Raw genomic sequence first — 56,416 nt, forward strand, 5'->3', positions numbered from 1 at the left:
GTCGATCAGCCGGAACACGAGTTGCTGGGTGACAGCAAACCGATTCGCGAGCTGCGCAAACTGCTGAGCAAACTCGCTCCTACCGAGTCGCCGGTGCTGATACGTGGCGAAAGCGGGACCGGTAAAGAACTGGTCGCACGCACCTTGCATCGGCAATCGCAACGGCACAGCAAACCGTTTGTGGCCATCAACTGCGGGGCGATTCCCGAGCATCTGATCCAGTCCGAGCTGTTCGGCCACGAAAAAGGCGCGTTCACCGGCGCCCATCAGCGCAAGGTCGGACGCATCGAGGCCGCCAACGGCGGCACCCTGTTTCTGGACGAAATCGGTGATCTGCCGCTGGAACTGCAAGCCAATCTGCTGCGCTTCCTCCAGGAAAAACACATCGAGCGAGTCGGCGGCAGCCAGCCGATCCCGGTGGATGTCCGGGTATTGGCGGCCACCCACGTCGACCTGGAAGCCGCGATCGAGAAAAAACGCTTCCGTGAGGACTTGTACTACCGGCTGAATGTGCTGCAAGTCGTGACTGCGCCATTACGTGAGCGCCATGGCGACCTGTCGATGCTGGCCAACCACTTTTCCCATTTCTACAGCCATGAAACCGGCCGTCGTCCGCGCAGTTTCAGCGAAGACGCGCTGATCGCCATGGGTAAACACGACTGGCCGGGCAATGTCCGGGAGCTGGCCAACCGTGTACGCCGGGGCTTGGTGCTGGCCGAAGGGCGGCAGATCGAGGCCCGTGACCTGGGGCTGATCAGCCAACAGTCGATTGCCACACCGATGGGCACCCTCGAAGACTACAAGACCCGGGCCGAACGCCAGGCGTTGTGCGATGTGTTGAACCGGCACAGCGACAACCTCAGCGTGGCCGCCAAAGTGCTGGGGGTTTCACGGCCGACGTTCTACCGTTTGCTGCATAAACACCAGATCCGCTAGGGCGCGGTGCTTCTTCCGGCAAGAAGCTGAAAAGGCCCGCTGCGATGCAAGTCGCAGCGGGCCTTTTCATAGTGTCGCGGGTTAGAAGTAGTACGGGAATTTCAGGCTGAAGGAAAAGTCCGGGGCATCGTCGGTCATGCCGATGGACAGGTTAGGTACGATGGTCAGGTTGTCGGTGGCCGCAATGGTCATGCCGACGTTGAAGTAACCGGCGTTGGCGTCACTGGACACCACCGATTCCCAGTCCGCGCCATCCTGTTTCAACTTGCTCTTGCGTTGTACAAGGTCAGAGACCGAGAACGACATACTCATTTTTTCGTTCAGTGCGAAGGCTATGCCTGCGCCGATCTGGAAGCTGTCGCCGATACGGACCTTGCCCGGGGTTTTCTGGTTGACCGTGGAACTGATGTCGTCAAACGATTCCTCCAGGTTGTGGGTGTAGGACAAGCTGCCGAACAACACGGCCGGGTCAAACGTCTTGACCAGCGAAACCCCCGGGGTGATCGACCAGACGCCGTTGCCGGTCGGCAGGGTGTCAGGCACGAACAGGTTGGTGTTGGCGTCGGTCTGACGCAGCTTGATACCGAACGGGTCCTTGCCGGTCGGGGCTTTCACCCGCAGGGTGACCACCGCGTCCGGGGTGTTGGCCGACTCGTCCAGGAACTTGTAGGCGATGCCGAAGTTGACGTCGCCAATGGTCGGATCCCGCGAAACATCCTGTTCCGTGGTGACGTTGGCTGCGCCCTGATTGCCGCCGCCCGACTGATAAGTCGAATCGCGATACACGACCGGCACGTTCACGTCGAACTGCCAGCGGTTATCGAAGTTGTAGCGGCCCGTCAGGTCGAGGGTCCAGGTATCGGCCTTGATCCGGTCGAGGTTGATGTTGCCCAGAAAGATCGAGTCCAGTGCCAGGAAGCCGTTGAGAATCAGCTGGCGAGTGTCATAACGCGAATAGGTTATGCCGGTTTCAAAGCTGAACTTGCCGCCGCCAAAGAAGCCGCTGGCCTCGTCGTACAGGTTGGACACACTCTGTGCAGGTTGCGAATCGTCGGCAAGCGACTGGCCGTAAGAAGCGCCACTGCCCCCGGCGGCGCCCCCCGACGCTGCTGCGGCCCCGGTACCGGTGGCCACTTTCGGATTGCCTTTCATGTCGGCTGGCGATTTGGCCAGGCGTTTCGGTGGTGGGGAAGCTGGTTGATCTTCGACCTGGCGGACCCGTTGCTCGAGTACCGCCAGGGCTTTTTGTTGTACTTCGTATCGTTGCTTCAGCTCCAGAAGTTCCTGTTTCAGGGTCTCCACATCCGCATCGGGTGCTGCTTGCAGCATCGCCGCGGGTAGAAGAGTACTCAAACATACAGCGGCACGCAGTGATACTGATCGATACATGAATAAGCCGTCCCTTTAAGCCCAATGATCGAGACTCAGCGTAGTTCAATATCCGATATTGCGTAGTGCTCTGAGTTGACTCAAATTGCAGTCAAGCGCGCCGGCGCTCATGCCGTTATTACTAAGGACAACATTGAGTTGCGTCAGGTTGTTGACGACGTTTGCGTTACCGAGCAAACGGGTGTTTTGCAGCAGCCCACCCTGGGCTACCTGTTGCAGGGCTGTGCCCTGATTGCCTGCGGCCTGGATGGCCATTTGCACGCCACCACCAGTGGCCGAAACGGCGACGCTGCCGGCGGCATTACTGCCGGAAATCGTTTGTCCGGCCATCAAGGCTTGCCCTTGAGCCGGTATCAGCGCCGGTGCCTGGTTGGCTTCCGAAACGTTGATCGCAACGTTGTTGTAGGCCGAGTTGCCGTCGCCGGCGGCGCGAACGCTTTGTGTCACGCCTTGGGAACTGTTGAGTCCTGCGCCACCAATGACTGAGCCGGTACCCGTTTGCAGGGTGCTGCCGTTACCGGTTTCCTTGATGGTCGAGACATAGAATTCGGGTTTTACGGTTGCTGCCTGTAGTTGCATCGCGGTTGAGGCCCCGATCAGATCTCCGCTGGCGTTGCGCCAGGTACTGCTCATGACGATGCCGAAGCTGATGATTCGCCCCGGCATGACATAACGACCGCGAAGCTGTGACAGCTCCGAGTCCTGGATTTCGATGGGTTTGAATCCTGCATTGGCATAGCCTGAAGCACTCGCTGCCAGGCAGGCAGCGGCCAGCCAGTATGAGGTTTTCATCTGCTGCTCCCGGGACATCCAGCCCCATTCTTTATAATCGGCGATTAAAAGAAGTCGCTCTGTATGAACCCGAAGTCCATCAATTCAGCATCTTTGACGGGGTTGAAGTTATCCAGCTTGTTCTTGGCGGTCAGCGGTGCCGGAGGACTGCGTAATGCATTGGTCTTGTCGTATCCGGGGCCGACGATGGCAAAGACAATGCCGTTCCAACCTTTGACAAAGTCATCATGTTTGTAGCGTTTATGGCCGAGAACCGGGTCTCCGATGTAAACCCAATCCTTGTCCGCTCGCTGCAGCACGACGAAATGCTTGTAGCCGCGAATTTCCATCAGTACCACCACCGGGATAGTGACCGCGTCGAGTTTTTCCGGCGGGATCTTGTAGCCCCTGGCGCGCATGCCGATGCTTTCTATGTAGCGCTTCATGTCCAGCATGGAAAAACCTTGAGTACGGACAAGGTCCTGGTCAGCGTTGACCAGCATGCCTTTGATGATGTGCTCTTCATCGACGTCGAGCCAATAAGCCTGGCGCAGTACCGTAGCCAGTGCGGCGGCGCCGCAGCTGAAATCGGTTTTTTGTTCGACGATGTCGGAAAACTTGCGCTCACGAATGCTTTGCACGTTTTTGTAGACCAGTACGCCACCGGGCAGGGCAGCCACGGGCATCTGGGCAGCCTGGGTCAGACCAGAGAGGCAAAGCAGGGCGAGGAGGGCAGTCTTACGCATGATCGATACGCCTTTGCGGACTGAGGAAAAGCCCCGTTTCCGGGGCTTTCGTTTCGATCGCGATTACATGCAGGCTTTGCAACCTGCAGCGATGGACAGCGAGTTGCTTTGTTGGTTGCCAACGCCAGCAGCGTTGTTGAAGCCACCGTTACCCGACCAGCCATTGCCAACGTTGGTCATGCTGGCATTGTTGGTGACAGGGTTTTTCCAGCCGTCTGGGGTCATCACTTGTTGAGTGGTTACGCCAGCCAGACCGAAGACACCCACGGCAACGAAGTCAGATTTCTGATCTTTGCCGCCGCCGTTGCCGCCATGGCCACGGTCGTCGTTGCCATAACCGCCGTGACCATGACCATGATCATCGTCTTTGGTGGTTGCGGTGCCTGCAGCTACGAATACGCCGCCTGCGGTAAATGTGCCAGTAAGCGTATCTTTTTTGTAGGTCTGGGTGCCGTTGTTGGCCACTTGCAGACCGGTGGTGCTTTGGTTGGCGGCGGCAGCGGCTTGCGCTACACGACCACCGGACACAGCGATTGCCAGGTTGTTTTTCTGTTGGTTGAAGTTGCCGGCAGCGTTGTTCACGCCAATGTTACCCGAGCCGCTGTTGCCGACGTTGTTCAGGCCGGCGTTGGCAGTGCTGGAGTAGTTGGCGACACCGTTGTTGGTGTTGACTTGAGTCGCGCTGGAGGCGGATACGGCGGAGCCGAAGATGAAGCTTTCATCAGCGGTTGCCAGAGCAGCGGCGTTGTCTTGTTGGTTGCCATCGCCAGCGGCGTTGTTCACCCCGATGTTGCCGTTGGCGCCATTGACGGCATTATTCACGCCAGCGTTGTTTTGGGTGCCCTGGTTCAACACGGTGTTACCGCTGTTGTTTTGCACATCAAGCACTGCGGCACCGGCGCCTGCGCCGATTTGCAGCAGTTCTTCCAGGGTTGGGCCTTTTGGATCATGGTCATGACCATGTCCATTGCCGTGCCCGTTACCATGACCGTGATTGTCATCATCACGACCGCCTGCCTGTGCTGCGATTGCCATCACTGCTGCGAGAGCGAAAACCAGTGGTTTGAGGGCCATTGTAGGTTTCATGGTGTTTCTCCGTCGTGCTTATTAGTTGGTTAAGTGTTGGTACTTTCTAATTGCACTGCTTCTTGTTTGGGTCAGTCAGCGACCCGGATGCTCAGGGTGTTAGCCATTCGGTTCCCCACCCCGGCACTCTGGTTCACCTGGATTACCCCTCGGCTGCCGGTGAAGGCCTGATCACTTGTCGTGACCTGGCGACTGCCGGGTGAGGTACCAGTTGCTCCTGAGCTCGGTAACAACGCCACGTTCTGTTGGGAAAGGGCGCTATCGTCAACGCTCTGCGGCGCAGCACTGATGCTGATGCGCATGGCGTTGGCCATCTGGTTGTTGGCCCCGGAACCCTGGTTCACGCCCAGTGCACCGTTGCCGTTACTGAATGAGGTACCGCCGATGGTGGAGCTCGCGTTGATCGAGCGGTCGGCGGGGGTATCGAGTTTCTGGTGAATGGTGGTGGTGGCGCTGGCCGACGTGCCGATGGCAATCGACTTGACGTTGGTCTGTTGCTGTTGGTCGCCGGCGGCCTGGTTGACGTTGAAGTTGCCGTTGTACTGCACGCCGGAGTTCTGAATGTTGGCGCTGTCCACGGCGCTCGGATCGGCCATGACGCTGGTGCAGCCAAGCAGAGCAAGCAGGAGCAGGGAACGATTCATCTTATTGGCCTCCGGCCATGCGGGTCAGCGGAGCCAGACCGGTGCTGAGGGAGCGGTTGATGGTGTTGGAAATCGTGCCACCGCTACCGCCGCCATGACCGGCTCCCATGCCGGGCAGACCGTTTGGATTGGTCAAGACGTTGGTGCCGGGCAGGCTTGACCCTACGGCCATGTTTCCGCGAATGGATGCACCACTGGCTACACTGGCAAATTCACCGTCACTGAGTTCGGTGCTGGTCATTGCCTGGTCGATACGGCCAGAAGGGTTGGCATTCACGGTGGTCGGGTAGGGGTCTTTGCCGGGAGCGCTGCGTCCGATGGGGATGGGCTGGACGTCGCGATTGAGCACGATCACGCCATTGCCTTCGGCCTGAACGTTGAAACTGAGGAAAGTGCTGGCAGCTGATCCGATCAGCAGAAGGCAAGTGAAGGCTTTATTGAAATTTCCCACGGCGGCAATTCCTTCTTCAGTGGGCTGGGCCTGGTCAGCGTTGTGAAGGAGAGAGCGAAAGCTGTGCCGCTTTTTAAATATTCAAGGATCTCAATGAGTTGGATGGATGGCGTGCAGCCTTGATACAAAAGCTGTTTCACGATTGAAACAACCCCCTGTCGGTGCAGGTGGCTACAGTCGTTGCAAAGCTCTGGAACAAGGGTTTGCGAGCATGTGTTTCACAGGCGTAACAAATCGGATGACAAAGCGATGAAGGCCGTTGAGACGGGCACTTTGCACCCGAGGGAGTGTTTCAGGATCGGACACTTTAGCCCCAAAGCAGGGGGAAACCGACCCGGGAAACGGGGTCAGCCTTGCAGCAGGTTACGCACGGCGTCGAAAGCTTGAATCTGCCGTGCGGCCCAGTCGCCCTGAATGATCCGGACCGGTTGGCGATGCTGCTCCAGCCAGGCCTTTGTGGCGTCGTAGAACGCCAGCCGTTCACTCAGCTGCGGCTGGCAGCGTTGGCCATCGTCGGTCCAGTCGATCTGCTCCGGGGAGAGCAACAGGTGCAGGTCGTAATGACGGGCCAAAAGCTCTGTTTCCAGCCAGGCCGGGCAGTCACCGAACAGCGTCTGGCTCCACAACATGTTGCTCAACAGGTGCGTGTCGAGGATCAGCAGCGGCGGTTGTTGCGCTCGTGCGTCGTCTTCCCATTGCAACTGGCCGCGAGCGATCTCGGGGATATCGGCGAGGCAGGTGTCCCGTGGATTCTGCTCGATGAACCAGCGCACGTACTCGTCCACCCGCAGGCCGCCGAACTGTTGCTGGAGCCCGGCCGCCAGCCAGCTCTTGCCGCTGGACTCCGGCCCGGTGAGGACGACGACTTTCATGTGCGCAACGCCGGATCGGCGCGCCATTCCCGCCAGCCCAGCACCGCGATCAGGGTGAACAAGGCATACAACGCTGCGGTGAGGTAAAGCGCCTTATAAAGGAACAGGCCGACGAAGATCACATCCAGCACGAACCACAATGCCCAGCATTGCAGGCGCTTGTGGGCCATCCAGAATTGCGCGACGAGGCTGAATCCGGTCAGCGCGGCGTCGAGCCAGGGTTGCGCGGCATCGGTCCAGTGCGCCATGGCGGCGCCCAGCAGCAGACTGCCGACGCTGCCGATGGCCAGCCCTTTGAGCATCGAAGGTGTGTCGAGCCGGCTGACCTGGCGGCCGTCATGCATCGTCCCCGCCCGGGTCCATTGCCACCAACCGTAGACTTGCAGGGCGGCGTAAACCACCTGCAGCAACATGTCCGAATACAGCTTCACCTCGAAGAAGACCCAACTGTAGAGCAGCACCATGACCAGCCCGATCGGCCAGCACCAGGGATTCTGTTTGACCGTCAGCCAGACGGCGATCACACCGAGGGCGGCGGCAAACAGTTCGAGCCCGGACATGCAAGATCCTTGGAGGGAGTAAAAGAGGGGGCGGATTGTACCCAAAAACCTGTGGGAGTGAGCCTCCCACAGGGTGAGAACGTCAGACGCGGAACTGGCGCAGCAATCCGTTCAACTGCTCGCTCAACTGGCCCAGCCGCACACTGGCGGCACTCGACTGCTCAGCGGCCATTGCGGTGCTGTGGGACAGGCCGGCGGCCTGGGTGACGTTCTGGTTGATGTCCTCGACCACGTGCGCCTGTTGCAGGGTCGCACTGGCGATCGAAGCATTCAGACCGTTGAGGTTGCGTAGCGCCTGGCCGATGGCATTCAGGCTCGCACCGGCCAGTCCGGCCTGCTCGATGGTCAGTTGTGAAGCCTTGCTGCTGTCACCGATCACTTTCACGGCGGCTTCGGAATGGTTTTGCAGACGCTCGATCATCGACTGGATTTCCGCCGTGGATTTCTGCGTGCGTTGCGCCAGCAGGCGGACCTCATCGGCCACCACCGCAAAACCGCGCCCCTGTTCGCCGGCGCGGGCGGCTTCGATGGCCGCGTTGAGCGCCAGCAGATTGGTCTGTTCGGCAATCGAGCGGATTACCTCCAGAACGCTGCCGATCTGCGTGCTTTCGGTCGCCAGCGTACGAATCACCTCGACCGCCTGATCGATGGTGCCGGACAGTTTGTCGATCTGTTGCAGGCTGCCGTCGATGTTGATCTGGCCCTGTTGCGCCTGCGCCTCGGCATCGCGCATTTCGTTGGCGGCATGCTCGGCGTTCTTCGCCACATCCTGCACGCCGTAAGTGACTTCGTTGATGGCGGTCGCCACCAGTTCCATCTGTTGCGACTGTTGCTGGCTGCGCTGCTGGGCCTGGCTCGCGTCATTGCCCAGTTCAGTGGAGGACTGGCCCAGCGCACTGGCCGACACCTGCAAATCGCCGATCACCCGGCGCAGCTTGGCGGTGAAGGCATTGAAGTGATGCGCCAACTGCGTGACTTCGTCCTGACCGTGGGTGTCGAGGCTGCGGGTCAGGTCGCTTTCGCCGCTGGCGATGTTGGCCATGGCGTTCACGGTTTCCTGCAACGGGCGGACGATGCTGCGGGCAATCAGGATCACCAGCACGCCCATGATCAGCGCGATCACCAGGCCGACGACGGAAGCCTTGATCACCTGGCCCTGAAACTCGGCCTGTACATCGTCGACGTACACGCCGGAACCCAGTACCCAGCCCCATGGCTCGAACAGTTTCACGTAGGAGGTCTTGGCCACCGGTTCACTGGCACCGGGTTTCGGCCAACGGTAGTCGACCATGCCGGCGCCCTTGGATTTGGCGATGGCAACCATTTCGTTGAACACCGCAAAACCGTCCGGATCGCGGATCGCCGAGAGGTTCTGGCCTTCAAGCTTGGGATTGGTCGGGTGCATGACCATCACGGGCGTGAGGTCGTTGATCCAGAAGTAATCGTTCTGGTCATAACGCAGGCCGCGAATCGCGGTCAGTGCCTGCTTCTGGGCGGCGTCGCGGGTCAGGGTTCCGGCCGCTTCCAGGCCCTGGTAATAGGTCAGCAAACCGCTGGCGGTCTGCACCACATGCTGGGTTTTCTGGGCCTTGGCGTGATACAGGTCATCGTGGATCTGCTTGAGCATCAACAGGCCCAGGGTCAGCAGCATGACCACCGCCACAATCAAGATGAGCCACAAGCGTCGGCTGATCGACACACTGCGCAAGCTGTTCATAACGCTGTCACTCCGATTTCTTTTTCTTGTAATAAATCACCGCCAGCATCCAACCACGTTTCCATGGCCGGGCATACGCGACCCAAGTCGTAGAACGCGGCAGCGCTATTACGGCTTGTCTGATAGGATTTCGGCCCCGCGCGTGAAAACCTGAACCCAAGTTGCCATTTCACGGAATTTTGACCGTTTCGTGTGGATCCTTTGCGCGCGGAATCGGTACAGCAACAAACAGCTACGCTGAACGCAGTGAACGTAAAAAAATACTATCGGGGCATGCCGCTGAGCATCGCTCTTTGGGGGATTGATGGATCTTTGGACCGCCTTGCAGGCACTGATTCTTGGAGTTGTAGAAGGGCTGACGGAGTTTTTGCCCATTTCCAGTACCGGACACCAGATCATTGTCGCCGACCTGCTGAACTTCGGTGGCGAACGCGCCATGGCGTTCAACATCATCATCCAGCTCGGCGCGATTCTCGCGGTGGTCTGGGAGTTTCGCCGCAAGATTCTCGACGTGGTCATCGGTTTGCCAACTCAGCCGAGTGCGCGACGCTTTACCGCCAACCTGCTGATCGCCTTCCTGCCTGCCGTGGTGCTGGGCGTGATCTTTGCCGATCTGATTCACAAGTACCTGTTCAACCCGGTCACCGTGGCGACGGCGCTGGTGGTGGGCGGCATCATCATGTTGTGGGCTGAGCGTCGGCAGCATGAAGTGCACGCCGAAACCGTGGACGAGATCACCTGGAAAGATGCACTGAAGGTCGGCTTTGCCCAATGCCTGGCGATGATCCCGGGCACCTCGCGCTCCGGCTCGACCATCATCGGCGGCCTGTTGTTCGGCCTGTCACGCAAGACCGCCACCGAGTTCTCGTTTTTCCTAGCGATGCCGACCATGGTCGGTGCGGCCGTGTACTCGGGCTACAAGTACCGCCAGCTGTTCGTGCCGGCGGACTTCCCGGTGTTTGCCATCGGTTTTGTCACGGCGTTCGTTTTCGCCATGATCGCTGTTCGCGGCTTGCTGAAGTTCATCGCCAGCCACAGCTACGCGGCATTCGCCTGGTACCGGATCGTTTTCGGCCTGTTGATTCTGGCGACCTGGCAGTTCGGCTGGGTGGACTGGGCGGCGGCCAAGGCATGAGTGATTCCCGCGCACGCCGTCCGGATCGCGGCCCGTCCGGCGGCAACATTCAGCATCTGAAGTTGAAGCTGGTGGTGTTGCTGATCGTCTGCGCATTGCCAATGTTCGGCTCGCTGTCGATGTGGCTGCGCGGAATTTCACTGGTACCGCTGACGGCCTATGGGCTGGTCAGCGTGCTGGCGTTTTTCCTGTACTGGGCCGACAAGCGCAAGGCCCGCGCTGAGGCCTGGCGCACCCCGGAGAACGTCCTGCACGCCGTGGAACTGGCGGGCGGCTGGCCGGGCGCACTGATCGCCCAGCAAGTATTCCGGCACAAGACGCGCAAAGTGTCGTTTCAGATCCTGTTCTGGGTGATCGTCGCGCTGCACCAGGTGTTCTGGATCGATCAGTTGTTCCTCGGCTCGAACCTGTTGGCGCTGGGTTAGGGCTACAGCAGCAAACCCACCTGGGTTTTCTTCGGCAGCTTGCTCACCACCAACTGGTGAGAACGTTGCAGCAACCCTCGCAGTTCCTCGGCGCCCAAAGGGTAGGGCGGGTGCATGATGATCCACTGCGCCCGTGCCAGATACGGCGCCGGGTGAATGCCCGGCCGGTCGCAATGACCGAGAAACAGATCCTTGTCGACCTTGAACGCCAGCGACTCACCGCGCAGCCCCTGCAGGGCGAACATCTTGTTGCCGGCAATCGAAAACACCCGCACGCCGCCCCATTTGTAGTCTTCTTGAGCGCCGGGCAATGCCAGGCAAAAATCCGCGACGTCCGCTTCGCTCAACTTTCCTTGTTTCATAACAATCGCTCTCCACAGGCATTAAACGACTCAACCAGATGATCGATCCAGGCACGCACCGCCGGCATCACTCCTCGCCGGTGCGGATACACCGCTTGCAACCAGCCGCCGGGCAATGACCATTCCGGCAGCAACTGCACCAGCGTGCCGTTGTTCAGCTCCGCTTCGCAATACATCATCGGCAGCAGGGTGAAGCCCTGGCCGGCCAGCACGCAGGCCTTGCGCACGATAAAGTCGTCGATCCCCAGCCGGGCTTCCAGCGCAAGATCGCAACTTTTGCCGTGCTGATCGAGCAGGCGCACATGCACCATGCGATCGGCTTCCAGTGCGCCAAGCACCGGCAGGTTTTTCAGATCCTGCGGGTGATTGATTTCCAGACCCTCTATAAAAGAAGGGCTCGCCACGACCACCATTTGCGCCTGGCGCAAACGGCGGGTGACCAGCATCGGCTCTTCGGTGCCGTGCTCGCGCACGCGCAGGGCCACGTCGATGCCTTCGGTGATCAGATCGACCCGGCGATTGATCAGGGTGACTTCCAGTTGCACCTGAGGGTACTTGCCCAGGAAGTTGCTGATCACCATCGGCAGCATTTCATGGGCAAGCCCCGTCGGGCTCGAAACCCGCAGGCGCCCACGGGGCTCGCTGGACATGCTGGCCACCGTCTCGTCGGCCATTTCCGCTTCCAGCAGCATCGCCTGGCAGTGGCGCAAATAGCGCTCGCCAACCGCTGTCAGCTTCAGTTGGCGGGTGGTGCGTTGCAGCAAACGCGCGCCGAGGCGTTCTTCCAGTTCGGCGATCCGCCGTGACAACCGTGACTTGGGAATGCCCAGCAAACGGCCGGCAGCGGCGAATCCGCCGGCCTCGACCACTTTGGCAAAATAGTAGAGATCGTTGAGGTCTTGCATGGGGGAAATCCGACTGTTCTATCAGTGGGACAAACTATCGCATTGTTGCCGTCTAATCAGCTATTGGTTTCGTAGGTAGGATTGTCTCCATTCCGTCGCCACCGGCGATTCTTTCCAGGAGATTCCAAATGAAACTGCTGCACATCGATTCGAGCATTCTGGGCGACAACTCCGCTTCCCGTCAGCTGAGCACCGAAGTCGTCAAAGCCTGGCAAGCCGCTGAGCCAGCTGCTGTCGTGACCTATCGCGACCTGGCTGCAGACGCCATCAGCCACTTCTCGTCGACCACTCTGGTCGCCGCCGGCACCACCGCTGAACTGCGCAACGCCGCACAACAGCACGAAGCCGAGCTGAGCGCCACCACCCTGGCCGAATTCATCGCCGCTGACGCCATTGTCGTTGCCGCGCCGATGTACAACTTCACCGTTCCAACCCAGCTCAAGGCCTGGATCGACCGCATCGCCGTCGCCGGCCAGACCTTCCGCTACACCGAAGCCGGCCCTGAAGGCCTGTGCGGTGGCAAGAAAGTCGTGATCGTCTCTACCTCGGGCGGCATTCACGCCGGTCAGGCTTCGGGCGTCGCTCACGAAGACTACCTGAAACTGGTATTCGGCTTCCTCGGCATCACCGACATCGAAATCGTCCGTGCCGAAGGCCTGGCCTACGGCGAAGAAGTCCGCAACAACGCCATGAGCGCGGCTCACACCCGCATCAGCGAGCAACTGTTCGCCGCTGCGTAAGGCTTTCGTAAAGAACAGCTCTCGTTCAGGCAATACCAAAAAAACTCTGTATTCTGGTTCTGCAAGGGCCAGATACGGAGTTTTTTGTTTCCGACTGTTACATAATCTGGCCCGGGTTATGCAGTCTGATGATCAACGTCTGAGTGCAACGCCGCGCCGGATCACCGAACCTCGGAGTTTCGGGCGTCGTAACACAACGGATCTTTCGATTGAGTAACAACAGGGTGGGGCATCCCATGATGCGTCTTTGTGCAACGTTACTGATTTGCCTGCTCGGCAGCCTGAATTCAGTGCACGCAGCCCCCGGCCAGCACCCGCGCTGGAGCGTCGGTTATCACGAGATGACGTTCCTCGACCCGCTCGACCTGCAACCGATGCGCGCCATCGCGTTCTACCCCTCCACCGACCGCGAACACATGAGCCTGCTCGAGGGTTACTCGGTCGAAGCCGGCGAAGACACCAAGGTCGCCCTCGGCCGCTTTCCGATGCTGATGCTGTCCCACGGCAACACCGGCACGCCACTGGCGCTGCACGACCTCGCCACATCGCTGGCCCGCAAGGGCTTTGTGGTGGTCGCGGTGATTCATCCCGGCGACAACTCCAAGGATCACAGCCGCCTCGGCACCTTGAGCAACCTCTATGGGCGCCCGATCCAGATTTCCGAAGCCATTACTGCCACCCTCGGCGACCGCATGCTTGCACCGTTCGTGAACGCCGATCAGGTCGGCGTGATCGGCTATTCGGCGGGCGGCGAGACCGCGTTGATTCTTTCCGGCGCCCAGCCTGACCTGGATCGCCTGCGCCGTTACTGCCAGGAACGTCCGGACGACCGCGACGCCTGCAACACCCAGGGCGAACTGATCGTTGATCGCGATGACTTGCAGCCGGTGGCCGATCCGCGCGTGCATGCGTTGCTGCTGATGGCGCCGCTGAGCCTCAAGTTTGGTCGTCACACCCTGGCCGATGTGCATGTGCCGGTGCTGCTGTACAGCGGCGACGGAGACAAACTGGTGGCCTTCGACAAGAACGCCGCCGCCCTGGCGCGCAAACTGCCGACTGCGCCGGACTTCAAGTTACTGGCCGGGGCAGGGCACTTCGTGTTCATGGCGCCGTGCAATGAAGAGCAGATCCGTGCGATGCCGGCCCTGTGCACTGATGCTGACGGCGTAGATCGTGAAGACATCCACCGCAATCTGATTTCCGAGGCCGGGCGGTTCTTCTCCCATGCGCTGGGCAAACCGGATCGGGCCGGGATGCAGACGGCGGATCAGTAAAGGCTCAGGCCATCGCCCGACGCTTGAGCCACAACGTCAACGCCAGTCCGGTCACGGACAGCAGCGCTGCGATCAGGAAAATCCACGAATACCCCAGATTCAGCGCCACCGCGCCCATCAATGGCCCGGCAATCGCCAGTGCCAGATCGAAAAACACCGCGTAGGCACTCAGCCCGGCCCCGCGGCTGGAATTGGGCACTTGCTTGATCGCTTCAACCCCCAGCGCCGGATACACCAGTGACAGACCAAACCCGGCCAGGCCAGCGCCAATCAGTGCATACCCGGTCGACGGTGCGAGCCACAGCAACAACAGGCCGACGGTCTCGATGCCCATGCAGGCGATGGCGGACGCAAAGCCGCCAAATCGAGCGATGGCGGAAATGAACAGCAGCCGGGAAAGGATGAAACACACGCCGAACACCGTCAGGCAGTACGCCGCACCGGTCCAGCCGCGATTGAGGTAATAAAGGGTGATGAAGGTGGTCAGGGTGCCGTAACCGATCGAGGCCAGGCTCAAACTGGCGCCAAATGGCGCTATCCGCCCGAACACCGCCCAGAATGGCAAACGCTCGCCACGCACCACCGGCACCGAAGGTTTGTTGCGGATCAACAGCAGGGCACCGGCCGCCAGTACCGATAATGCGAGCCCGAGGCTGGTAAAACCGTAATCGGCCACCATCAGCACGCCCAGCGGTGCGCCGATCGCAATGGCGCCGTACGAGGCAATGCCGTTCCAGCCGATGGAGCGGGCGGTGTATTCCGCGCCCACCTGGCCCATGCACCAACTGATGGTGCCGACACCGATCAAACCCTGCGCAATGCCGAGCAGCAAACGCCCGGCGATCAAAATGATCAGGCTCGTCAGCGGGAAATCCTGCAGCAGTGTGGAAATCAGCGTCAGCAAGCCGCTGAGCACAATCCCCGACAAGCCATAAACGATCGCCCGTTTGGTCCCGACGGTATCTGACATGCACCCGGCCATCGGCCGGCTGAGCAGGGTGGCCAGGTACTGCGAGCCAATCACCAGCCCCGCAACGATAGCGCTGAAACCCAATTGCTCATGTACATAGCCGGGTAACACCGCAATCGGCAGACCGATGCAGAGGAAGGCAATAAAGGTATAGAAAACGATGGAGACGATCTGCAGGGTGATCGCCATGGAGCTTTGCGGTGGCTGTTGCTGCGCAGACATGAGGGCTCGTTCGCGGGCGGCGGTGGGAGAGTCCGCATCATGGCGTGGCGCTGAAATAAAAGGAAGCAGGCTAACTATTTTTCCTCGGTGCAAAAAAAAGCCCCGTCACAAGGACAGGGCTTTCCGTTTACAGCTCGAATCGACTTAGAACACCACGCCTTGGCTGCGCAGGTAATCGTCGTAGGTGCCGCTGAAGTCGGTCACGCCGTTCGGGCTCAGCTCGATGATGCGCGTGGCCAGGGACGATACGAACTCACGGTCGTGGCTGACGAAAATCAGCGTGCCCGGGTAGTTTTCCAGCGCCAGGTTCAGCGCCTCGATCGATTCCATGTCCAGGTGGTTGGTCGGTTCGTCCATGATCAGCACGTTCGGCTTTTGCAGGATCAGCTTGCCGAACAGCATGCGACCTTGCTCACCACCGGAGATCACCTTCACCGACTTGAGGATCTCGTCGTTGGAGAACAGCATCCGGCCCAAAGTGCCGCGAATCATTTGCTCGCCCTGAGTCCACTGACCCATCCAGTCGAACAGGGTGACGTCGTCTTCGAAGTCGTGAGCGTGGTCCTGAGCGTAGTAGCCCAGTTCGGCGGCGTCGGTCCACTTGATGCTACCGGCATCCGGCGTCAGTTCGTTGACCAGGGTGCGCAGCAGGGTGGTCTTGCCGATACCGTTCGGGCCGATGATCGCAACGCGCTCGCCCGCTTCAACCTGGAAGCTGAAGTCCTTGAACAGCGGCTTGCCGTCGAAGCCTTTGGCCATGTGCTCGACGATGACCGCCTGGCGGTGCAGCTTCTTGTTCTGGTCGAAGCGGATGAACGGGCTCACCCGGCTCGAAGGCTTGACTTCGGCCAGCTGGATCTTGTCGATCGCCTTGGCGCGGGAAGTGGCCTGCTTGGCTTTCGAGGCGTTGGCCGAGAAGCGGCTGACGAACGATTGCAGTTCCGAGATCTGCGCTTTCTTCTTGGCGTTGTCCGACAGCAACTGCTCGCGGGACTGGGTCGCCACGGTCATGTATTCGTCGTAGTTGCCCGGGAACAGGCGCAGCTCACCGTAGTCCAGGTCAGCCATGTGAGTGCACACGCTGTTCAGGAAGTGACGGTCGTGAGAGATGATGATCATCAGGCTGTTACGCTGGGTCAGAACGTTTTCCAGCCAGCGAATGGTGTTGATGTCCAGGTGGTTGGTCGGTTCGTCGAGCAACAGCACTTCCGGATCGGAAAACAGTGCCTGCGCCAGCAACACGCGCAGTTTCCAGCCCGGCGACACTTCGCTCATCGGGCCAAAGTGTTGCTCGATGCCGATCCCCAGGCCCAGCAACAGCTCGCCAGCACGGGATTCGGCGGTGTAGCCGTCCATTTCAGCGAATTCGGTTTCCAGCTCGGCCACGGCCATGCCGTCTTCTTCGCTCATTTCCGGCAGCGAGTAGATGCGATCGCGCTCGGCCTTGACCTTCCACAGCTCTTCGTGACCCATGATCACGGTGTCGATCACGGTGAATTCTTCGTAGGCGAACTGGTCCTGGCGCAGCTTACCCAGACGCACATTCGGCTCGAGCATGACCTGACCGCCGGACGGATCGAGATCGCCGCCGAGGATTTTCATGAAGGTCGACTTGCCGCAACCGTTGGCGCCGATCAGGCCGTAACGGTTACCCGCACCGAATTTGACCGAAACGTTTTCGAACAGCGGCTTGGCGCCGAACTGCATCGTGATGTTAGCTGTGGAGATCAATTACCTTACCTATCAATGGTTTAGAGCTGGTCTGTTTTGCCTGATACCGAATTGATACCAATCTGGAGCTTTTCCAGCCCCCCAGTCTGAGCTTGAGTTGAGCCAACGCGCATACGTCGTCAGCAACATTTGGACGCTGTGGCCAAGCTGCTGAGCGATGAGTGCGGGGTTCATGTTGGACATTAAGCATATTGTCGCATAAGTATGACGACAGTTGTATGGCGGCCGATAAGGCATCGCGAGCGTCTTCAGGGTCGGGGCCCTTGATTTTGCAGATCCGACGTCTGCCTGATGCACTCGCTCGTCCTGGAAGGCGGGATCATGCAGGCTCGACCGCGCCGTAACCCAAGGTTACTCCGACGCCGTCATCACCGAACGTTGAGCGCCTCGAATGGAACGTTCTCGTTTGGGAGTGTCGCCCCCCGAAGGCACATAGACAAAATAACTGCCCACAGCAAGGGGCAGTTCGGGATGTTGTGTTTTGGCTTTGGTTGTCAAGCCAGCAGATACGCAACTGATGCGACGGTGGCAACGTACGCTATCAGTAAGTAGTAAAAGATGGAGTTCTGAGCTTTTCTGAGATCTTCTTTTGTGACCATCTGCTGGAGAATTGAGTTTACTTTGTCTGTGGCTTCTTTTGTTTTGATCGATGCAAGGTCTAACTTGTCCTGGATTTTCTCAAGAGTGGCTGCCTGCTTTTTGCCTGGCGTAACGTCACTAACCAATGCGGCCTTTGCTCTTTGACGAATGGACAGCGGAGCGCTTTCATCCAGAGCGATTGCTGATGTGAACGCCATAACGGATTCCCGTTGTAAAATATCTGCTGTTGTTGCTGCGTTGGCGGTTAGATTCATTTTTCTTGTCAGCAGCTCGACTTCTTGATTCATTTAATGCGCACTCCTTGAGCGACATTTTTAGCGTATTGATATTTTGTATCCCCGCTTTCTTGCGGTCGGGATGAAATCCGGCGCATATCATAACGTGATGACAGGCATTCGTCGCGGCAACTATTTTTTGCAATGGTGAAGAACAATTGGGCTCTTGCCAGGCTGGGGGGCACTCCCGGAGGGCCCTCCATGTCTCACTCGGCAGCAGTTGCTGTGAATTCTCCCGGACGCCCGCGCCAAAGCCTGCGTTTTTGTGTCCGCCCTCAACGCGGCGATGTAGCGTTATCAGATTGTCGGGGCCAAAAGATCTACCACGTTCCTCGCTCAAGTTGGCCAAAAGTCTGGGTAGTTGGTGGGGGCACGGCAACCAGGGTTGTAAAAACTAAAGGATCCTGCTCAGACAACCGGGACCATGCATCGGTTATCGACCCAAGCGGCGTTCTGGGCGTGCTCAAGGGTGACAGAGGTTACTGGAACCCTGGTCCTGCATTGCCACCTGGCATTCAGAAAAATCTGGCGCGCGGAAAGCCTCTTCCGCCGGGTATCGCTAAAAAATTGGATGGCGACTTGTGGGGCGGTTGCCTCACGACGATGGGTATGAATGGCAGCAGGCGGGAACAGGCCTGACTCTGGTGGCTGTCGCAAGCAGGATTATCTACGAAGTTCTAAATGGTGCTTTCGATTAGTCCGGTCTTGTTCTATTCGATTTGAATCTTGTTTGACCATTTCAAATGGGAAGTGAAAGCAATGCATTCTCACCCACTTTATATGTGAGGTGTTGCTGTCTCCGCTTATCGCTTGTGGTTGAACTGGATGTCACTGCGCGAGTCCTAGAGGGCAGTAAAATCAACCCTTGTGGATGCCATCATGCGTGTTAAAAAGAAAAACCTCGTTGTCGTCATGTCGTGCGTAATGATGTTTGCGGCGGCGCCGTTATTGCCTGCTGAACTGTCCATCGTGGCTTCTGCCTTTGCCAAGGATGGTGGTGGTCATGGCGGTGGCGGCGGTGGCGGAGCAGGCGGCGGTGGCAGTCACGGCGGCGGTGTTGGCGGTGCTGGACATGGAGGCGACAGTGCCGGGCATTCAGCCAGCGCCTCCAACAATGGCCGCGCCGAAGGCCAGGAGGCGGATCATGCCGGCAGGGCCGTTCGGGATCACGGCGTGAGTGGCCAACACACCGGACGTGATCACAGCACTGACCGTGGGCACGGAACAGCGACCTCGGGTGTCGCGCACTCTAAAGCCACACGGGGCTTGTCGAAGGCCACGGCGATCTCGGCCACAACGCCAGGCGATCACAACACCAAGGGCTTGAGCAAGGCCAGCCTTTCAACCTCTAAATAAACGCGGTTCGCTACTCACCAGGCCTTCGTACTTCGTTGAACGTTTGGCCTGGCGGTACACCCTGATCGCGCGTCTCCCTTTCCAGCACTCTCGTCCAGGCACCCGCGCCATCTACACGTTGTGGCGCGGGTTTTCGCTCGTCTGGTAGAAAAGCGATGAGTCCAGCGCCTGAATGCTCAGAGGCAAACTCTGCAGCGCCTCTTTGATTTCCTCGATTTCGTTCCAGGAGATCCAATCCTCAAGCTTCAGTCAGGTGCCGCGTCTGGCCCGCTGTCTCCACGTCCTCTCGTCAAACTCGATCTGCTGTAGCGCTGATGCGACAGGCACGGCTCACTGGCGTGAAGCCTCCGCGGTTGCCATTTGGCAGATTCAGCGGACAGTTTTTCACAGATGAGGTTCACCTTTGGTTACAAAGTATGGCTAAAATGCCATCCGATCACCCAATAGCCGCTAACGGCATGGGCTCAAGGAAGTGCCACCGGGATAGTATTTGTATTCATGCCACTGCATCAGACCCTGGGCCACCGGCCGGCAGGCGCGCAGTTTGTTCACTTTTGACGTGTGACGATTTCCGTGAAACTCATCATTGCTGCTATTTATGTCATTTCCATTGCATACGTTCACTTGCGCGGTCGTGTGCGCCACAAACTGGGCCGCCAGCTGAGCGATCACTCGACGTTTCTGGCGCCGATCAACTGCTTCCTTTATCTGTTTTCGAAGAATACGAACAAGCCCTACCTTGATCCGAAGGATTTTCCCGATCTGAGCCCGTTGCAGGCTCATTGGGAGGAAATCCGCGAGGAAGGGCAGAAACTGCTGCGTGCCGGCGAGATCAAGCGTTCGAACCAGTACGACGATGTCGGCTTCAACTCCTTCTTCAAGACCGGCTGGAAGCGCTTCTACCTGAAATGGTACGGCGACAGCCACCCGTCGGCGTTGCAGCTGTGCCCGCGCACCACTGAACTGGTGCAGAGCATCGGTTCGATCAAGGCCGCGATGTTCGCTGAACTGCCGCCCGGCTCGAAACTGGTGCGTCACCGCGACCCGTATGCCGGTTCCTACCGTTATCACCTGGGCCTGGAAACGCCAAACGATGCCGGTTGCTACATCAACGTCGACGGCGAGAACTATCACTGGCGCGACGGCGAAGCGGTGATGTTCGACGAGACTTACATTCATTACGCCGAAAACACCACCGACAAGAACCGCATCATTCTGTTCTGCGATGTCGAGCGTCCAATGAAGTACCGCTGGGCGGCCGCGTTCAACGGCTGGTTCAGCCGTACCGTGATGTCGGCAGCCGGTGCGCCGAACGATGCGGGTGACCGCACCGGCGGTATCAACCGCTTGTTTACCAAGATCTACAAGATTCGCCTGCGCGGCAAAGAGCTGAAAAAGCGCAATCGCAAGCTCTACTACCTGGAAAAGTGGGCAATCTTCGGCGGTCTGCTGGCGATCTTCATTCTGATCTGATGAATCGGGCGACTGTTGAAAGACAGTCGCCCGATTTCATTTACGAGGCCTTTTTGGTTTTTTTGGCCGCCGTTGTCTTGCTGGCAGCCTTGGCCTTCGATTTGGCGGCAGTCTTGCCACCCAGGCTGCGCTTGAGCAGTTCCGTCAGATCGATCACATCAGCAGATTTGCGCTCTTCTTCGCCGTCAACGGTCTCAACGTCCTCGATCTTGCCTTCATGGGCCTTTTTGTCCACCAGGGCCATGATCTTGTCTTCGAACGCGTCGGTGTAATCTTCGGGTTTCCAGTCGGCGCTCATGTCTTCAACAAGCCGTTTGGCCATGTCCAGCTCGGCTTTCGCCAGTTGCGGTTTGGTCACTTCGCTGCCCAGCGCCAGTTCGTCCAGGCTGCGTACTTCCTGCGGCCAGCGCAGTTTCACCAGTACCAGTGCAGACTCCAGCGGCATCAACGCCGCCAGATATTGGCGTGTGTGTAAGACCACGCGGGCGAGCGCGACCTTGTGCGTCTTGCTCAGGGTTTCGCGCAGCAACGCGTAGACTTTGCCACCGCGCTTGTCCGGGGCCAGGTAGTAGGGCGTGTCGATGTTTTGCAGCGGAATCTGCTCGCTGTCGACGAAGGCGAAGATGTCGATGGTCTGGGTCGAAACCGGGTGCGCCGAACGGATTTCCTCCTCGCTGAGCACCACATACCGACCTTTTTCGAACTTCACGCCTTTGACGATGTGCTCCTTGGTGACTTCCTTGCCGGTGACCTTGTTGACCCGTTTGTAGCCGACCGGGTCCATGCTACGGCTGTCCAGCCAGTCGAAATCCACGCCCTGGGATGAGGTTGCCGAGACCAGCGCCACGGGGATGTGCACCAGACCGAAACTGATTGCGCCTTTCCAGATTGCCCGAGCCATGGTGAGTTCTCCGAGTGATGTTCGGGTGACCCGTGGCCCGGCGCAAAAGTTTCCACTGTCTGCGGGGGAAGGCGGGGGACAGGTCAAACCGTGTTACACCTTGTTTATCGATGACGGGTTAACAAATCCGAACCCTGGGCGTAGCGTGGACTCGAAGGCTCTAAGCCACATGCATCAAAACACGCGCATCGAGAGAGGCCGTTCATGAACCGTTTTCTGCTTGGCATCGCATTGCTGGCCCTCAGTGGCGGGGCGGTTCATGCCGATACCCTGTTACTGGCGCAAAGCCCGACCGGCAACAGCAACAATCCTTACAACAGCCCGATTCACCGGGCCAATCCCAACAGCATGCAGGGTACGCAACCGGCCAATCCGGTGATTCGCGGGCCGAATACCGTTCCTGTACCTCGACCGCCCACCGTGGAAAACGGTGGCATCGGCAATGGCCAGCCTCCGCGTTCAGTGCCGAGTACACCGCCGAAATTCATTCCCAACCCACCCGCCCGTGACGGCGAGAGCAACCGTTGAATGGCAGAACCGTTTCTGTCAGCCCTTCAATCGAACAAAAGGAATCGTGCATGTTGCGTAAAACCCTTTTAGCCGGCCTGTGTGCCAGCGCAGTAATCTGCAGCCCGGCATTCGCTGCCGCCTCGAAGGAACTGCAAAGCGAGCAGGGCACCCTCGAAGTCACGACGGTCACTCAGGGACTTGAACATCCATGGGCCCTGGCGTTCTTGCCGGATCGTCAGGGCATGCTGGTGACAGAACGCCCTGGCAACCTGCGGGTAGTGGGCGTGGACGGCAAACGATCGGTGCCCATCGAGGGCGTTCCGAAGGTCTGGGCCAAGGGGCAGGGCGGATTGCTGGACGTGGTGCTGTCGCCAGACTTCAAACAGGATCGGATGGTGTACCTGTCGTATGCCGAGGGCGGTGGCGCCGGTGACAAGGCGGGGACTGCGGTCGGGCGCGGGCGTCTGTCGGATGACCTGAAAACCCTCAAGGACTTCACTGTTATTTTCCGTCAGGAACCGAAGCTGTCGGTCGGTAATCACTTTGGCTCGCGGCTGGTGTTCGACCGTGACGGCTATCTGTTCATCACCCTCGGCGAAAACAACGACCGGCCAACTGCACAGGATCTGGACAAATTGCAGGGTAAAGTCGTGCGGATCTATCCGGACGGCAAGGTGCCGGATGACAACCCGTTTGTCGGCCAGTCCGGTGTGCGTCCGGAGATCTGGTCCTATGGCCATCGCAACCCGCAGGGTGCGGCGCTCAATCCATGGACCGGCACGTTGTGGGAGAACGAACACGGCCCGCGCGGTGGCGACGAGGTGAACATCATCGAGCGCGGGAAAAACTACGGCTGGCCGTTAGCAACCCACGGCATCAACTACTCGATGCAGCCCATTCCGGAAGCCCAGGGTAAAACCGTTGAAGGCACTGTCACTCCGCATCACGTCTGGGAAAAATCACCCGGTGTCACCGGCATGGCGTTCTACGATGCCGATCGCTTCAAACCCTGGCAGCACAACGTATTCATCGGCGCACTGGCCACTCAGGAGCTGATCCGTTTGCAGTTTGACGGCGACAAGGTGGTGCATGAGGAGCGTTTGCTGGGCGATCTGAAACAACGTATCCGTGATGTACGCCAGGGGCCGGATGGTTACCTGTATGTGCTGACAGATGAGTCCGACGGCTCGCTGTACAAGGTCGGACTCAAATGAGCACTTCATGCGGGTGAGCGGGCGTAGAGCACCACCGCTGCTCGTAACTTGCCGCGCCCGAACCGACACATTTTTTCGAACTCCCCATGGCTGACCGGCACATGCTGGCAGTCCATGGGCTGGCGATGCTGGCTGTGGTCGACATCCGGGTCATGCAGGTAGACGAAATCTTCGTCGCAATCGGTGACGATGACCCAGTGCGGCGATTTGGAGCGCGTCAGACGATAGCTGCTGATCAGCACCAACGGTTGCCCGCCTGCGCTGAGCAGTCGGGGTAAATCCAGTGTCGTGCCGATGATTTGATCAACGTCGGTGTCGTTCAGTTGTGCCATGAACTCGTCATGCACCAGGCGCATGACGTCTTTTTTATGCGCGTCGCGCACGCCGTCGAGAAACAGCGGCCCGGTCATGCTCAGTTGCAAACGCACGCGAAACCCTCGGCGCCATGCAGCCAATGCCAGCCCTTGAGGGCTGCAACCGCCATGGCCGGCGGTCATGAACACGGTGGTCGCTTCACGCCAGAGCTGCAATTCCTCGCGGCGCTCCAGCAAGCGATCGGCTTGCAATGCGCCCATGGCCATCAGCAAACAGGCCGGACCACAGGTGAAATCGGTGGTTTGCCGGTAATAGGGCACCTTGAGGCTGCGCGAGTCGTGGTGTTGAAGGATGCGTTTTTCCAGGCGTAAGGCGTCCGCGTGGTCTTCGTAGTAGTCGTGAATCAGCGCAAAGCGCCGATAGCCACTGCGTTCGTACAGCGCAATGGCGGCGGGGTTGTCGGTGCGCACCTCCAGTCGCAGGTAAGCGCAGTCGTGCTCAAGGGCGCACGCCTCGATGCGTTGCAGCAATTGCTTGCCCAGGCCACCGCCCCGGGCTTCGGGGGAAATGGCGATGGAATACAACCGCGCAAGCGACGTGCCGCGATGGAACAGCACCAGCGCATAACCCAGCAGCTGACCTTCGCGTTCGGCCACCAGCAACTGGCCGTGGGCGCGGGTAATCATCCATTGAAAGCTGCGGCGAGTGAGCCGGTCCGTGGTGAAACAGTGCATTTCCAGTGCCAGCAGCGCCGGTAAATCATCAACTGTCGCCAAGCGAAAAACAGTGTTCATATGACCGCCGTAAAAGTTGCGTAACGAAACGGGACTTTCGAAAAAGTTCGTGCTTAATAGAAAAGGTCTTGTTCTCCAACGGATCAATTTCTATGTCAGCGGTACAGGGTCATTGGCGCGAAGTATCCAAGCAAAGTTTGCCGGCGGCAACTTTTTTAAAACCGCAAATCAGAACTTCCAGTCAAGTGTTGATCATCGTCGAACGCAAGGAGGACTGGGCCTCCTATTTTCCCAGCGAAGACATCCTGACGGCGCAGGAGTACCTCGAACAACCCCCCGACAGTGAGCCGGGAAAACGGGTGCAGGTAATCAACCTGTGCCGCAGCTACAAGTATCTGGGGCACGGCTACTACTGCTCGTTGCTGGCCGAGGCCCGGGGGCACAAGGTGATTCCGTCGGTGCGCACCATCAGCGAACTGACCCGTAAATCCCTCTATGGCCTGGCGCTGGATGACCTGGATAAAACCCTGGAAAAAGCCCTCAGCCATCACCTCTACAGTGATACCGAAGGTTTTACGCTGACACTTTATTTCGGCAGAACACACATCGAACCGTTGCAGGATCTGGCCCGTCAATTGTTTGAAGTATTCCCGTGTCCGATTCTGTTAGTTGAATTCCGCAGAACTAACGGTTGGCACATCGAAGGCATCAAGTCCGGCGCCCTGCACAAGTTGCGCGATGATCAGGAAGATCAGTTCGCCAATGCGCTGGACGGTTTCAGCCGCAAGATCTGGCGTGTACCGCGTTCGCCGCAAGTGGCGCGTTATGACCTGGCGATCCTGCACGATCCGCAGGAAGCCTTGCCGCCGTCCAACGCCCGTGCGCTGGAAAACTTCGTGAGAGTCGGCAAAGGCATGGGTATCGATGTCGAACTGATCGAACGCAAGGACTACGCACGGCTGGCCGAATACGACGGCTTGTTGATCCGCGAGACCACCAGCGTCGACAACCACACCTACCGCTTCGCCAAGAAAGCTGAAAGCGAAGGACTGGTGGTGATGGACGACCCGACGTCGATCCTGCGCTGCACCAACAAGGTTTATCTCACCGACCTGCTCAACAGCCACCAATTGGGTATGCCCGCCACGGAAATTCTCTACAAGGAGCGACCCGAAGACTTCGAACGGGTCGGCGAGCGTCTCGGCTTTCCGTTGGTGCTTAAGATCCCTGACGGCTGCTTCTCCCGGGGCGTGATCAAGGTCGAGAGCCAACAGGCATTGCTCGAAGCTACCGCCGAGCTGTTCGAACACTCGGTGCTGTTGCTGGCCCAGGAGTTTTTCTACACCGAGTACGACTGGCGCATCGGCGTACTCAACCGCAAACCGATCTTTGCCTGTCAGTACTTCATGTCCAAGGGCCATTGGCAGATCTACAACCACAAAGCCAAGGGCCAGGACGTCAACGGCGAGTGCCGCACGCTGGCGATCCACGAAGCGCCGCGTGCCGTGGTGGAACTGGCGGTGAAGACCGCCAACCTGATCGGCGACGGACTGTATGGCGTGGACCTGAAACAGGCCGGCGACAAGGTCGTAGTGATCGAGGTCAACGACAACCCAAACCTCGACGCCGGCATCGAAGACGCTTACTTGCAGGACGATCTGTATTCGCTGGTGCTGGAGGAGTTCGTGAGGCGTCTGGAACTCAAACGCCGCGGTCAGGCCTGGTGACCGGCCGATGATCAACAGCTTTGCACTGAGCCACGGCGCCTTGCAGCGGGTCGAGCGGCTGGACGCCGAGGTGATGCTGTTCAGCAACCCCGACGCTGCCGAGCGCGATTTGCTGCACAGTCACTTCAAACTCGATGAACACGCGCTGGCCTCGGCGCTGGACCCGGACGAGGTGTCGCGGATCGAGTTTCACCCCGACCATCTGTTCCTGATCTGGAAGCGTCCGGAGAACTATTCCGGCGGCGGCAGCCTGGCGTTCGAGGTGTCGTCCTGCGGTTTGCTGTTTTCGCCGGGCCAACTGTTGGTGATCGCCACGGATGAGACGCCGTTGCACGGTCTCGGCACACGCCGACCACTCAATACGCCAATGGATGTGTTGCTGGACCTGTTGTTCAACAACATCCATCACTACCTCGGGCACCTGAAGGTGATCAAACTGGTCGCCCGGGAGTTGCAGCAGAAATTCAACGCTTCGATGCAAAACCAGCATCTGGTGCAGATGTTCAACCTCAGCGAAAGCCTGATCTATTACATCAACGCGCTGCACAGCAACGGCGCGGTGCTCACGCGGCTGCGCAACCACGCGGAAAAGCAGCATTTCGGCAGCGAAGCCATTGGCCTGATCGACGACCTGATCATCGAAAACAACCAGTGCTACAAGCAGGCGGAAATCTACTCGACGGTGTTCTCCGGGCTGATCGACGCCCGGGGCAACCTGATGAATAACAGCATGAACAACCTGCTGCGCAAGCTGACGCTGATCAACGTGGTGTTTTTGCCGCTCAACCTGATTGCGAGCATTGGCGGCATGTCGGAATTCAGCATGATGACCGCCGGGACACCGTGGTGGGTGTCGTACCCGATATTCCTGGCGGTGATGCTGTTGGGGGCCGGCGGGATGCTGTTTGGGCTCAGGCGTCTGGCGAAATGACGGCGGCCGGGCGTTTGCGGTCCTGCAGGCCCCGGACCACCAGGTACAACAACGGCCCGACCGAAACAAACACCGCCGTCAGCAACAGGTACGGCACCACCGACCAGCCTGATTGCCCACGCTTGCGCGCATCCTTGAACATCCAGATGCCGGCAAGGGTCGCCAGCAGATAAAGATCGATCACCACCTGCGCAGTGTCTGGCCGCGACATCAGGCCGATGCCGAAGTCGATCAGCGATTGCTCGTCTTGCAGCATCACGCCAACGGTGTAGCCGCTGAAGGCAATCAACGCGGTGAGGGGCAGGGCGATGGACATCATGTATTCCTTCCTTGGGCAGATGAGCGAAAGGCCAGCCTACAGACCCAACGCAAAAATCGCCATTGACTTGCCAGCAACGCCCGGGCTAATTTCGAGCCCATGACTTCCACCGTACTGCGCTGCCAGCCAAGCATTATTACCGCCATTCCTCATTTGGCGGGCTAGCTCACGACTGCAGCACCCAACCCGCCCTAGAGGCGGGTTTTTACTTTCTGTCTCCGGGGTTCTGAATCAAACGTCAGGAGACGACCATGCGCCACAGCCCCGCCCAGCAAGCCCTGCTTGAGCAGTACGTGAAAAAGATCCTCGCCGCGCCGGTGTATGAGCTGGCGGTGCGCACGCCGTTGCAACCGGCGCCGGCCTTGTCCGAAGCGCTGGGCAACCGGATCCTGCTCAAGCGCGAAGACCTGCAACCGACGTTCTCCTTCAAGATCCGTGGCGCCTACAACAAATTGGTGCAACTGAGCGACGAGCAAAAGACGCGCGGGGTGATCACGGCGTCGGCGGGCAATCACGCTCAAGGCGTAGCGCTGGCGGCGCGTGAATTGGGCATTGCTGCGACTATCGTCATGCCGGCCACAACACCTGAGTTGAAAGTGCTGGGCGTCAGCAGTCGCGGCGCCGAGGCATTGCTGCATGGCGAAAGCTTTCCGTTTGCCCTGGCCCACGCACTGCAACTGGCTGAGCAGACCGGGCGAACGTTCGTCTCGCCGTTCGACGATCCTGATGTAATCGCTGGCCAAGGTACGGTTGCCATGGAAATCCTGCGCGAACACCAGGGCGCGCTTGATGCGATCTTTGTCCCGGTGGGCGGTGGCGGGTTGATCGCCGGCATCGCGGCATACGTCAAATACTTGCGGCCGGAGGTGCGGATCATTGGCGTGGAGTCGGAGCACTCGGCCTGCCTGAAGGCTGCTTTGCAGGCAGATGAACGGGTGGTGCTGCCGAGTGTGGGCACCTTCGCCGATGGCGTAGCGGTGGCGCAGATCGGCGCCTACGGGTTCGAGGTTTGCCGTTTCTGCGTGGATGAAGTGATCACCGTCAGCAACGACGAACTCTGCGCAGCGATCAAGAATATCTACGACGATACGCGCTCGATCACCGAGCCTTCCGGGGCGCTGGCGGTCGCGGGCATCAAACAGTACGTGGCGCAAACCGGCGCACGGAACCAGACGCTGATCGCCATCGATTCCGGCGCCAATATCAACTTCGACAGCTTGCGTCACGTCGCCGAGCGGGCGGCGGCGTGCGGTGTTGTGGCTTGAGATTATTCGGGAATGGCGACGCCGACCTTGTCCGAAGCCGACCAGATGCGATAACGCACTTCGACATCCGACGGTGCGTAAACCACGATGGGCAGTTTGCTGTTGTAACGCACGGTGAAGCCGTCACCGATCACCGGGACGAAGGCGCGTTTTTTCTGGGTGCCGGGTGGGCAGGCCATCAGCGTGCTCATCGGGCCGCTGACTTTTTCCAGGCGATAGAACGGATAGCCCCAGCCTTCGAGGTTTTTCTCTTCAAGGGTGCCGCCCAGACGCTGGCGGTTGCAGTCGACTTCGAGGGTCTTGCCGGCGAGGATTTCGACTTTGAAGTTGTCTTCCTGTGCCTGCTGCGGCAAATGGATGACCTGACGAGTGAAGCCCGCTTCGGCTTTGGGGTAGGGCGCCGTGTCTTCGAGTTTGGCGGCGTGGGTGAGGGTAGACAGGCTGGCGAGCATCAGGCCGGCGGTCGCGTAAACAGTGAAATTTCCCATTGAAGCCTCCTGGCGGGTGTACGTTGGTAGACGGGCATTCTCACTGTCATGGACGGTGAATGCAAACCGCCAGCCGCTTGCAAATTGCAGTGCCTGCACGATCGGATCTTGCATTCTGCAACTGGCCGGTTGCCTGATTTTTTGCCAACCCATTGATTTTGAAGGAGGAGAAATCGACCCGATGAAAGGCACGGTTTATGCGTTGATTTGGTGCGGCGCACCGAGTTTGTGCGCCTACACTCCAATGGGCATTTCGCAGTACAGCCGCTTGCCACACCCAGGGATTCAGCGGGGATACACCCGTGGGGAGGCGTGGTAACGGTCATGTGAATACTTGATTGGCAGTCTCACAGTAAGGAGAGGGTTCGCCATGTTTCTGTCTGCCTTGGAACTACGCAATATCATTGAAAGCAGCTTTCTGCCGAAACGCTGCCAGTGCACGCTGTCACCGGATCTGTCGATGACCGTCAAGGTATATGGCGATCATCAGACCGATCAGGTTGATTTGCTGGTGAGTGGCATCGATGCCAGTCACTTGAACAGCTGTCGCGAAATCAACGGCCTGATCGCCGGGTTGCGCTCGGATCTGGCGCAACACACGGCAACCCATCATTCATTGCCGCGATCAAAAGCCGTTTAACCGACCGTTTCACCCAGTTCGATCGTCACGCGCCGGGCCTGGACAAAACCGAGGCCCAGCGCGAACTCGACCAGCACCGCGAGCAGAATCCCGGGGCCGGCGTGGCCGTTGAGCCATTCTGCGAAACCCAGCACCGCCAAACCAAAACAGCCGACGATAAAACCGTTGCTCAGTGCATTGCGCGCGATCGACACCGGCGCATTGCGCACCAGATAAAACATCACCCCCAACGCTGCAAACAGCACCGCCATGCGTCGAGCTACAAAACCTGCGGCCTCGGAGTATTCAATGCTCCAGATCGAAAGCAGCACCTGCGGCGCCAGGCCCCAGGCCAGTGCCAGCAAGAAACACAGACTAAAGGTGACGGTCGACAACGTGCGAAACGACAACTGCATGGCGAATCCTTGCGGCAGTGAGAAGTGATCCGAGGATAACCTTCGAGCCCCTTGCTCGCCTACCGCAAAGCCGCAATTCAGAGCTTTCTGTCAGTTCTGGAAGTCGCAGGCGTCAGACATTTTCCGGTAAGTGATTTCTCCGGGTTTACCGGTGGTGTCGATGTACTTCATATCGGCATCAATCACCTTGCAAGTCTTTGCGGGCTGCTCGGTCATCGAGACCACTTTGGCCACATGCAAAGGCATGCCGTAGCTGTAAGGCACGGCTTTGGTTGCGGCGGCGGTGTCATTGGCCTGGGCCAGCCCGGCAAACGCGGTGCAGGCGAGGGCGGTGGTGAGCAGGAACGGACGAATGTTCATGGAGTGACTCCCGTGCGACGGAATGAAAGCCCGGCGTGAAACACGCCAGGCCTGCCGCACTGGGCGTCAGCATCAGCTGAGAGCGTGCGGTTCAGTAGAGTCTTTGACCATGGCGTTAAGCGAGGGTTAACCCGGCTGAATGCCGGCTGTCTGGCGGGGGGATTGTTTCGTGGGGAAGTCTCGGCGGATTCCTACAAGGGTGGATGCCTTGTCTGCTTTCGACGGCTGGAGGGGGGCGGTTATGGTTTGGTGTCGCTGCAAAATCAGCGGCTTAGGTTTGGTCACCTAAAATAACAGCCCTCACAAGTGTGCCATTATTCGCTCCGTGGACATCTATGTCCTCGAAGTGCATTGCAGTGGCGGCTGTGTGCAGGGTCGCCTTCGGGCGTGCTGAGTTGGGTTGTTCTCGGTTGACCAAGCCTGCGCGCAGTCCGCCTCCCCATCGTTTGGTCACGGTGTCGGCGGTTACTTACAACCTAATCGAGTAACTCCAATGCCAATACTGAAACTAAGCTCCGCTCGCTATCTCCCGCTCAACAGCGGTATCACCGACAGCGCACCGCTGGTCATCGACACCGAAGCCAACCCCAAAGACATCCTCGAAGCCGCCGTCCAGCGCGTACGCGCCGCCGCCGACCTGCTCGAAACCCTGCACTGCCTGTGCTTCAAACACGCCGATGTCCAGGACATTCCCCACATCACCCATGCGCTGTACCTGCTGACGCAGGATGGCAGTGATCTGCTGCAGGTTGCGCAGCAGAAAATGTTGAACTGGCAGGCGCCGGTTTAACGGAACGCAAAAGCAAAAAGGGGAGTCCGTCTGGACTCCCCTTGGTCATTGGGCTGGATGAAATCAGCTAGAGCTGAGGATCATACTGAAATCACGCAGTCCTTAGCTGAGCGCTGCCCGCCTGAGGAATCATCGCGAGCTGAACCTCTACATTGTTCTCTTTCTTCGCCAGCCAGCGTTCAATATTGATCTCATGTTCTGGCCCTTGGGTCGCGGAGCCGTAGATATCTTCCGGCGTGAGTTTCTGGAAGCTTAGAGTGTGTAGTCGTTGTCTTGACGTATCGATGCGCCCCATCTCAGCTCGGAGAGAATTGATTTGTTGTAGAACAGTTCGACGATCAGGCTGGAAGGAATGATTGAGTTCAGCTTCCTTGGCTTTCAAGCGTTCCTGCATTTCCTGTAGTTGATAGTAGATCTGATCGTATTCAGTCTTGGTCACCACTGTACGGCCGGCATCTTGAGTTTGCTGCCATCGGCGAAGCGTCGCCCATGCATTTGGAATGTAGGATGGGACCATGTAGTGGTCAGACATCTGGAACAGTTGCTGGATAAACATGGCACGATCAGGCAAGTCGCCGAACTTTTTCACTGCTCGTGTACAGGCGGCTTCTTCGATGGACTCGCATCCGGGATTCCAGAGCACAGCAGATTGTTCGCGTCCCTTGAAATGCACCGGCATGAAATGGCGCAACTCACCTTGGTGCTCATAAGGTGCTCCACCTATTCGCGTCAAACCCAGAGCAAAAATCAGAGCACCTAGAGGAGCAGTAACGAAGCTGAGTACCAAGCCAGGTATCCAGACGCTTTTTCTGGTGTTCATCCAAGGCGCCGGAACACTCGGGATTGGGTCGTTGTCGTTGACCATGCGGTGATGCGCCAAAGCTGCTGCGCCATTCACGAAGTCGGCATCGCCGGCTCTTGGCGAGCCGTAGGTATAAAGCAAAATGTCATAACCATTTGGATGCCGTCTTAAGGCCTCAGCAAGGAGTGTAGCGATTGCTCCCCCCAAGCTGTGCCCGCAGATAATTATCTTTTGCCCAGTGTGAAATTGGCCGAGATAAATTTCGACAAGTTTACTCAATGCGTCATAGGCCTCGTAAAAGCCTTGGTGAGACTTGCCGACACCCGCTGCAAAGGGAATCTGCTCAGCATCTGTATCGCGCACAAAGTCGACGAGTTCCAATGTGCCCCGGACGGCGATCAATACTATTTCGTCATGATGAGTTATGAAGGCTTGAGTGTTAGTTCCTTCATCGCTGTCGTCAAAGAAATGCAGTTTCGCAGGGTGCTCTTGTTTTTCCTTTAAGTCAGGTTTGTTCTGATCATAAAGAGTTGGATCGAAAGGCAAAATCTCGAATCGCTTGGAATACGGAACATCTTCGTATAAAGGGTAGTAAGGTTTTTCCTGTCCAGCGTTAACTTTCCAAGGTTCCTTGTAGCTAGCCATTCCCTCGGCAAACATGTTTCCGACACTAGGATCGAGAGGGAAGCTAACCGTATCTATCGGGTTTTCAGCTGGTGATTGACCGAAATTGCAATAGCTTAAAGCGGCGAATAAAGAAAGTTGATAAAGATTTAATGCGCTGAATTTGTTGTCTTTCGAAAGTATTGGCCGGAAAGCGCGTAACGGTCTGACCTCCAGAACGGTATGCTTGTTAGGTAATAATGCAACTCCGCCAAGCTCTGACTCCTCTGGGCCAAACCCCAAGTCACCCATAATTTTAAGCAGGCTAAAGTTTGGTGGGTACTTTCTCGTTGAGTAAGGGGGCAGGTGAGCGGATTTGCTTACAAGGTCCTTAACTTCAACGTGAAAAAATTGCTGAGCGTTATTTTTTGCAGGGTTGTTTTCAACGCGCGTGCCATCCTTTCTTACAAAGCGTGTTTTCTCTGCCCTTACTTGGAGTTCAGTAATTGGGAGCGGATAGCTGCTTCGTTGAGAAAGAGCGTTGTAGAGGTTCTCTGTACCTTTGTAAGGGCTATCAACCGTGAGTACAACAGGTCCTTGATAGTGGTTTATGACCTTGGCCGAACCATTTGCATCCAGTACGCCGATGTATTGTTGATGGGCGCTATCGCTTAAGACGTACGCAAGGCCTGCGTATGGCTTGCCGTCGCCATTTTCATCAACCAGTTGAAAGCTGATCCAGTCGCCACGCAATGGGCATGCTTCCGACTTTTCGCTTAACATGGGATCGCAAGTGTTTTGGGATGCCATAAAAAATATCCTTATTCAGTACAGTTTGGGTAAACAGTGCACTCGCGACCGTCGGGCATTTTAAAGGACTTAAAGTCTTTTTTGTTACCGCGACAAAATCCGTATTGATCATCAAGATTTTCGCCCATGCAACGCTTCCATCCCTCTGGGAACTTGATCCACGTATCGCCCATATATGGGCGTTCCTCCTTTGAAAGGGAAAACTCTACAGTCAGCGTCTTTCCTGCCAGTTGAGCTCGCGACAATGAACTGGTGGCAGAGTCTTTTTCATCTTGCGAAGTACCTATTGCCTTGCATTTCAATATCTTTGTTATGTATCGATTTGATCCGATTGTTCGAAATAGCCACTCGCATTCTCTTTTTAATAAAAGAGGTGAGAGAGAAGGCTGGTTATTTGCTGTGGCGTTTTCGAACGCAATGCTGGTGTAATCTCGCCCCAAGTTAAGTCTGGCTGCACCATATTTTGCATCTACTTCGTAATCAAAACGCTCCAAAACCAAAGGGCAGCCGCCGTCAGTGCTGGAAAGCGGGATCGTAAACTGCGCTGTCTGAGCTTTTTCACTCAGTTCCTGTTTAAAAATTTTTAACCCAGGATGATTCTTGCCATTTTTTGGCGGGACTTTGCAGGTTTCTCCAGTGCGAGGAGCATAGATGGCTTCACCCTTCACCTCAAACCCCGGCGGAAGCTCCGTCACCAACGTAAAGCTGTCCTGCTGAGCAACCGAACAACCAGTAGCCCCAATCGCACCCAGCCCAATCATCAAGCTGCGAACAAACCCATTGAAAACATTGCGATGACGCATTTGATTGTCCTTTGTCCCGTGGCGGTCGTTTCGAGCGAGTGACGCCCAAGGTCTTGAATTCAATTCAGTGCGGCGGCGTCGCTGTGATCGGCGAAAAAACGTTCGCACCGCTCGAAATGCTTCTCCGGCGTTTCCCCCGGCAGGGGCTGCCAGGCCAGGTCCTCGGCATTCCTGGGATCGAGGCGCAGGGTCAACATGAACTCCCGCTGCTCCGGCGTGTTCCATTGCCAGGCTTCGAGCAGGTCCATCTGTTCTTCCAGCCATTCGAGGATGGGGCGGGTTTCGGAAAGTTTTGCAGCGGTTTCGGCGTGATACACCAGCAGCCAGCGTTTCAGGTTGGCACGCAGGATTTCGCGGGTTCGTTCCGGCGGGGTAGGGACTTGCAGCCAAGGCGCCGGATTCGGCACCGCATACATGCCCGGCCTGCTGTTATCCGCACTTTTCCACTGATCCTCATCCCAATACAGCACGCTGCTGATCGGGCCGAGCAGCAGCGGCCATTCGGTTTCTTTCATGTTGGCCAAGCAACGGGCGAGTACGCGGTTGTCCTGGAAGCGGAACAGTGAGCGGTCGCCATCCTCGTCGATGACCATGCGGGCGATCCAGTGCTGGGTCAGGCTGTCGAGGTCGGCCTTGTCCATGCTGCCGATCCAGCCCCAATTGCGCTGTGGATCATCCAGCAGCTTGCGGAACGCTTCGTTGCCCGGATTTTCGAGTTCGGTCAGCCATGGGCTGATGGACGCGAACTGGGCGAACTCGGTACGTCGATAGAGCTGCACCGAGCGCTGCATTACGCCGGCGCTGTACAACGGCGTGACCGGGTTCGGTTCGGCGAGGCTGTCGAGTGCGAGGATCAGGACGCGATTGAGACGAGACTGTTCGCCCAGCCAGTTGTTGAGCGCATCACTCATGCCACGGCTCCCAGATCACATTTGCCTTCGCGGCAGGCCTCGCAGATCGGGCAACGGGTGTCGCCTGCCTTGCGCGCTGCTTTGGCCAATGCCATTTGGACGGCAGCCGGGACGAGCAGGGCGCCGGGCTTGTCCTTGGCAGCGGCCCACGGAATGACCGGGTCCAGAATCTGGATACCGGAACCCACCCCCGGCGCACCGCCGGTATTGGCCTTCACCTCGGCACCACTGATGGTCACGCCGCCAGCATCGACTTTGACGAAACTGCCGCCAGCCTTCGCCGTCAGTTCCATTCCGCCTTCGATCACCACTTTCTCGCCGGCGTGGTAGTGAATTTCCGTCCCCGCTTCAACGAATTGACCGGTGCCGACCTTCACATGCTGGGTCACGCCCACGGTCAGGTGATCATTCGCCCGCATCTCACTGACACGATCCAGATGAGTGATGCGGTGCTCTTCGACCTTGAATTCACTTAAAACATTGGCTTCAACGGTGTCATGCCGTTCATTGCCAACGCGAATCTTCTGGTCGTGCTCGATGTTTTCGTCCCAGTCGCGCTGGGCGTGGATGTAGATCTGTTCTGCGCCTTTCTTGTCTTCGATGCGGAACTCGTTGTAGCCCTTGCCGCCCGGGGAGCTGAGGGTCTTGAAGGTGCTGCGGGTCTTGTTCGCCGGCAGGTCGTAGGGGACGACGTTTTCCTTGTGGTACAGGCAACCGGTGACCAGCGGCTGGTCGGGGTCGCCTTCAAGGAAGGTCACCAGCACTTCCATGCCGATGCGCGGGATGGCGATGCCGCCGTAGGCCGCGCCGGCCCAGCCGCTGGCGACGCGCATCCAGCAAGTGGTCTTGTCGTCAGCCTGGCCGTCGCGGTCCCAGTGGAATTGCACTTTCACGCGGCCGTACTGATCGCAGTGGATTTCTTCGCCGGCGGGGCCGGTGACGATGGCGGTCTGGCTGCCGAGGACTTTCGGTTTCGGGTGTTCGAGGGCAGGGCGGTAGTGCGCGTCCCACGGGGTGGCGACGAAGCTGTTGCGGTAGCCCTGGTGGAAATCGCTCTTGTTGTCGGTGACGTCGCTGGTGACGTTTTCGCCCAGCACTTGCGGTTGCTTGCCTTCGTGGAAGATTTCCAGCAGCAGCCACAGGTCGTTCCACTCGGCGCGCGGGTGTTCGACCAGCGTCAGGAAATGGCCGCTGGTCAGGGTCGGTTCGTCACCTTTGCCTTCGGCGAGTTTGTAGTCGCTGCGATGGCGTTCCAGCGCTCGGGTCGAGAGGAACTTGCCGCGCTCGCGCGTCGTGAAGCGGCCGGGGTAGTCGTAGTCTTCCAGGTCCGGCATGAACTCGGATTTGACTGCGCCCTCGGGCAGGATCTTCGGTTTCTCGAAATCGTAGTCGCGGCGGCTGACGCGGCTGGTGCGGGTTTCCAGGCGCAGGTTGAAGCGCTTGATCACCGGTTTGTCGGCGGTCATGCCGGAGTCTTGCTGGTAGTTGACCGGTTTCAGTTTGCGGAACACGGTCTGGTCATCACCGAACACCAGTTTGTGGCCGCTGCTGCTGTGCTGGAAGTGGAAGTGGATACCCTCCTCTTCGCACAGGCGCTGGATGAAATGCAGGTCGGACTCGTCGTACTGCACGCAGTAGTCGCGTTCCGGGTACTCGGCGCCGAGCTGGAAGCTGTAGGCGTCGGCCAGGATGCCGCGATCTTCCAGGACCCGGGCGATGATCTTCGGCACCGTCAGTTGCTGGAAAATCTGCTGATCATGGTTGTGCCGCAGGTACGCCAGTTGTGGCACCAGGCTGAGGCTGTAGCGGGTCAGGGTCTTGCCGGAGTCGCCTTGCTCGATGCGATACACCAGACCATGAATCTTGCCCTCGCCGGTGGCGCCGAAGGTCAGGCAGCCGGGCTTGTGCAGGAGTTCTTCGAGCTTGAGGTCGGGACGGGCGCTGACCAGTTCGAGGTCGAAACGGAACGGTTCGTTGAGGGCTTCGCGACCGGTGAAACTGAGGACTTGCAGATCGGCCGAAGCGCCTTCGAGCGTGAGGGTAATGTGGGTAGCGTTGGCGTCCAGCATGCCTTGATTTCCGTCCTTTGGATTAGCGTGGGCGGATGGTGCAGGATTAGCCGGGCTCGTACAACCCGCAAATGCCCGCGAGAGGAGTAGGGCATTCCCCTAGGACGGGCGGTTTCTCCAATGGATACGAGGGTTTCACGACTGTTCGGTCATTTCAGATCAATGACTTCGAATCCCTTCCTGTCAGGCACCGCATTCATCCCTTTGGGTTCTTCCGGCTGGCCTTTCGGGCTGATGAAATCGTAGACGATAAATTTTTCGGGAATCTCATAGCCTTCGTTGGGGATGATCAGGCGCATCTGCCGAGCATTCAGGTACAGAGAAACCGGAAGTGCCTTTTCGGCAAAATCAATGCGCTCAAGGGTTCCGCTGCCTGGATTTTTGCGTAAAACGGCTCCTTTCATATAGGGAGAACCATAGTTCATGGCGTAGACCAAACTGGAGCCCATGCATTTGGCCATGACGACTTCGCCAACAAAGTCCGGATCGGGCATGTCGGTGAAGGCAGTTTCGGTCTGGCTGTCGATGTTGACGAAGAGTCGCTGCCCATCGTCGCGGGAGGTCGACAGCAGGGATGCGATTGAACCGTCCGAAAGCGGACAATCCAGAAGGTTTTTTTGGGCGTCTGCAAAAGCCGGATGACAGGCAAGCGCGAGGATGAAGGGTAACCACCGCTTTTTCATTTCAATGTATCTCTGAGTACATCCATCGAGTTAGGTCGGCGTCCAGCTTTCTGGCGCACTCACTTGTTTTGAGGTTGTAAACGCTGTTCGATTTGCCGCGGTACTTTAGGCCTCTGGTGGCGTGTTTTCCACGACCGGCTAGACGCAGGTTGAAACGCAGGTCGGATTCGTCGTACTAACCTGCAGACCGGGCGTTGGTCGGAACACACCCTCAGCGTCCGACTAAAGTCGCCTGTAGCACGTCAAAGCCATCTGCCATCATGGGCGCTCACCCCCGCGTGTTCACTTCCTTCCGGTTCTTCACTGTTCCGGGACGGAAGCTATTTCTGGTTTGTTTGCGCCCCTGCGCAATCGTTGTTCTGTTGGAGTTTTCAATGCGTCCCCCATTTCCCCTCATCACCCCGCGCCAGTCGTTTGGCTTCGGAGCCTTTGTGCTGTGCGCCGGTTTTACCGCGCAGGTTCAGGCCAGCGGTTTTTTCGAAGACACCACGGCGAAGATCGAGTCGCGCACGGTGTACTTCAATCGCGATTTCCGTGATGGGCACACCTCCAGTGATCAGGGCGCGTCCAAGCGCGAAGAGTCGGCGCAGGGCTTCATTCTCAACCTGCAATCGGGCTATACCGAAGGCACCGTCGGTTTCGGCATCGATGCGCTGGGCATGGCGGGTTTCCAGCTCGATTCCAGCCCTGATCGCAGCAACAGCGGACTGCTGCCATCCAGTGGCGACAACCCGCGTGGTTCGAAAGGTCAGTACGCGAAGATGGGCCTGACGGCCAAGGTGAAAGTCTCGGACACCGTGCTGAAATACGGCGCGCTGCTGCCGGATCTGCCGCTGCTCAAGTACAACGACGGCCGCCTGCTGCCGACCATGTTCAACGGTGCGATGCTGACGTCCAAGGAAGTGAAGGACCTGACTTTCATGGCCGCGCGCCTGGACAAGTACACCGCCCGGGACTCGACCGACTCCCAGGACATTCGCGTGCACTGCAAGAACAAGCGCTACGCCTGCAACGTCACCGCCGATCATTTCGACATGTACGGCTTCGATTACAAGATCAACGATCGCCTGACCGCGCAGTATCACTACGCCGAGCTGGAAGACATCTATCGCCAACACTTCGTCGGTCTGCTGGGCAACCAGCCGCTGGGTGACGGCGTGCTGAAAGCCGATCTGCGACTACTGAAAAGCGCCGACAGCGGCGATACAAAAGCGGGTTCCATCGACAACCGTGCCTTGAGCGGCATGCTGTCCTACGGCATCAGCGGCCACACCTTCAGCGCCGGCTGGCAGCGCATGAACGGTGACAATTCGATGCCTTACCTCGATGGCAGCAATCCGTACCTGGTGAACTACGTGCAGGTCAACGACTTCGCCGCCGCACAGGAACGTTCCTGGCAGCTGCGTTACGACTACGACTTCAAGGCGATCGGCATCAACGGCCTGAGCTTCCTGACCCGTTACGTGAACGGCGACCACATCAAGGTTCCGGGCAGCGATCAGGAAGGCAAAGAGTGGGAACGCGACAGCGAGTTGAAGTACGTGATCCAGAGCGGCACGTTCAAGGACGTCAGCCTGCGTTTGCGTAATGCGACGTATCGCACCAACTACGAGAAGTTCGCCCGGGACGTGGATGAGACCCGGTTGATTGTGAGTTACAACTTTTCGGTGTTGTAAGTCCGTTCAGTTCAATGACCATCGCGAGTTCACTCGCGATGGTTTTTTTTGGCCTGCGATCAGAGCCAATGCCAGAACCGGCTCCAGAACCCGCGATTCAAATCATCCTTGCACGCCGCGTATTGTTGACCGTACATGTCCGAGCGGTTCTGCACCTTGCGCGCCACCGGCGGCAGCCACGCCTTGCTGGCATAGGTCTTCTGGCGAAACCCGCCCCAGCCTTCGTGGTAATTGAGGTACTGGTTGTAAGCGTCGTACTTGTACACGCCGTTGACCGAGGTGGTCTTGTCCATGTACCAGCCGACAAAGTCGATGGCGTCGTCGAAGTCTTCGCGGTCGGCGCCGTGTCGGCCGGTGCTTTTCTGGTAGTCGGACCAGACTTCGTCCTTGGCCTGCGCATAACCCGATGCCGTCGTGACGCGACCCCACGGAATCACCCACAGCAGGTATTTGCGCGGGGTCTTGGCGTCGTAGCGGTAGCCGGACTCCTGATACATGATCGCGAACGGCACCTGGATCGGTACGCCCCAGCGCTTTTGCGTGACTTGCGCCGCGTCGTACCAATCACTCTTTTCCCGAAAAATCTCGCAGATGTTTTCCGGCGAACGCGGTGGCGATGTTCCGCAACCGGTCAGCAGTGCCGCCAATACCAAAAGTCCAACCGTACGCCCCGAATTCAAAAGCCGTCATCCCGTCGTGCAAAAAAGGGCGCCAGTCTACGCGGTCAGGTCAACTGATGGCGATAAGGCAAATCCGGACCTGTCTTGCTGCACGTCAGGGCGGCGGCCTGTACGGCAAACCTGAGCATGGCGTCGATCTGATCGCGTTGCAGATGCTGTACACCTTCCACCGAATCCAGTTCCTGCTCGGTCAGCCAGGTGATCAACGCGGCCTGGAAGGTATCGCCCGCGCCGACGGTATCGGCGATTTTCACCGAACTCGCCGGCACCGACCATGAACCGTGAGCACGACTGAACACGGTCGCGCCTTCACCGCCACGGGTCAGGAACACCACCTGGCAGCGATGCTGCAGCCAGCCTTCGATGACGCGCTGCGGATCCTGCTCGGGGTACAGCAGGCTCAAATCCTCGTCGCTGACCTTGATCAGGTCCGCCAGTTGCACCAGTGTGGCGATCCGCTCGCGCCACAGGTCGATGTTCGGTTCGGGATTGAGGCGCACGTTCGGGTCGAGGCTGATCAGGCGCTTGCCGCTTTCACGCTGAATCAGCGCGAGCAGAGTATCGGCAACCGGTTGCACCACCAGCGAGAACGAACCGAAGTGCAGACCGCGCACTTCAGACCCCAGCGTTGGCAGATGCGCCAGACTCAACTGCCGGTCAGCGCAGCCTTCGCCCCGGAAGCTGTAATGCGGCGAGCCATTGGCGCCCACCGCGACCATGGCCAGCGTGGTCGGCGCCGCGAAATCCACCAGATAATCCGGGCGTACGCCTTCGTCCTGAAGCACCTGCTGCAAGCGCCGGCCGAGGTAGTCGGTGGACAACCCGGCGAACAGCGCCGAGTCCACGCCCAGTCGGCGCAAACCCACGGCCACGTTGAACGGCGAGCCACCGGCAATCGCCTTGAAATTGACTTTCGACGCCTGCCCGCCGGCATCGTCTTCGCTGAAGAAATCGAACAGCGCTTCGCCACACACCAGGTACATAGTTGTTTGCTCTTTATAAGGTTGCGACATGCAGTCGATAGCGTTCATAGGCCTGCTGGAAGGCTGCGACATTCGCGGCAATCGGCAGGGTTTCACTGTTCAGGTCGAGCTTCACGCAGCGTTCGCACAGGTCGGCCAGGGTGTCTTCGTGGCCGTTCGACCACGACTTGCACCACGCCGCCTGAATCGCCGCGCCCAGGGCGGCGGCTTCGCTTTGCTCGGTGCAGATCACCGGGGTGTTCATGATGTCGGCGACGATCTGCCGCCACACCGCACTTTTCGAGCCGCCGCCGATCAGGCAAATGCTGCGGCTTTGTAAACCATTCTGGCGCAATAGATCCAGTCCGAAACGCAGGCCGAAGGTGGTGCCCTCGACGGCGGCGCGGCACAGATTGGCCCGGGTCAGGTTATCGATCGTCAGGCCATGCAGGCTGCCAGTGGCGTGGGGCAGGGGAGGCACGCGCTCGCCGTTGAGGAACGGCAGCATGCTCACGCCATCAGCGCCGATCGGCGCCTGGGCCACCAAGGCGTTGAAAGCGTCGAGATCGAGGTCGAACAATTCGCGGATCGCGCCGGTAGCGTTGGTCAGGTTCATGGTGCAGATCAACGGCAACCAGCCGCCGCTGGACGAGCAGAACGTGGCGACCGAAGCATCCGGGCTGACCTTTGGCGCTTCAGCGTAGGCGTACACCGTACCGGAGGAGCCGAGACTCATGGTGATCGCGCCCGGCTGAATATTGCCGGTGCCGATGGCGCCCATCATGTTGTCGCCGCCACCGCTGGATACCAATGCGTTGGGGTTGATACCCAGTTGTTCGGCAATCGCCGGCAGGATCGTGCCGACCGCTTGATGGGCGTCGATCAGCTCCGGCAGCGCTGCTTGCAGACGGCCGCTGGCATCGATGTCGCGCAGCAGTTGCAGATCCCATTGGCGGGTGCGCACATTGAAATAGCCGGTGCCGGACGCGTCGCCATATTCGCTACAGCTACGGCCGGTGAGCCAGAAGTTCAGGTAATCGTGGGGCAACAGGATCTTTGCGATCCGTGAGAAAACGGCGGGATGTTGTTCCTTGGTCCATAGCAGTTTGGACACGGTGTAACCCGGCGCGATGACCACGCCGAGGCGTTCCAGCGAGCCTCTTTCGCCGCCCAGGTAAGTCAACAGCCGATCGTTTTCTGCGGTGGTTTCGGTGTCGCACCAGAGCTTGGCCGGGCGCAGTACCTGGCCTTGGTCATCGAGCAGCACCAGACCGTGTTGCTGGCCGGAAACGCCGATTCCGAGGATCGACTGGCCGTCGACATTTGCTGCCAGCAACGCACGCCGGGTGGCGAGGGCGAAGGCCTCCAGCCACTGCCCGGTGTCTTGCTCGCGACGGCCGTTGGCACCGCTGATCATCGTGTGGGCGGCGGCACCCTGGCCCAACACCTGACCGCTGGTGGCGTCGAGGATGATGGCTTTGGTGCCTTGGGTGCCGCAGTCGATGCCCAGGAAGAGTTGTTGGGTTGTCATGAGTACCTCACCCGTCAGGACAGAATGCTTTCCAGAGTCCGCGTCACTCCCTCTTCCCGCAAGCTTTTCAGGCACCACTCAAATTCCGCCACAAACTCCGTCGAACGCGGTATCGCCGTACCGAAGATTTCTTCAACCCCCAACAACCGCTCAGTAATCAGCGAATCCTCCGCCACCAACGCCTGACAAAACGCCGCCCGAGGATCCGGAATCGAATAAGTATCGCCATTCTCATCCACGCCTTTCAGATACAACGCCCAGGCCGCCACCACCAACGCCGCCCGTTTGGTCTCACGTCCATCCGCAATCAACCGATTGATCGTCGGAATGGTGAACTTGGGAAACTTCGACGAACCATCGGAGCAAACCCGCTCCAGTTGATCGGCAATCGCCTGATTGGAGAACCGCGCCACCAACGTGTTCTTGTACTCGGTCAGGTCGATGCCCGGCACCGGCGCCAGTTGCGGGGTCACGTCCAGGTCCATGTAGGCGCGCATGTAGCGCACGAACAGTGGGTCGTTCATGGTGTCGTGGACGAAGCGGTAACCCTTCAGAAAGCCCAGATAGGTCAGGGCCAGATGACTGCCGTTGAGCAGTTTGATCTTCATCTCTTCATAGGGCGAAACGTCGTCGGTGAACTGCACGCCGACCTTTTCCCAGGCCGGGCGGCCGTTGACGAACTTGTCTTCCAGCACCCATTGCACAAACGGTTCGCACACCACTGGCCAGGCGTCGTCGACGGCGTGTTTGTCCGCCAGTTGCAGGCGATGCGCGGTGCTGGTCATCGGGGTGATACGGTCGACCATGGCGTTGGGGAAGCTGACGTTGGCGTCGATCCAGTCGCGCAAATCCGGGTCAAGCAGCGCGGTGAAGGCCAGCAGTGCCTTGCGGGTGACGGCGCCGTTGTGTGGCAGGTTATCGCAGGACATCACGGTAAACGCCGGAATGCCCGCCGCACGTCGCCTGGCCAGCGCCGCGCAGAGGAAACCGAACACGGTTTGCGGCTGTTGCGGGTAAGTCAGGTCGTGCTGAATCTGTGGCAGGTGCGTCATGAACTCGCCGTTGCTGTCATCAATGCAATAGCCACCCTCGGTGATGGTCAGCGAGACGATGCGGATCTGCGGGTCGGCGAGTTTGTCGATCAGCACCTGGGCACTGTCGCTGGCCAGTAGCATGTCGCGGATCGCACCGATGACGCGGACTTCGGTGTCGTCGCTGTCACCCAGTTCGAACAGGGTGAACAGGTAGTCCTGTTCCTTGAGGTCGTCACGGGCGCGGCGGTCTTCGGCGCGCAGGCCGACGCCGCAGATCGCCCAGTCCAGCGCTTCGCCGGTGTTCATCAGCGCATCGGTGTAATACGCCTGATGCGCGCGATGGAAACCGCCGACGCCAATGTGGGCGATGCCCTGGCGGGTGTCGTTGAGGCTGTAGGCCGGCAACTTCACTTCGGCGGCGAGGCGGTTGAGGTTCTGCTTGTTCAGTTTCATCGGGTCAGTCTCGAAATCAGGCGGCGGCGCGCAACGGGCGGGTCAACGCCACGCCGTCGGCATCGAACAGATGGCAGTGGGAGGCGTCCAGGTGCAGGTTCAGTTGTTCGCCGTAACGGCTCGCCAGATCACCGCGCACGCGCATGGTCAGGGCTTCGCCGGCGTTGGTCTTGACGTGGCAGAAGGTGTCGCTGCCCAGCCGTTCGCTGACGTCGGCGGTGACTTGCAGGGTGCAGTCGCCCGGTTGCGCCAGCTCCAGATGTTCCGGGCGAATGCCCAGGGTCACAGCGCTGCCGACGCTCAGATTTGCCGCGTTGAACGGCAGGGTGATGCGCGTGCCGGCGTCCAGCGAAACTTCGCAGCTCTGGCCGTCGACCCGGGCGATCTTGCCCTTGAGGAAACCCATTTTCGGCGTGCCGAGGAACCCGGCGACGAACAGGTTGGCGGGGTTGTGATACAGGTCCAGCGGCGAGCCGACCTGTTCGATCTTGCCGCCATTGAGCACCACGACTTTGTCGGCCATGGTCATGGCTTCGACCTGATCGTGGGTCACGTAAATCATCGTCGCCTTGAGGTCCTTGTGCAGGCGCAGCAGTTCCAGGCGCATCTGCACCCGCAGGGCGGCGTCGAGGTTGGACAGCGGTTCGTCGAACAGGAAGATTTTCGGGTTGCGCACGATCGCCCGGCCGATGGCCACGCGCTGACGCTGACCGCCGGACAGTTGCTTCGGTTTGCGCTCGAGCATCGGGCCCAATTCGAGAATCCGCGCCGCTTCACCGACTTTTTTCTCGACCTCAGCCTTCGGCACGCCCGCCAGATCGAGGGCGAACGACATGTTCTTTTTCACGGTCATGTGCGGATACAGCGCGTAGGTCTGGAACACCATCGCCAGATCACGCTTGGCCGGGCTGACTTCGGTGATGTCGCGCCCGTCCAGTTCGATGGTGCCACCGCTGACTTCTTCCAGGCCGGCGATCAGTCGCAGCAGGGTGGATTTGCCGCAGCCCGACGGGCCGACGAATACCACGAATTCCTTGTCGTTCACCTCAAGGTCGATGCCCTTGATGATGGAAAAACCTTCGAAGCCTTTTTGCAGATTCTTGATTTTCAGGTTGGCCATGGTGGCGCTCCTCATACGAATTCTTATTTCACGGCGCCGAACGACAGGCCGCGCACCAGTTGTTTCTGGCTGATCCAGCCGAATATCAGGATCGGCGCGCAGGCAAGCGTCGAGACGGCCGACAACTTGGCCCAGAACAATCCTTCGGGGCTTGAGTAGGAGGCGATCAGCGCGGTCAGTGGCGCGGCTTTCGACGAGGTCAGGTTCAGCGACCAGAACGCTTCGTTCCAGCACAGGATCAGCGACAGCAGCACGGTCGAGGCCAGCCCGCCCTTGGCGATCGGCAGCAGCACCCGGAGCATTTCCTGCATCAGCGTGGCGCCGTCGAGGCGGGCGGCTTCGAGGATGTCCTTGGGGATGTCCTTGAAGTAGGTGTAAATCATCCAGACCACGATCGGCAGGTTGATCAGCGTGTAGATCACGATCAGCGCAATGCGCGTATCGAGCAGGCCGAAACTCTTGGCCAGCAGGTAGATCGGCATCAGCACGCCCACTGGCGGCAGCATTTTGGTGGAGAGCATCCACAGCAGCGTGCCTTTGGTGCGCTGGGTTTCGTAGAACGCCATCGAGTAGGCCGCCGGCACCGCGATCAGCAGGCAAAGAGCCGTGGCGCTGAAGGAAATTACCACCGAGTTCCAGGCAAAGCTGAAGTAATCACTGCGCTCGTTGATGTGCAGGTAGTTCTCCAGCGTCGGCGTGAAGATGAACTGCGGCGGCGTGGCGAAAGCGTCGATTTCGGTCTTGAAACTGGTCAGCACCATCCAGAAGATCGGGAAGAAAATGATGATCGCGATGGCCCAGGCCAGCGTGCCGAGCAGCAGGCTTTGCAGCCGGCGGGATTGTTGGAGAGTCATGGCAGGCCTCAGGCTTTGTCAGTCAGGTTTTTGCCGATCATCCGCACCAGAATGATCGCGGCGATGTTGGCGATGACCACGGCGATCAGGCCGCCGGCCGAGGCCATGCCGACGTCGAACTGCACCAGCGCCTGGTTGTAGATCAGGTAGGCGAGGTTGGTCGACGCGTAGCCGGGGCCGCCGTTGGTGGTGGTGAAGATTTCGGCGAACACCGACAGCAGGAAGATGGTTTCAATCATCACCACCACGGCAATCGGCCGCGCCAGATGCGGCAGGGTCAGGTGCCAGAAGATCGCGACAGGGCCGGCGCCGTCGAGGCGGGCGGCTTCTTTCTGTTCCTGGTCGAGGGACTGCATGGCGGTCATCAGGATCAGGATTGCGAAGGGCAGCCATTGCCAGGAAACAATGATGATGATCGACAGCAGCGGGTAGTGCGCCAGCCAGTCCACCGGTTGCGCGCCGAACAGCTTCCAGAGGTAGGCCAGGATCCCGGACACCGGGTGGAAGATCAGGTTCTTCCAGATCAGCGCACCGACCGTGGGCATGATGAAGAACGGCGAAATCAGCATCACCCGCACGATGCCGCGACCGAAGAACTCGCTGGCCTCCAGCAGCGCACTGATCAACACACCGAACACCACGCTGATCAGCAACACGCTGCCCACCAGCAGCAAAGTGTTGGTGGCGCCGGGCAGGAACCCGGAGTCGGTCAGAAAGTAGGTGAAGTTATCCAGCCCGACGAATTCATTGATGCCCGGGTCGAGCAGGTTGTAGCGGATCATCGAGAAATAGACGGTCATGCCCAGCGGCACGATCATCCACAGCAGCAACAGGGCCACCGAAGGGCTGACCAGAAACCAGCCGGGATTGGCCACGCGGTTTTTGCGCTGGGGTTGCGACAGGTCGATGTGGGCTTTGGCAGTTGAAGTATTCATGGCGATCACATACTCGAGATACAGCGAGTTCTTTGAAGGGAGGGAGCAAGCTCCCTTCCTTCAATTGAAGAGGGCAGTGGTTACTTGGGGTAACCCGCGCGCTTCATCTCGCGTTCGGTGGTTTGCTGGGCGGCGGTCAGCGCCTGGTCGACCGTGGTCTGGCCGATCAGTGCCGCCGAGAACAGCTTGCCGACCTGGGTGCCCACACCCTGGAACTCAGGAATGGTCACCAGTTGAATGCCGATGTAAGGCACAGGCTTGAGGGTCGGTTTGCTCGGGTCAGCCGCTTTCAGCGACTCCAGCGTGACCTTGGCAAACGGTGCGGCGCTCATGTAGGCGTCGCTGTAGGTCGAGGCACGAGTGCCCGGCGGTACGTTGGCGATGCCGTCGGTCTTGGCGACCAGTTCGCCGTACTCTTTTGAGGTGGCCCAGGCACTGAATTCTTTGGCGGCGTCCTTGGACTTGGAACTGGTCGGAATCGCCAGTGCCCACGAGTACAGCCACGCCGAACCTTTATCGGTGACCTGATGCGGCGCAAAGGTGAAGCCGACGTGATCGGCGACTTTGCTCTGGGTCTTGTCGGTGACGAACGAGCCGGCGACGCTGGCATCGACCCAGATCGCGCACTTGCCGCTGTTGAACAGCGCGAGGTTTTCGTTGAAACCGTTGCTGGAGGCACCCGGCGGGCCGGACTTTTTCATGGTGTCGACATAGAAGTTCAGCGCGTTCTTCCATTCCGGGCCACTGAATTCGGGTTTCCACTGCTCATCGAACCAGCGTGCGCCGTAAGCGTTGGCCACGGTGGTGATCAGCGCCATGTTCTCGCCCCAACCGGCCTTGCCGCGCAGGCAGATGCCGTATTGCTCCTTGTCCTTGTTGGTGAGTTTTTCGGCGAAGCCTGCGATCTGCTCCCAGGTCGGACGCTCCGGCATGGTCAGGCCGGCGTCCTTGAACAGGTCGGTGCGGTAATAGGTGATCGAGCTTTCGGCGTAGAACGGCAAGGCGTACAGCGAACCCTTGACCGACAGGCCTTCACGCACCGACGGGAACACATCGTCGAGGGCGTAGCTGGTCGGCAGATCCTTCATCGGTTCCAGCCATCCTTTTGCACCCCAGAGTGCGGCTTCGTACATGCCGATGGTCAACACGTCGAACTGACCGCCCTGGGTGGCAATGTCGGTGGTCAGGCGCTGACGCAGGACGTTTTCTTCCAGCACGACCCAGTTCAACTTGATGTCCGGATGCTCGGTCTCGAAGGTTTTCGAGAGCTTTTGCATGCGGATCATGTCGCTGTTGTTGACGGTGGCGATGGTCAGGGTCTGGGCGCCAAGGCTGACGCTGCTGAGGGTCATGCAGGTGAGGGCAAGCAGAGCTTTTGCAGTGGGTTGCATCGTGCACTCCTTTTCTGCACCCGGTGGGGGACAGAAGGACAGTTATTGTTTTTGTGTCTTCCGGCTGCAGGAAGAATGTGCACTGATTACAGCCTTCAATCGCTGGGCTGACAAATCATCCCTAGCACTTGAATCGATACTTTTTTGCACTCTCGATTGAGGCGACAAACACAGGGAAGGGCGTTTCAGGACGGCGAGGGCAATGAAACCGTACAGGTTTTCGGGCGTCAGCCGTGGTTTTGCTCGGTCAGACGCTGCACCACCAGCCGCCGATAATGCGAGGGCGTCATGCCTTTGAGCTGCTGAAAGCGCCGATTGAAATTGGAGATGTTGTTGAAGCCCGATTCGAAACACACCTCGGTCACCGGTTTGTCACCGTCCGCCAGCAGTTCACAGGATTTGCTGATGCGCAGACGGTTGACGAATTCGATGAAATTGCGCCCCGTGGCCTGCTTGAACACGCGGCTGAAATAGGTCGGTTTCATGCCCAGGTGTTCGGCGACTTCCTCCAGCGGCAGTTCGCGGGCGTAGTGGGCGAAGATGTAATCCACCGCGCGGTTGGTGCGGTCGATGTTGTGTTCGTCGGCCAGTTGCGGCGTGGTTGCTCCAGACAGCAATTGGTAGTCGTCGGAGGCCGCCAGCAATTCCATCAGGATGAAAAAGTGTCCGAGACGGGTGATCCCGCTTGAATCGGCGATGCGTTGCATCAGGGTCATGGCCTGACGAATCGTCTGCGGTGAGCGGAATTCGATGCCGTACTGCGCGCGTTCCAGCAGTGGCGCCAGAGTCTTGAGTTCGGCGAACACCTGATGGCCGCTTTCGAACAGTTCATCGGTGAAGTTAACCAGCATGTCGCGTTTCTCGACCACTTCGTCTTCGGCCACCTGGCTGATCCAGTTGTGCGGCAGGTTGGGGCCGGTGAGGAACAGCGTCTGCGGGTAGAAGTTGCCGATGTAGTCGCCGATGAATACCTTGCCCGAACTGGCCACGATCAGGTGCAGTTCGTATTCCTTGTGAAAATGCCAGCGCACCAGCGGGCAGGGGAAGCCGTGCTGGCGATAGATGATGGACAACCCGTTGTGGTCATCCATCAATTCATAAGAGGGGTCGGTGACGCGGGCGGTTCGGGTCATGGTCGGGCGCTTTTTTTGTTATCGCCCGGCGATCATGCCTCTTTGCGCGCCCGTTACGCCAGCAGGCGATCAGCGGGGCGCAGGTGGGCCTTGGTTTGATTCACGGCACGGCAGAACGACACGATGTTGCTCTCTTCGATGAAGTCGACGTTGATGACGTTGCACTTCATTGCCCAATCACTGTTGTCTGGATCGAACCACTCGTTCAGTTCTTTATGAATATCAACCGGGCCGCCCAGTGCGGTGTAACAGGTGGCGGACAACGACCAGGGTTTCCACGCGCCAGGTGGGGATTTCAGGACATTGCCGATGAACTGTTTCAACTCCGCCGAGCCGGTCAGATCGCTGCCCGACCATTCATGGTTGATGTAATCGATGAACACGTTGCGATCAAGTTGCCAGTGTGACCGAGCGGCCGCGAATACACGTTGCTCTTTGCTGATGTGTTTGAGTTGCCCAAGGCCGGCGCTCAGGTTTCTGCTCGGGATCAAGCGATGTCCGAGCAGGTGAATCATCATTTTATTGAAGTAGTCATAATCGAAGTCGTTACCGTCGAGACTGTGGAAGTCCAGAACAATGAACTCGTCCGGGTTTTTCTTCAGAAAGTTTTCTACGTCGGTGATCAAGCTGCCCAGGGTTCGGGAGTTGCGGTGTCCGCCATGGTGAGCACGGAATCTGCCGACGCCTTCGGCCTTTGGCTCGTAGGCCAGGCGAATGTCCAGCACCCGTGCGCCATGGTGAAGTTGGGCGTGAAACGAGTCATGCTGGCAAGCCAGCCAATGACGGGGTGGGCCGAACACTGGATAACTGGCGCGCCAGTCGCTGCCGGCGTTGTGGGTTCCCGGCAGGGTCAGTTCGGATATCGAAAGTGAATCAATGGACGGTGTCGCCGCCATCCAGTTATAGGAGGCGTAGTTATTGATATCGGTCATGCATGCATCCTGCATAAGTTAATTGAGACGCCACTCTTTAATAACGAAAGTGGCGCGGGCAGGATGTTTATAGTGTTTAGCTTTTCAGATGGCTATCTATCGATTGATACAGGTTGTTGGTTGTTGTGTTTATAAATTTCCGGGCTTTATTGTTTGTTTGCATTCTTTGCTTCAATCCACTGCGCCATGTATTGCGTGCTCTTGTGCGAGTGATGTCGCAACATGCTGCCGGTGAAGTTGTTGCGTCTTAGTTGGGCAATGTTTGCGCGACAGTCCAGCAGTTTGTTGATCAGCGCCGCCCCATGTATGGCCTGCTGATAAACCTCCTGGAGTAGCGCGTGCCCCTGGGATTGGGCCGCTTGCCAACGCACCTCGTCTCGATAAAGCTCGACCGCGGCATTGGCCAGATCCTGCGCCGTACGGCAGACAGCGCCCGGCCAGGGTTGGTCGGTATGCATGCCTTCAGCGCCAATCGGCGTGGTGACACTCGGCGTGCCGCAAAGCATGGCATCGATCAGTTTGCCCTTGATGCCGGCGCCAAAACGCAGGGGCGCCAGGCAGATGCGCGCATCGGACATGACCTGCAACGCATCCTCGGCCCAGTTCATGATGTGAAAACCCTGCGCTGCATTGTGCAGTGCTGCAGCCTTGGGCGGCGTGTAGGCGCCGTAGATGTGCAATTGTGCTTTGGGCAGTTGTTCGCGGATCAGTGGCCAGACGCTCGACTTCATCCATAAAACCGCGTCCCAGTTCGGCGCGTGACGGAAATTGCCAATACTGAGGAAGTGCGCGCGCTCCTCGAAAGGTTTCGCCGGTGCGCTGGGCGGTTCGACCATCAACGGACACCAGTGCAACAACTCGGGCGGCAGCTTGAACTGCTGCACCAGCAACTCGATTTCCACCTGCGAAATCATCAGGTTCAGATCGCAGCGGTAGAGCGCGGCGATCTCGCGCTTGGCCAGGTCGGTGTCGGCCATCAGGTCGAACTCTTCGGCCAGCGCCGGGGCAAACAGCTGATCGAAATCGTTGGCGTCATCGCTGAGCTTGAGGCGATCCTTCAACCGCTGATGACGGGCATGCCGCAGGCTTTGCAGATCCGAGGTTTCCAGAACGCGCAAGGCATCAGGGCAGTGCTTTTCCACTCGCCAGCCGAACTGCTCTTCGATCATGAACTGGTCGAACAGCACGATATCCGGGGCGAGTTCGCTGATGAAGGTGTCGAAGCTGCTGTTGTTCAGCTCGATCGGGACTTCGCGGATGCCCAATGCAGTCAGGTCGGCGCGGTGCTCACCGGTGCCGGCAGGGCTGGCAAAGGTGATTTGCCAGCCTTGTTGCAGGAAGGTCTCGAGAATCTGCATCACGTGCCCGCTCGCAGCGGAGGAGCGGGGTTCCGGCCAGACGTAACCAATGACGAGGACTTTGGTTGCGGGCTGACTCATGAGAAACGATTCCTGGGACGAAGAGACGAAAAAAAGGCGCGCGAATTAGAACACAATGCGCGCGTCCGCCGATCCGCTTTTTCTCAGATCGATGCCCTGGCGAGTTTGAGCCGAACCGAACCATCGATGAAACCGAGTTGGTTGGTTTTCTTCACTCCGTTCTGAATCCGGGCGAGATTGAGCAAGAACGCTTCCCGGTGAGTGCGTACCTGATCGAGCATGGAAACTGCCAGAGAGTAGGAGTCTGCGTTGAGCAGTGCCGGGTGTTTTTTCACCAGTGTCGGCAAAGTATTCTCAATGAGCCCCAACAGCTCGAATCCCTCATCATTGATAGCCTTGAAATGCGGATTGGACAGGTTTTTAGGGTGCGCCTTGTGGGCGTCCTTGGCGAAATCCAGTAACCCGGCCACGTCCATATCCGCAGGCCCGGCCCCGGCGTGTTTCATTTGCCCGTAGTACAGATCCAGCGAATCCGGCGCGCCGTGCGCCATTTCATGAATCAGTACATCACCGATTCGGCCATCATCGTACTTCGCCATACGGTAATAATCGTCCAGACCTTCGGGGTAGATCACCAGAAACCGCTCAGGTGTGTTTTTCAGATACGAACCATCGAGGACGCTGGTCTTCCAGCGCTTGTAAACCACCGGGCGCAACGCAGCGTTAGCCTCTGAGCCTTTTCTGAAAGACATGTTGGCGAGCGTGACGAAGTCCAGGTCGTTTCGCATTTTGTGCAAGTTTGACTTCACATGCTTGAGCACTTCATCGGAGTCATTGCCGAAAACATGCTTGAGGACGGCTCGCACGTCAGCGCTGTCGGTATCCAGAAGCATCAGCGTCGCATTGTCGAGTTTCGACTTGGCGGCCGGCAGTGCTTTTTTCACATAGGCCCGGGTGTAACTGAAAGGCTTGGCACGACCGAAAAACTGTCGAAGTGGCGCCAGTGGTGACACCTTCAGGTTTCTCAATGTCGGCCCCCATGCACCGCCAACCCTCAGGTTCAAGGCGTACCAGTCACTGTTGCGCTGAAGTGCCAGCAGATTGACCGGATCCCCCAGGTCATCCGCCGCTTTCCAGGTGCCCTGAAACAAATCGGTTTTTTGCGCGGCCTTGACCAGGTCATAAGACTGAGCACTGCCCGTCAGCCTGCGCAGTTGGCCAGTGGCGGTTTCCACGGCGTTGAGCCCGTGTTTGCTCAGGAGCAGGGCACCTTTCCTGGCCAGTCGTCCCCCTTGCACAGCCAGCGCCGGCAAGCCATCGAGCGGATTGAAGATCGACACTGAAAAGTGAACACCCGCCTTGGCAATACTCAGAACCTTGGCAGTCGTAGATGTCGTCTTGCCGACGACGCCGACAATTGTGGCCCCGAACCCGACTACCAGCCCCAACAGCGCCAGTCCATCGAGTATGCAGCCGCCGATGCCTTCGGATACTCGATGTGCATCGCCGGAGCGGATGTCCTCAATGCATTTTTTGAAGGGCACGATCACATTGATGATGGCGTCATTCACTGTTTCGTTATCGACGCGTATCTTTTGCAACTCGGTCTGCGCGTACAACGCCGAGTAAAGTTCTTCACGGCTGGCTACCGGGTGATTGCCCAATACGCCCTCAGCCAGCGCTTCCAGCGCTCGGGAAAAGAACAGTGGGACTGGCTGGACTTCATCTGAAGCCAAGGCGAAATTCCAGAGTTTTTCTACGATTACACTGGACGTCAGCCCTCGTTTCGGCTCGCTGCCATTCAAATAGGCATCAACGTCGAGAGGCCATTGCCGCTCAGGTTTTTTGGGTTGAAAGTCCGTATCGGCACCCAAATAGGACAGTGATGGCTCTTCGAACGCCACACTGCTGGATTGCAGCATATCGGCCAACTCCGGTCGTTCGCGACAGAGTCCCCTGAGCGAAAACAGCTCGTAACAGCGAAAAACCTTGCCTAGCTGGCATCCCAGGATAATGCCGTAACGGCCCTTGGCAGCATTGCGCTGGCGTAGGGTTTCCTCAAATGGATTAAGAGGATTTACCGATTTTCGGACGGTATATAAGGTAATCAAGCCATTGGCGATCATTGTCCTGTCACGCTCTGGCAAGTGGGAGACTGCCATTTTCAGGATGGCCGCCTGGGACTTATTGAGTGTCTGGTGGTATTGCTCAAAAGCCTTGTTGAATATCGAATCAATCGGTTTCAGTTCACTGAGTCGTGAAAAAGCGCCAGGGGGCGAGTTGAGTTTTTCCGTGGTCATGAACTTGTCAGTCAGTTTGCCGTTTACGACCAGATCACCCGACATGTAAAGGTCGAGAACCGAAGCGCGCAGTCTCTCTATCTTGGAGTTTTCGCCCGATACATTACCGAGACTGACCGGATGATAAAGAATCAACCATTCAAGAAAATTGCGCTCACCCAATGCAGGATCGAATTTGGCCTTGAATACTTTTTCTTCAAGATAATCACCCTCAGGCATAACGCGTTTCAGTTCTTGCAACGCCAACTCCCGCCGATCAGGCGGCACAATCGCAATACCCGTTTCGACGTCATTCAACGCTTCCACATATTGGCTGAAACGGTTGGCGGCGGTGGTAAAAGCGTTCAGGTCATCGTCGTTGCCGGTGATATCAGGCAGGACACCGTTGAGCATTGCCCATTGGATGATGGGTGCGATGGTCGTCAACTCGTGCAGCGTGCGCTGAGCTGTACTGACGGGCGCCAATTCCGAAAACGCCTTGATCCGGTCGTAGGTCATCAAGCGCGATGCCCCGGGTGCCGTCAGCTCGATCAGTGCGACAGCCTGAGACACGATCACCCAACCTGGCTTGCCGATGGTCAACTCGGCGGGCGTTTGTTGAACCAGTAACTGTGGTGCGGCGCAGGCCAGCAGCAGGTGAGCAGCCAACGGAGCGTAGAGCGGGTCCAGTTGCAATTCGCGGGTCAATTGCCATTCAAACGCTTCAACCACCTGCGGCGCCGTTTTGGCAGCATTGCTCGGGTGATACAACTGAAAACCGGCAATGACTTTCGCATGCCGTTCGACTTCAAATCCGAGATCGAGAATCAGCGCCGTAGCCACCATGCATTTGATCTGCCGCGAGGCCACTTCTTGATGGTCTGCGTCCAGATGCCATCCGAGGCGATCATGCAGACGGATGCCCAGCGCAACGGCCTCGGGTGTCTGCAGTAAATGATCCAGATAAATGGCTGCACGCTCGCGTCTCAGGCTGGCCGGGAGCGACTTGTAGTCCGGCGTGGCGATATGTTGCAGCAGACTGCCCCGGCTCTGTGTTGTCTCCTTCGCGATCTGCTTGATCGTTTGACGTTCGACGGCCGAAAGGTGGAAGGCTGATTCGGCAGGCGCCATCAGCAATTCGTGATAATCCCCGGTCACCGGGCTGTCCGGCAGTTGAAATTCCAGCCAGGCAATCAGATCGCGTACTTCGGCAACGGTGGAGGGCAGTGTGTATTGATGAAAGTTCAGCCATTGCTTGAGGCCAAACACCTCGGCGCAAAACACATAACCACCGGTTTGTAACGCACACTCACCAAGCGTGAGGATGTCCTCTCGCAGTTCGGAGGTGATCACGGCGTCGTGGGTGATTTCAACCCAGGAATCATTGACCCATACCCTGAGTCTGGCCTGTTCGTCGATGCACACGACAGTGCCGACAGGCAGAGAATGTTTCTCTGCGAGAAATAGAAAGTCTTCGGTTTCCAGCATCTTCGACAAGGCGATGCGGGCATATTCGACAGCGCTGTCAAACGTGGTGTCCGACAGGCGTGAAACAGTGGTGTAGTGCAAGTCAACGGATTCACCGTGCGCACAGTTATCCGCAATACCTGAGAGTGTTAAAGCGATGCTGGCTTTCTCTGCCTGATCAAGTTTCTGGCGTTCGGCGAAATACCCGGAATCAAACACAACATTATCAACACCCAGCAGGCTTCCGTTCTGTGCAAGTTGCATGAACAATTTATCCTTGAATTGTTTGTACGGTAGTGGACCTCCCTGTGTGTGAAAGTTGGAGATGCAACAAACTCACAACTACGGGGGGGCGGCGCCAGAGTAAGTGTGTTTTGCCGCGAGTGGATAGTTGTAGTTGGTTTCAAAGTTGGTCAGGGCAGATTGAAGACCTGCCCGTTGGATTTTTCTCGGATGGAAGTTTCGGTCTCAGGATTGACCAAGAACTGATTTTACCTTGTCACGCAATTGATCAATGGAAAACGGCTTGCCGATCACATGCATGTCTGCCGGCACTTCAATGGTTTCGGCATAGCCGCTGGCGAACAGAATGGGTAGAGCAGGGCGCAAGTTGCGCGCTTCAGTAGCCAATTGACGGCCATCCATGATCGGCAAGCCGACGTCGGTCATCATCAGGTCGA

At 58.3% G+C, this 56,416-nt stretch carries 52 protein-coding genes and 3 pseudogenes (2 of these 55 running past the window's edge); 16 read left to right on the top strand and 39 right to left on the bottom strand.

All coding sequences use genetic code 11. From position 1 onward, the window contains the following. Positions 1–936: the 3' portion of a sigma-54 dependent transcriptional regulator gene (locus AC1RME_RS05370; protein ID WP_096820316.1), read on the top strand. It extends 390 nt beyond the left edge of the window; 936 of the gene's 1,326 nt are visible here — the last part of the coding sequence; the start codon falls outside the window, past its left edge; the stop codon is at positions 934–936. An 81-nt stretch (positions 937–1,017) separates the two neighbouring features. On the opposite strand, the gene fapF is transcribed toward AC1RME_RS05370, so the two are convergent. From fapF to AC1RME_RS05415, 9 genes are all read right to left on the bottom strand, one after another. Further along, the gene (gene fapF / locus AC1RME_RS05375; RefSeq protein ID WP_096820317.1) at positions 1,018–2,325 is read right to left on the bottom strand and encodes a fibril amyloid transporter FapF; all 1,308 of its coding nucleotides are present in this window, start codon (positions 2,323–2,325) and stop codon (positions 1,018–1,020) included. Between the two features lie 45 nt (positions 2,326–2,370). Continuing rightward, positions 2,371–3,117, bottom strand: coding sequence for a fibril amyloid subunit FapE (gene fapE / locus AC1RME_RS05380; protein ID WP_096820318.1), 747 nt, complete (start codon positions 3,115–3,117; stop codon positions 2,371–2,373). Between the two features lie 44 nt (positions 3,118–3,161). Next, complete coding sequence (gene fapD / locus AC1RME_RS05385; RefSeq protein WP_096820319.1) at positions 3,162–3,842, bottom strand: fibril amyloid maturation endopeptidase FapD; 681 nt, start codon at positions 3,840–3,842, stop codon at positions 3,162–3,164. A 63-nt stretch (positions 3,843–3,905) separates the two neighbouring features. Then, positions 3,906–4,928: an amyloid-like fimbrin subunit FapC gene (gene fapC / locus AC1RME_RS05390; protein WP_096820320.1), complete on the bottom strand. Its 1,023-nt coding sequence runs from the start codon at positions 4,926–4,928 to the stop codon at positions 3,906–3,908. Between the two features lie 71 nt (positions 4,929–4,999). Then, entirely contained in the window at positions 5,000–5,572 is a 573-nt protein-coding gene (gene fapB / locus AC1RME_RS05395; protein WP_096820321.1) for a fibril amyloid subunit FapB, read from the bottom strand. Position 5,573: 1 nt separating this feature from the next. Then, a complete protein-coding gene (gene fapA / locus AC1RME_RS05400) occupies positions 5,574–6,023 on the bottom strand; it encodes a functional amyloid chaperone FapA (RefSeq protein ID WP_096820322.1) in 450 nt (149 codons plus the stop codon). Positions 6,024–6,370: 347 nt separating this feature from the next. Continuing rightward, positions 6,371–6,895 carry an AAA family ATPase gene (locus AC1RME_RS05405; RefSeq protein WP_096820323.1) on the bottom strand — a complete coding sequence of 175 codons (525 nt, stop codon included), beginning with the start codon at positions 6,893–6,895 and terminating at the stop codon, positions 6,371–6,373. Continuing rightward, complete coding sequence (pnuC, locus tag AC1RME_RS05410; protein ID WP_096820324.1) at positions 6,892–7,455, bottom strand: nicotinamide riboside transporter PnuC; 564 nt, start codon at positions 7,453–7,455, stop codon at positions 6,892–6,894. The genes AC1RME_RS05405 and pnuC overlap by 4 nt, the downstream gene beginning before the upstream one ends. A gap of 82 nt (positions 7,456–7,537) precedes the next feature. Then, on the bottom strand, positions 7,538–9,172 hold the full coding sequence (locus tag AC1RME_RS05415) for a methyl-accepting chemotaxis protein (RefSeq protein ID WP_096820325.1): 1,635 nt from the start codon (positions 9,170–9,172) through the stop codon (positions 7,538–7,540). 304 nt (positions 9,173–9,476) lie between these two features. Between AC1RME_RS05415 and AC1RME_RS05420 the strand changes: the two genes are divergently transcribed. Next, the gene (locus tag AC1RME_RS05420; RefSeq protein WP_096820326.1) at positions 9,477–10,307 is read left to right on the top strand and encodes an undecaprenyl-diphosphate phosphatase; all 831 of its coding nucleotides are present in this window, start codon (positions 9,477–9,479) and stop codon (positions 10,305–10,307) included. Beyond that, positions 10,304–10,732, top strand: coding sequence for a DUF1294 domain-containing protein (locus tag AC1RME_RS05425; RefSeq protein WP_096820327.1), 429 nt, complete (start codon positions 10,304–10,306; stop codon positions 10,730–10,732). Before AC1RME_RS05420 ends, AC1RME_RS05425 begins: the two co-directional genes overlap by 4 nt. Positions 10,733–10,734: 2 nt before the next feature. Here the strand turns inward: AC1RME_RS05425 and AC1RME_RS05430 are convergent, their stop codons facing one another. Together AC1RME_RS05430 and AC1RME_RS05435 are read right to left on the bottom strand one after the other, a co-directional pair. Beyond that, positions 10,735–11,094, bottom strand: a complete 360-nt coding sequence (locus AC1RME_RS05430) for an MmcQ/YjbR family DNA-binding protein (protein ID WP_096820328.1) — start codon at positions 11,092–11,094, stop codon at positions 10,735–10,737. After that, positions 11,091–11,999: a LysR substrate-binding domain-containing protein gene (locus tag AC1RME_RS05435; protein ID WP_096820329.1), complete on the bottom strand. Its 909-nt coding sequence runs from the start codon at positions 11,997–11,999 to the stop codon at positions 11,091–11,093. The genes AC1RME_RS05430 and AC1RME_RS05435 overlap by 4 nt, the downstream gene beginning before the upstream one ends. 128 nt (positions 12,000–12,127) lie before the next feature. On the opposite strand from AC1RME_RS05435, the gene AC1RME_RS05440 reads away from it, so the two are divergent. Further along, positions 12,128–12,739, top strand: coding sequence for an FMN-dependent NADH-azoreductase (locus AC1RME_RS05440; protein WP_096820330.1), 612 nt, complete (start codon positions 12,128–12,130; stop codon positions 12,737–12,739). 236 nt (positions 12,740–12,975) lie between these two features. Beyond that, entirely contained in the window at positions 12,976–14,013 is a 1,038-nt protein-coding gene (locus AC1RME_RS05445; protein ID WP_102621329.1) for an alpha/beta hydrolase family protein, read from the top strand. A 4-nt stretch (positions 14,014–14,017) separates the two neighbouring features. Here the strand turns inward: AC1RME_RS05445 and AC1RME_RS05450 are convergent, their stop codons facing one another. The 4 genes and pseudogenes from AC1RME_RS05450 to AC1RME_RS05465 form a co-directional block, all read right to left on the bottom strand. Then, positions 14,018–15,205 (bottom strand): MFS transporter, encoded by a 1,188-nt coding sequence (locus AC1RME_RS05450; RefSeq protein WP_493090664.1) that lies wholly within the window; start codon positions 15,203–15,205, stop codon positions 14,018–14,020. Positions 15,206–15,349: 144 nt separating this feature from the next. Beyond that, complete coding sequence (locus tag AC1RME_RS05455) at positions 15,350–16,936, bottom strand: ABC-F family ATPase (protein WP_096820333.1); 1,587 nt, start codon at positions 16,934–16,936, stop codon at positions 15,350–15,352. A 20-nt stretch (positions 16,937–16,956) separates the two neighbouring features. Next, positions 16,957–17,301 (bottom strand): annotated as a pseudogene (locus AC1RME_RS05460) (site-specific integrase); the annotation flags it as partial. A gap of 129 nt (positions 17,302–17,430) precedes the next feature. Beyond that, positions 17,431–17,823: a hypothetical protein gene (locus AC1RME_RS05465; RefSeq protein WP_493090666.1), complete on the bottom strand. Its 393-nt coding sequence runs from the start codon at positions 17,821–17,823 to the stop codon at positions 17,431–17,433. 384 nt (positions 17,824–18,207) lie between these two features. On the opposite strand from AC1RME_RS05465, the pseudogene AC1RME_RS05470 reads away from it, so the two are divergent. From AC1RME_RS05470 to lpxO, 3 genes and pseudogenes are all read left to right on the top strand, one after another. Next, positions 18,208–18,509: pseudogene (locus AC1RME_RS05470) on the top strand (anti-virulence regulator CigR family protein); the annotation flags it as partial. A 181-nt stretch (positions 18,510–18,690) separates the two neighbouring features. Next, positions 18,691–19,167 carry a hypothetical protein gene (locus AC1RME_RS05475; RefSeq protein WP_493090668.1) on the top strand — a complete coding sequence of 159 codons (477 nt, stop codon included), beginning with the start codon at positions 18,691–18,693 and terminating at the stop codon, positions 19,165–19,167. A 573-nt stretch (positions 19,168–19,740) separates the two neighbouring features. After that, positions 19,741–20,640, top strand: coding sequence for a lipid A hydroxylase LpxO (lpxO, locus tag AC1RME_RS05480; RefSeq protein WP_493090670.1), 900 nt, complete (start codon positions 19,741–19,743; stop codon positions 20,638–20,640). Between the two features lie 40 nt (positions 20,641–20,680). Here the strand turns inward: lpxO and ku are convergent, their stop codons facing one another. After that, a complete protein-coding gene (gene ku / locus AC1RME_RS05485) occupies positions 20,681–21,541 on the bottom strand; it encodes a non-homologous end joining protein Ku (protein ID WP_493090672.1) in 861 nt (286 codons plus the stop codon). A 204-nt stretch (positions 21,542–21,745) separates the two neighbouring features. On the opposite strand from ku, the gene AC1RME_RS05490 reads away from it, so the two are divergent. Both AC1RME_RS05490 and AC1RME_RS05495 read left to right on the top strand, forming a co-directional pair. Then, a complete protein-coding gene (locus AC1RME_RS05490; RefSeq protein WP_493090674.1) occupies positions 21,746–22,069 on the top strand; it encodes a hypothetical protein in 324 nt (107 codons plus the stop codon). Between the two features lie 50 nt (positions 22,070–22,119). Beyond that, a complete protein-coding gene (locus AC1RME_RS05495; protein ID WP_096820338.1) occupies positions 22,120–23,265 on the top strand; it encodes a PQQ-dependent sugar dehydrogenase in 1,146 nt (381 codons plus the stop codon). 5 nt (positions 23,266–23,270) lie between these two features. Here the strand turns inward: AC1RME_RS05495 and rimI are convergent, their stop codons facing one another. After that, positions 23,271–24,374, bottom strand: a complete 1,104-nt coding sequence (gene rimI / locus AC1RME_RS05500) for a ribosomal protein S18-alanine N-acetyltransferase (protein ID WP_493090676.1) — start codon at positions 24,372–24,374, stop codon at positions 23,271–23,273. A gap of 92 nt (positions 24,375–24,466) precedes the next feature. Here rimI and AC1RME_RS05505 point away from each other — a divergent pair, with 92 nt between their 5' ends. Both AC1RME_RS05505 and AC1RME_RS05510 read left to right on the top strand, forming a co-directional pair. Further along, positions 24,467–26,041, top strand: coding sequence for a RimK family ATP-grasp domain-containing protein (locus AC1RME_RS05505; protein WP_096820340.1), 1,575 nt, complete (start codon positions 24,467–24,469; stop codon positions 26,039–26,041). Positions 26,042–26,048: 7 nt separating this feature from the next. Further along, positions 26,049–26,972, top strand: a complete 924-nt coding sequence (locus AC1RME_RS05510) for a magnesium transporter CorA family protein (RefSeq protein WP_096820341.1) — start codon at positions 26,049–26,051, stop codon at positions 26,970–26,972. Here AC1RME_RS05510 and AC1RME_RS05515 read toward each other — a convergent pair. Further along, positions 26,953–27,291 (bottom strand): DUF2834 domain-containing protein, encoded by a 339-nt coding sequence (locus AC1RME_RS05515; protein WP_493090678.1) that lies wholly within the window; start codon positions 27,289–27,291, stop codon positions 26,953–26,955. The two genes, AC1RME_RS05510 and AC1RME_RS05515, sit on opposite strands and share 20 nt — an antisense overlap. A 251-nt stretch (positions 27,292–27,542) precedes the next feature. Here AC1RME_RS05515 and ilvA point away from each other — a divergent pair. Next, a pseudogene (gene ilvA / locus AC1RME_RS05520) lies at positions 27,543–28,532 on the top strand (threonine ammonia-lyase, biosynthetic); the annotation flags it as partial. A 26-nt stretch (positions 28,533–28,558) separates the two neighbouring features. On the opposite strand, the gene eco reads toward ilvA, so the two are convergent. Continuing rightward, positions 28,559–29,044, bottom strand: a complete 486-nt coding sequence (gene eco / locus AC1RME_RS05525) for a serine protease inhibitor ecotin (RefSeq protein WP_096820344.1) — start codon at positions 29,042–29,044, stop codon at positions 28,559–28,561. A 370-nt stretch (positions 29,045–29,414) separates the two neighbouring features. Here eco and AC1RME_RS05530 point away from each other — a divergent pair, with 370 nt between their 5' ends. Then, entirely contained in the window at positions 29,415–29,684 is a 270-nt protein-coding gene (locus AC1RME_RS05530) for a DUF1652 domain-containing protein (RefSeq protein ID WP_096820345.1), read from the top strand. On the opposite strand, the gene AC1RME_RS05535 is transcribed toward AC1RME_RS05530, so the two are convergent. After that, a complete protein-coding gene (locus tag AC1RME_RS05535; RefSeq protein ID WP_096820346.1) occupies positions 29,681–30,079 on the bottom strand; it encodes a hypothetical protein in 399 nt (132 codons plus the stop codon). The two genes, AC1RME_RS05530 and AC1RME_RS05535, sit on opposite strands and share 4 nt — an antisense overlap. Positions 30,080–30,169: 90 nt before the next feature. Next, a complete protein-coding gene (locus tag AC1RME_RS05540; RefSeq protein ID WP_493090681.1) occupies positions 30,170–30,439 on the bottom strand; it encodes a DUF2790 domain-containing protein in 270 nt (89 codons plus the stop codon). Positions 30,440–30,932: 493 nt separating this feature from the next. Here AC1RME_RS05540 and AC1RME_RS05545 point away from each other — a divergent pair, with 493 nt between their 5' ends. After that, on the top strand, positions 30,933–31,229 hold the full coding sequence (locus AC1RME_RS05545) for a hypothetical protein (protein ID WP_493090683.1): 297 nt from the start codon (positions 30,933–30,935) through the stop codon (positions 31,227–31,229). A gap of 91 nt (positions 31,230–31,320) precedes the next feature. Here AC1RME_RS05545 and AC1RME_RS05550 read toward each other — a convergent pair whose 3' ends face one another. From AC1RME_RS05550 to AC1RME_RS05570, 5 genes are all read right to left on the bottom strand, one after another. Further along, entirely contained in the window at positions 31,321–33,444 is a 2,124-nt protein-coding gene (locus tag AC1RME_RS05550) for a lipase family protein (protein WP_176504840.1), read from the bottom strand. 11 nt (positions 33,445–33,455) lie between these two features. After that, complete coding sequence (locus AC1RME_RS05555; RefSeq protein ID WP_096820349.1) at positions 33,456–34,247, bottom strand: hypothetical protein; 792 nt, start codon at positions 34,245–34,247, stop codon at positions 33,456–33,458. Positions 34,248–34,306: 59 nt separating this feature from the next. Continuing rightward, positions 34,307–35,158, bottom strand: coding sequence for a DUF4123 domain-containing protein (locus AC1RME_RS05560; RefSeq protein ID WP_096820350.1), 852 nt, complete (start codon positions 35,156–35,158; stop codon positions 34,307–34,309). Continuing rightward, positions 35,155–37,227 carry a type VI secretion system Vgr family protein gene (locus tag AC1RME_RS05565; RefSeq protein ID WP_493090686.1) on the bottom strand — a complete coding sequence of 691 codons (2,073 nt, stop codon included), beginning with the start codon at positions 37,225–37,227 and terminating at the stop codon, positions 35,155–35,157. Before AC1RME_RS05565 ends, AC1RME_RS05560 begins: the two co-directional genes overlap by 4 nt. Positions 37,228–37,376: 149 nt before the next feature. Continuing rightward, positions 37,377–37,910 (bottom strand): hypothetical protein, encoded by a 534-nt coding sequence (locus AC1RME_RS05570; RefSeq protein ID WP_493070723.1) that lies wholly within the window; start codon positions 37,908–37,910, stop codon positions 37,377–37,379. A 374-nt stretch (positions 37,911–38,284) separates the two neighbouring features. Between AC1RME_RS05570 and AC1RME_RS05575 the strand changes: the two genes are divergently transcribed. Next, positions 38,285–39,586, top strand: a complete 1,302-nt coding sequence (locus tag AC1RME_RS05575) for an OprD family porin (RefSeq protein WP_493090688.1) — start codon at positions 38,285–38,287, stop codon at positions 39,584–39,586. 59 nt (positions 39,587–39,645) lie between these two features. Here AC1RME_RS05575 and AC1RME_RS05580 read toward each other — a convergent pair whose 3' ends face one another. The 13 genes from AC1RME_RS05580 to AC1RME_RS05640 form a co-directional block, all read right to left on the bottom strand. Beyond that, on the bottom strand, positions 39,646–40,266 hold the full coding sequence (locus AC1RME_RS05580) for a transglycosylase SLT domain-containing protein (RefSeq protein ID WP_493070725.1): 621 nt from the start codon (positions 40,264–40,266) through the stop codon (positions 39,646–39,648). A gap of 44 nt (positions 40,267–40,310) precedes the next feature. Beyond that, complete coding sequence (locus AC1RME_RS05585; RefSeq protein ID WP_493090690.1) at positions 40,311–41,249, bottom strand: carbohydrate kinase family protein; 939 nt, start codon at positions 41,247–41,249, stop codon at positions 40,311–40,313. A gap of 13 nt (positions 41,250–41,262) precedes the next feature. Beyond that, positions 41,263–42,759, bottom strand: coding sequence for a xylulokinase (xylB, locus tag AC1RME_RS05590; RefSeq protein ID WP_493090691.1), 1,497 nt, complete (start codon positions 42,757–42,759; stop codon positions 41,263–41,265). A gap of 14 nt (positions 42,760–42,773) precedes the next feature. Then, positions 42,774–44,246 (bottom strand): mannitol dehydrogenase family protein, encoded by a 1,473-nt coding sequence (locus AC1RME_RS05595; RefSeq protein ID WP_493090692.1) that lies wholly within the window; start codon positions 44,244–44,246, stop codon positions 42,774–42,776. Between the two features lie 16 nt (positions 44,247–44,262). Further along, positions 44,263–45,366 carry an ABC transporter ATP-binding protein gene (locus tag AC1RME_RS05600; protein WP_096820358.1) on the bottom strand — a complete coding sequence of 368 codons (1,104 nt, stop codon included), beginning with the start codon at positions 45,364–45,366 and terminating at the stop codon, positions 44,263–44,265. 23 nt (positions 45,367–45,389) lie between these two features. Beyond that, the gene (locus tag AC1RME_RS05605) at positions 45,390–46,220 is read right to left on the bottom strand and encodes a carbohydrate ABC transporter permease (protein WP_096820359.1); all 831 of its coding nucleotides are present in this window, start codon (positions 46,218–46,220) and stop codon (positions 45,390–45,392) included. 8 nt (positions 46,221–46,228) lie between these two features. Continuing rightward, positions 46,229–47,155 (bottom strand): carbohydrate ABC transporter permease, encoded by a 927-nt coding sequence (locus AC1RME_RS05610; RefSeq protein WP_096820360.1) that lies wholly within the window; start codon positions 47,153–47,155, stop codon positions 46,229–46,231. Between the two features lie 80 nt (positions 47,156–47,235). Beyond that, positions 47,236–48,546, bottom strand: coding sequence for an ABC transporter substrate-binding protein (locus tag AC1RME_RS05615; RefSeq protein WP_096820361.1), 1,311 nt, complete (start codon positions 48,544–48,546; stop codon positions 47,236–47,238). Positions 48,547–48,773: 227 nt separating this feature from the next. After that, a complete protein-coding gene (locus tag AC1RME_RS05620; RefSeq protein WP_096820362.1) occupies positions 48,774–49,679 on the bottom strand; it encodes an AraC family transcriptional regulator in 906 nt (301 codons plus the stop codon). A gap of 53 nt (positions 49,680–49,732) precedes the next feature. Continuing rightward, complete coding sequence (locus AC1RME_RS05625) at positions 49,733–50,611, bottom strand: PI-PLC domain-containing protein (RefSeq protein WP_096820363.1); 879 nt, start codon at positions 50,609–50,611, stop codon at positions 49,733–49,735. A gap of 146 nt (positions 50,612–50,757) precedes the next feature. Continuing rightward, positions 50,758–52,050, bottom strand: coding sequence for a glycosyltransferase (locus AC1RME_RS05630; RefSeq protein ID WP_096820364.1), 1,293 nt, complete (start codon positions 52,048–52,050; stop codon positions 50,758–50,760). An 83-nt stretch (positions 52,051–52,133) separates the two neighbouring features. After that, positions 52,134–56,000, bottom strand: coding sequence for a hypothetical protein (locus AC1RME_RS05635; RefSeq protein ID WP_493090696.1), 3,867 nt, complete (start codon positions 55,998–56,000; stop codon positions 52,134–52,136). Positions 56,001–56,204: 204 nt separating this feature from the next. Further along, positions 56,205–56,416, bottom strand: partial view of a response regulator gene (locus AC1RME_RS05640; protein WP_096820366.1) — the 3' portion only. The gene runs 154 nt beyond the window's last position; the window shows 212 of its 366 coding nt (coding positions 155–366); the start codon falls outside the window, past its right edge — the gene reads right to left on this strand; its stop codon occupies positions 56,205–56,207.

It is taken from the genome of Pseudomonas sp. GW822-FHT03F08, from assembly GCF_058801265.1.

What these genes read in the sequence shown, in the direction of transcription:
- AC1RME_RS05505 (WP_096820340.1), top strand. Translation starts at nt 24,467, where the DNA reads ATGTCAGCGGTACAGGGTCATTGGCGCGAAGTATCCAAGCAAAGTTTG.
- AC1RME_RS05540 (WP_493090681.1), bottom strand. Translation starts at nt 30,439, where the DNA reads ATGAACATTCGTCCGTTCCTGCTCACCACCGCCCTCGCCTGCACCGCG.
- AC1RME_RS05595 (WP_493090692.1), bottom strand. Translation starts at nt 44,246, where the DNA reads ATGAAACTGAACAAGCAGAACCTCAACCGCCTCGCCGCCGAAGTGAAG.
- AC1RME_RS05450 (WP_493090664.1), bottom strand. Translation starts at nt 15,205, where the DNA reads ATGTCTGCGCAGCAACAGCCACCGCAAAGCTCCATGGCGATCACCCTG.
- ku (WP_493090672.1), bottom strand. Translation starts at nt 21,541, where the DNA reads ATGGCTCGGGCAATCTGGAAAGGCGCAATCAGTTTCGGTCTGGTGCAC.
- AC1RME_RS05445 (WP_102621329.1), top strand. Translation starts at nt 12,976, where the DNA reads ATGATGCGTCTTTGTGCAACGTTACTGATTTGCCTGCTCGGCAGCCTG.
- AC1RME_RS05415 (WP_096820325.1), bottom strand. Translation starts at nt 9,172, where the DNA reads ATGAACAGCTTGCGCAGTGTGTCGATCAGCCGACGCTTGTGGCTCATC.
- AC1RME_RS05495 (WP_096820338.1), top strand. Translation starts at nt 22,120, where the DNA reads ATGTTGCGTAAAACCCTTTTAGCCGGCCTGTGTGCCAGCGCAGTAATC.
- AC1RME_RS05570 (WP_493070723.1), bottom strand. Translation starts at nt 37,910, where the DNA reads ATGAAAAAGCGGTGGTTACCCTTCATCCTCGCGCTTGCCTGTCATCCG.
- AC1RME_RS05425 (WP_096820327.1), top strand. Translation starts at nt 10,304, where the DNA reads ATGAGTGATTCCCGCGCACGCCGTCCGGATCGCGGCCCGTCCGGCGGC.
- AC1RME_RS05420 (WP_096820326.1), top strand. Translation starts at nt 9,477, where the DNA reads ATGGATCTTTGGACCGCCTTGCAGGCACTGATTCTTGGAGTTGTAGAA.
- AC1RME_RS05435 (WP_096820329.1), bottom strand. Translation starts at nt 11,999, where the DNA reads ATGCAAGACCTCAACGATCTCTACTATTTTGCCAAAGTGGTCGAGGCC.
- AC1RME_RS05465 (WP_493090666.1), bottom strand. Translation starts at nt 17,823, where the DNA reads ATGAATCAAGAAGTCGAGCTGCTGACAAGAAAAATGAATCTAACCGCC.
- AC1RME_RS05550 (WP_176504840.1), bottom strand. Translation starts at nt 33,444, where the DNA reads ATGGCATCCCAAAACACTTGCGATCCCATGTTAAGCGAAAAGTCGGAA.
- AC1RME_RS05440 (WP_096820330.1), top strand. Translation starts at nt 12,128, where the DNA reads ATGAAACTGCTGCACATCGATTCGAGCATTCTGGGCGACAACTCCGCT.
- AC1RME_RS05490 (WP_493090674.1), top strand. Translation starts at nt 21,746, where the DNA reads ATGAACCGTTTTCTGCTTGGCATCGCATTGCTGGCCCTCAGTGGCGGG.
- AC1RME_RS05620 (WP_096820362.1), bottom strand. Translation starts at nt 49,679, where the DNA reads ATGACCCGAACCGCCCGCGTCACCGACCCCTCTTATGAATTGATGGAT.
- AC1RME_RS05585 (WP_493090690.1), bottom strand. Translation starts at nt 41,249, where the DNA reads ATGTACCTGGTGTGTGGCGAAGCGCTGTTCGATTTCTTCAGCGAAGAC.
- fapE (WP_096820318.1), bottom strand. Translation starts at nt 3,117, where the DNA reads ATGAAAACCTCATACTGGCTGGCCGCTGCCTGCCTGGCAGCGAGTGCT.
- AC1RME_RS05615 (WP_096820361.1), bottom strand. Translation starts at nt 48,546, where the DNA reads ATGCAACCCACTGCAAAAGCTCTGCTTGCCCTCACCTGCATGACCCTC.
- AC1RME_RS05625 (WP_096820363.1), bottom strand. Translation starts at nt 50,611, where the DNA reads ATGACCGATATCAATAACTACGCCTCCTATAACTGGATGGCGGCGACA.
- AC1RME_RS05560 (WP_096820350.1), bottom strand. Translation starts at nt 35,158, where the DNA reads ATGAGTGATGCGCTCAACAACTGGCTGGGCGAACAGTCTCGTCTCAAT.
- AC1RME_RS05545 (WP_493090683.1), top strand. Translation starts at nt 30,933, where the DNA reads ATGCCAATACTGAAACTAAGCTCCGCTCGCTATCTCCCGCTCAACAGC.
- fapB (WP_096820321.1), bottom strand. Translation starts at nt 5,572, where the DNA reads ATGAATCGTTCCCTGCTCCTGCTTGCTCTGCTTGGCTGCACCAGCGTC.
- xylB (WP_493090691.1), bottom strand. Translation starts at nt 42,759, where the DNA reads ATGACAACCCAACAACTCTTCCTGGGCATCGACTGCGGCACCCAAGGC.
- AC1RME_RS05575 (WP_493090688.1), top strand. Translation starts at nt 38,285, where the DNA reads ATGCGTCCCCCATTTCCCCTCATCACCCCGCGCCAGTCGTTTGGCTTC.
- AC1RME_RS05610 (WP_096820360.1), bottom strand. Translation starts at nt 47,155, where the DNA reads ATGAATACTTCAACTGCCAAAGCCCACATCGACCTGTCGCAACCCCAG.
- AC1RME_RS05430 (WP_096820328.1), bottom strand. Translation starts at nt 11,094, where the DNA reads ATGAAACAAGGAAAGTTGAGCGAAGCGGACGTCGCGGATTTTTGCCTG.
- AC1RME_RS05510 (WP_096820341.1), top strand. Translation starts at nt 26,049, where the DNA reads ATGATCAACAGCTTTGCACTGAGCCACGGCGCCTTGCAGCGGGTCGAG.
- AC1RME_RS05475 (WP_493090668.1), top strand. Translation starts at nt 18,691, where the DNA reads ATGCGTGTTAAAAAGAAAAACCTCGTTGTCGTCATGTCGTGCGTAATG.
- rimI (WP_493090676.1), bottom strand. Translation starts at nt 24,374, where the DNA reads ATGAACACTGTTTTTCGCTTGGCGACAGTTGATGATTTACCGGCGCTG.
- AC1RME_RS05605 (WP_096820359.1), bottom strand. Translation starts at nt 46,220, where the DNA reads ATGACTCTCCAACAATCCCGCCGGCTGCAAAGCCTGCTGCTCGGCACG.
- AC1RME_RS05565 (WP_493090686.1), bottom strand. Translation starts at nt 37,227, where the DNA reads ATGCTGGACGCCAACGCTACCCACATTACCCTCACGCTCGAAGGCGCT.
- AC1RME_RS05535 (WP_096820346.1), bottom strand. Translation starts at nt 30,079, where the DNA reads ATGCAGTTGTCGTTTCGCACGTTGTCGACCGTCACCTTTAGTCTGTGT.
- AC1RME_RS05600 (WP_096820358.1), bottom strand. Translation starts at nt 45,366, where the DNA reads ATGGCCAACCTGAAAATCAAGAATCTGCAAAAAGGCTTCGAAGGTTTT.
- AC1RME_RS05515 (WP_493090678.1), bottom strand. Translation starts at nt 27,291, where the DNA reads ATGATGTCCATCGCCCTGCCCCTCACCGCGTTGATTGCCTTCAGCGGC.
- eco (WP_096820344.1), bottom strand. Translation starts at nt 29,044, where the DNA reads ATGGGAAATTTCACTGTTTACGCGACCGCCGGCCTGATGCTCGCCAGC.
- AC1RME_RS05630 (WP_096820364.1), bottom strand. Translation starts at nt 52,050, where the DNA reads ATGAGTCAGCCCGCAACCAAAGTCCTCGTCATTGGTTACGTCTGGCCG.
- AC1RME_RS05635 (WP_493090696.1), bottom strand. Translation starts at nt 56,000, where the DNA reads ATGCAACTTGCACAGAACGGAAGCCTGCTGGGTGTTGATAATGTTGTG.
- fapD (WP_096820319.1), bottom strand. Translation starts at nt 3,842, where the DNA reads ATGCGTAAGACTGCCCTCCTCGCCCTGCTTTGCCTCTCTGGTCTGACC.
- fapF (WP_096820317.1), bottom strand. Translation starts at nt 2,325, where the DNA reads ATGTATCGATCAGTATCACTGCGTGCCGCTGTATGTTTGAGTACTCTT.
- AC1RME_RS05405 (WP_096820323.1), bottom strand. Translation starts at nt 6,895, where the DNA reads ATGAAAGTCGTCGTCCTCACCGGGCCGGAGTCCAGCGGCAAGAGCTGG.
- pnuC (WP_096820324.1), bottom strand. Translation starts at nt 7,455, where the DNA reads ATGTCCGGGCTCGAACTGTTTGCCGCCGCCCTCGGTGTGATCGCCGTC.
- fapC (WP_096820320.1), bottom strand. Translation starts at nt 4,928, where the DNA reads ATGAAACCTACAATGGCCCTCAAACCACTGGTTTTCGCTCTCGCAGCA.
- AC1RME_RS05555 (WP_096820349.1), bottom strand. Translation starts at nt 34,247, where the DNA reads ATGCGTCATCGCAATGTTTTCAATGGGTTTGTTCGCAGCTTGATGATT.
- AC1RME_RS05530 (WP_096820345.1), top strand. Translation starts at nt 29,415, where the DNA reads ATGTTTCTGTCTGCCTTGGAACTACGCAATATCATTGAAAGCAGCTTT.